Source organism: Nocardioides sp. T5 (assembly GCF_048161455.1).
Taxonomy (GTDB): Bacteria; Actinomycetota; Actinomycetes; order Propionibacteriales; family Nocardioidaceae; genus Nocardioides.
The window spans coordinates 1,960,337-2,018,007 of record NZ_CP182415.1 but is presented as its reverse complement, the minus strand read 5'-3'; the positions used below and the strand labels follow the sequence as shown (position 1 = coordinate 2,018,007).

53 protein-coding genes (2 of these 53 running past the window's edge) are annotated in these 57,671 nt (G+C 67.3%); 39 read left to right on the top strand and 14 right to left on the bottom strand.

All coding sequences use genetic code 11. The features are described 5' to 3' along the window. The 3 genes in view from ACNKF0_RS09870 to ACNKF0_RS09860 are tightly spaced (each overlapping or abutting the next) and all read right to left on the bottom strand, a layout consistent with a single transcriptional unit that may run on beyond the window. Positions 1-527, bottom strand: the 5' portion of a protein-coding gene (locus ACNKF0_RS09870) for a DUF4391 domain-containing protein (protein ID WP_416957946.1). The gene continues 175 nt to the left of window position 1, outside the view; 527 of the gene's 702 nt are visible here — the first part of the coding sequence; the start codon lies at positions 525-527; its stop codon lies beyond the left edge, outside the window. After that, positions 524-3,793 carry a helicase-related protein gene (locus ACNKF0_RS09865; protein ID WP_416957944.1) on the bottom strand — a complete coding sequence of 1,090 codons (3,270 nt, stop codon included), beginning with the start codon at positions 3,791-3,793 and terminating at the stop codon, positions 524-526. Before ACNKF0_RS09865 ends, ACNKF0_RS09870 begins: the two co-directional genes overlap by 4 nt. Then, entirely contained in the window at positions 3,790-3,990 is a 201-nt protein-coding gene (locus ACNKF0_RS09860) for a helix-turn-helix domain-containing protein (protein WP_416957942.1), read from the bottom strand. Before ACNKF0_RS09860 ends, ACNKF0_RS09865 begins: the two co-directional genes overlap by 4 nt. A 456-nt stretch (positions 3,991-4,446) precedes the next feature. Here ACNKF0_RS09860 and ACNKF0_RS09855 point away from each other — a divergent pair, with 456 nt between their 5' ends. Next, positions 4,447-5,295 carry a hypothetical protein gene (locus tag ACNKF0_RS09855; protein ID WP_416957940.1) on the top strand — a complete coding sequence of 283 codons (849 nt, stop codon included), beginning with the start codon at positions 4,447-4,449 and terminating at the stop codon, positions 5,293-5,295. Here the strand turns inward: ACNKF0_RS09855 and ACNKF0_RS09850 are convergent. Both ACNKF0_RS09850 and mobF read right to left on the bottom strand, forming a co-directional pair. Then, complete coding sequence (locus ACNKF0_RS09850) at positions 5,272-5,643, bottom strand: hypothetical protein (protein ID WP_416957938.1); 372 nt, start codon at positions 5,641-5,643, stop codon at positions 5,272-5,274. The two genes, ACNKF0_RS09855 and ACNKF0_RS09850, sit on opposite strands and share 24 nt — an antisense overlap. Positions 5,644-5,742: 99 nt before the next feature. Further along, the gene (gene mobF, locus ACNKF0_RS09845) at positions 5,743-9,264 is read right to left on the bottom strand and encodes a MobF family relaxase (RefSeq protein WP_416957936.1); all 3,522 of its coding nucleotides are present in this window, start codon (positions 9,262-9,264) and stop codon (positions 5,743-5,745) included. A gap of 359 nt (positions 9,265-9,623) precedes the next feature. Here mobF and ACNKF0_RS09840 point away from each other — a divergent pair, with 359 nt between their 5' ends. The 19 genes from ACNKF0_RS09840 (at position 9,624) to ACNKF0_RS09750 (ending at position 29,590) form a co-directional block, all read left to right on the top strand. Further along, entirely contained in the window at positions 9,624-10,232 is a 609-nt protein-coding gene (locus ACNKF0_RS09840) for a hypothetical protein (RefSeq protein WP_416957934.1), read from the top strand. Continuing rightward, a complete protein-coding gene (locus ACNKF0_RS09835; protein WP_416957932.1) occupies positions 10,217-11,176 on the top strand; it encodes a hypothetical protein in 960 nt (319 codons plus the stop codon). The genes ACNKF0_RS09840 and ACNKF0_RS09835 overlap by 16 nt, the downstream gene beginning before the upstream one ends. Before the next feature lie 25 nt (positions 11,177-11,201). Further along, positions 11,202-11,879, top strand: a complete 678-nt coding sequence (locus ACNKF0_RS09830) for an SAF domain-containing protein (protein WP_416957930.1) — start codon at positions 11,202-11,204, stop codon at positions 11,877-11,879. Continuing rightward, a complete protein-coding gene (locus tag ACNKF0_RS09825) occupies positions 11,879-12,643 on the top strand; it encodes a hypothetical protein (protein ID WP_416957928.1) in 765 nt (254 codons plus the stop codon). The genes ACNKF0_RS09830 and ACNKF0_RS09825 overlap by 1 nt, the downstream gene beginning before the upstream one ends. Next, positions 12,640-14,112, top strand: coding sequence for a CpaF family protein (locus ACNKF0_RS09820; protein ID WP_416957926.1), 1,473 nt, complete (start codon positions 12,640-12,642; stop codon positions 14,110-14,112). The genes ACNKF0_RS09825 and ACNKF0_RS09820 overlap by 4 nt, the downstream gene beginning before the upstream one ends. Further along, positions 14,109-14,966 carry a type II secretion system F family protein gene (locus ACNKF0_RS09815; RefSeq protein ID WP_416957924.1) on the top strand — a complete coding sequence of 286 codons (858 nt, stop codon included), beginning with the start codon at positions 14,109-14,111 and terminating at the stop codon, positions 14,964-14,966. Before ACNKF0_RS09820 ends, ACNKF0_RS09815 begins: the two co-directional genes overlap by 4 nt. Beyond that, complete coding sequence (locus ACNKF0_RS09810; RefSeq protein WP_416957922.1) at positions 14,963-15,865, top strand: type II secretion system F family protein; 903 nt, start codon at positions 14,963-14,965, stop codon at positions 15,863-15,865. The genes ACNKF0_RS09815 and ACNKF0_RS09810 overlap by 4 nt, the downstream gene beginning before the upstream one ends. 32 nt (positions 15,866-15,897) lie before the next feature. Beyond that, the gene (locus ACNKF0_RS09805; protein WP_416957920.1) at positions 15,898-16,092 is read left to right on the top strand and encodes a hypothetical protein; all 195 of its coding nucleotides are present in this window, start codon (positions 15,898-15,900) and stop codon (positions 16,090-16,092) included. A gap of 76 nt (positions 16,093-16,168) precedes the next feature. Continuing rightward, positions 16,169-16,477: a pilus assembly protein gene (locus ACNKF0_RS09800; RefSeq protein ID WP_416957918.1), complete on the top strand. Its 309-nt coding sequence runs from the start codon at positions 16,169-16,171 to the stop codon at positions 16,475-16,477. Further along, positions 16,474-16,896, top strand: a complete 423-nt coding sequence (locus ACNKF0_RS09795) for a TadE/TadG family type IV pilus assembly protein (RefSeq protein WP_416957916.1) — start codon at positions 16,474-16,476, stop codon at positions 16,894-16,896. Before ACNKF0_RS09800 ends, ACNKF0_RS09795 begins: the two co-directional genes overlap by 4 nt. Next, entirely contained in the window at positions 16,893-17,312 is a 420-nt protein-coding gene (locus ACNKF0_RS09790) for a TadE/TadG family type IV pilus assembly protein (protein ID WP_416957914.1), read from the top strand. The genes ACNKF0_RS09795 and ACNKF0_RS09790 overlap by 4 nt, the downstream gene beginning before the upstream one ends. After that, a complete protein-coding gene (locus ACNKF0_RS09785) occupies positions 17,309-20,308 on the top strand; it encodes a LysM peptidoglycan-binding domain-containing protein (RefSeq protein WP_416957912.1) in 3,000 nt (999 codons plus the stop codon). The genes ACNKF0_RS09790 and ACNKF0_RS09785 overlap by 4 nt, the downstream gene beginning before the upstream one ends. Positions 20,309-20,809: 501 nt before the next feature. Beyond that, positions 20,810-23,464, top strand: a complete 2,655-nt coding sequence (locus tag ACNKF0_RS09780; RefSeq protein WP_416957910.1) for a hypothetical protein — start codon at positions 20,810-20,812, stop codon at positions 23,462-23,464. 368 nt (positions 23,465-23,832) lie between these two features. Beyond that, a complete protein-coding gene (locus ACNKF0_RS09775; protein ID WP_416957908.1) occupies positions 23,833-24,696 on the top strand; it encodes a bifunctional DNA primase/polymerase in 864 nt (287 codons plus the stop codon). A gap of 337 nt (positions 24,697-25,033) precedes the next feature. Next, positions 25,034-25,882, top strand: a complete 849-nt coding sequence (locus ACNKF0_RS09770) for a serine/arginine repetitive matrix protein 2 (protein ID WP_416957906.1) — start codon at positions 25,034-25,036, stop codon at positions 25,880-25,882. Between the two features lie 76 nt (positions 25,883-25,958). Next, positions 25,959-26,852 (top strand): ParB/RepB/Spo0J family partition protein, encoded by an 894-nt coding sequence (locus tag ACNKF0_RS09765; RefSeq protein WP_416957904.1) that lies wholly within the window; start codon positions 25,959-25,961, stop codon positions 26,850-26,852. 45 nt (positions 26,853-26,897) lie between these two features. Next, a complete protein-coding gene (locus ACNKF0_RS09760) occupies positions 26,898-27,563 on the top strand; it encodes a hypothetical protein (RefSeq protein WP_416957902.1) in 666 nt (221 codons plus the stop codon). Between the two features lie 7 nt (positions 27,564-27,570). Further along, the gene (locus tag ACNKF0_RS09755; RefSeq protein ID WP_416957900.1) at positions 27,571-28,689 is read left to right on the top strand and encodes a C40 family peptidase; all 1,119 of its coding nucleotides are present in this window, start codon (positions 27,571-27,573) and stop codon (positions 28,687-28,689) included. 85 nt (positions 28,690-28,774) lie between these two features. After that, complete coding sequence (locus ACNKF0_RS09750) at positions 28,775-29,590, top strand: hypothetical protein (RefSeq protein WP_416957898.1); 816 nt, start codon at positions 28,775-28,777, stop codon at positions 29,588-29,590. 13 nt (positions 29,591-29,603) lie between these two features. Here ACNKF0_RS09750 and ACNKF0_RS09745 read toward each other — a convergent pair whose 3' ends face one another. After that, positions 29,604-30,773: a hypothetical protein gene (locus ACNKF0_RS09745; protein ID WP_416957896.1), complete on the bottom strand. Its 1,170-nt coding sequence runs from the start codon at positions 30,771-30,773 to the stop codon at positions 29,604-29,606. 103 nt (positions 30,774-30,876) lie between these two features. On the opposite strand from ACNKF0_RS09745, the gene ACNKF0_RS09740 reads away from it, so the two are divergent. From ACNKF0_RS09740 to ACNKF0_RS09695, 10 genes are all read left to right on the top strand, one after another. Continuing rightward, complete coding sequence (locus ACNKF0_RS09740; RefSeq protein ID WP_416957894.1) at positions 30,877-31,158, top strand: DUF6112 family protein; 282 nt, start codon at positions 30,877-30,879, stop codon at positions 31,156-31,158. A gap of 34 nt (positions 31,159-31,192) precedes the next feature. Beyond that, complete coding sequence (locus ACNKF0_RS09735) at positions 31,193-31,498, top strand: DUF6112 family protein (protein WP_416957892.1); 306 nt, start codon at positions 31,193-31,195, stop codon at positions 31,496-31,498. 11 nt (positions 31,499-31,509) lie between these two features. Further along, positions 31,510-32,808, top strand: coding sequence for a conjugal transfer protein TrbL (locus tag ACNKF0_RS09730; RefSeq protein WP_416957890.1), 1,299 nt, complete (start codon positions 31,510-31,512; stop codon positions 32,806-32,808). A 6-nt stretch (positions 32,809-32,814) separates the two neighbouring features. Next, complete coding sequence (locus ACNKF0_RS09725) at positions 32,815-34,263, top strand: SCO6880 family protein (RefSeq protein ID WP_416957889.1); 1,449 nt, start codon at positions 32,815-32,817, stop codon at positions 34,261-34,263. A 121-nt stretch (positions 34,264-34,384) separates the two neighbouring features. Further along, positions 34,385-34,873 carry an MGMT family protein gene (locus tag ACNKF0_RS09720; RefSeq protein ID WP_416957887.1) on the top strand — a complete coding sequence of 163 codons (489 nt, stop codon included), beginning with the start codon at positions 34,385-34,387 and terminating at the stop codon, positions 34,871-34,873. A gap of 389 nt (positions 34,874-35,262) precedes the next feature. Further along, entirely contained in the window at positions 35,263-35,670 is a 408-nt protein-coding gene (locus ACNKF0_RS09715; protein WP_416957885.1) for a hypothetical protein, read from the top strand. Further along, positions 35,667-37,163 (top strand): ATP-binding protein, encoded by a 1,497-nt coding sequence (locus ACNKF0_RS09710; RefSeq protein ID WP_416957883.1) that lies wholly within the window; start codon positions 35,667-35,669, stop codon positions 37,161-37,163. Before ACNKF0_RS09715 ends, ACNKF0_RS09710 begins: the two co-directional genes overlap by 4 nt. Further along, positions 37,160-38,239, top strand: a complete 1,080-nt coding sequence (locus ACNKF0_RS09705) for an ArdC-like ssDNA-binding domain-containing protein (protein WP_416957881.1) — start codon at positions 37,160-37,162, stop codon at positions 38,237-38,239. The genes ACNKF0_RS09710 and ACNKF0_RS09705 overlap by 4 nt, the downstream gene beginning before the upstream one ends. Continuing rightward, on the top strand, positions 38,236-38,700 hold the full coding sequence (locus ACNKF0_RS09700) for a hypothetical protein (protein ID WP_416957880.1): 465 nt from the start codon (positions 38,236-38,238) through the stop codon (positions 38,698-38,700). Before ACNKF0_RS09705 ends, ACNKF0_RS09700 begins: the two co-directional genes overlap by 4 nt. 509 nt (positions 38,701-39,209) lie before the next feature. Further along, complete coding sequence (locus ACNKF0_RS09695; protein WP_416957878.1) at positions 39,210-40,412, top strand: type IV secretory system conjugative DNA transfer family protein; 1,203 nt, start codon at positions 39,210-39,212, stop codon at positions 40,410-40,412. An 82-nt stretch (positions 40,413-40,494) separates the two neighbouring features. On the opposite strand, the gene ACNKF0_RS09690 is transcribed toward ACNKF0_RS09695, so the two are convergent. Beyond that, entirely contained in the window at positions 40,495-41,370 is an 876-nt protein-coding gene (locus tag ACNKF0_RS09690) for a HEPN/Toprim-associated domain-containing protein (protein ID WP_416957876.1), read from the bottom strand. A gap of 115 nt (positions 41,371-41,485) precedes the next feature. On the opposite strand from ACNKF0_RS09690, the gene ACNKF0_RS09685 reads away from it, so the two are divergent. Next, the gene (locus ACNKF0_RS09685) at positions 41,486-42,769 is read left to right on the top strand and encodes a hypothetical protein (protein ID WP_416957874.1); all 1,284 of its coding nucleotides are present in this window, start codon (positions 41,486-41,488) and stop codon (positions 42,767-42,769) included. A 35-nt stretch (positions 42,770-42,804) separates the two neighbouring features. Here the strand turns inward: ACNKF0_RS09685 and ACNKF0_RS09680 are convergent, their stop codons facing one another. Together ACNKF0_RS09680 and ACNKF0_RS09675 are read right to left on the bottom strand one after the other, a co-directional pair. Further along, positions 42,805-44,334, bottom strand: a complete 1,530-nt coding sequence (locus ACNKF0_RS09680) for a UvrD-helicase domain-containing protein (RefSeq protein WP_416957872.1) — start codon at positions 44,332-44,334, stop codon at positions 42,805-42,807. After that, positions 44,282-46,132: an ATP-dependent nuclease gene (locus ACNKF0_RS09675; RefSeq protein WP_416957870.1), complete on the bottom strand. Its 1,851-nt coding sequence runs from the start codon at positions 46,130-46,132 to the stop codon at positions 44,282-44,284. Before ACNKF0_RS09675 ends, ACNKF0_RS09680 begins: the two co-directional genes overlap by 53 nt. 269 nt (positions 46,133-46,401) lie before the next feature. Here ACNKF0_RS09675 and ACNKF0_RS09670 point away from each other — a divergent pair, with 269 nt between their 5' ends. From ACNKF0_RS09670 to ACNKF0_RS09640, 7 genes are all read left to right on the top strand, one after another. Then, positions 46,402-47,568, top strand: coding sequence for a HEPN-associated N-terminal domain-containing protein (locus tag ACNKF0_RS09670; protein ID WP_416957868.1), 1,167 nt, complete (start codon positions 46,402-46,404; stop codon positions 47,566-47,568). Between the two features lie 156 nt (positions 47,569-47,724). Next, on the top strand, positions 47,725-48,144 hold the full coding sequence (locus ACNKF0_RS09665) for a single-stranded DNA-binding protein (RefSeq protein WP_416957865.1): 420 nt from the start codon (positions 47,725-47,727) through the stop codon (positions 48,142-48,144). A 19-nt stretch (positions 48,145-48,163) separates the two neighbouring features. Next, entirely contained in the window at positions 48,164-48,682 is a 519-nt protein-coding gene (locus tag ACNKF0_RS09660) for a hypothetical protein (RefSeq protein ID WP_416957864.1), read from the top strand. A gap of 120 nt (positions 48,683-48,802) precedes the next feature. Then, positions 48,803-49,102 (top strand): hypothetical protein, encoded by a 300-nt coding sequence (locus tag ACNKF0_RS09655; RefSeq protein ID WP_416957862.1) that lies wholly within the window; start codon positions 48,803-48,805, stop codon positions 49,100-49,102. Then, positions 49,102-50,418 carry a hypothetical protein gene (locus ACNKF0_RS09650; RefSeq protein ID WP_416957860.1) on the top strand — a complete coding sequence of 439 codons (1,317 nt, stop codon included), beginning with the start codon at positions 49,102-49,104 and terminating at the stop codon, positions 50,416-50,418. Before ACNKF0_RS09655 ends, ACNKF0_RS09650 begins: the two co-directional genes overlap by 1 nt. Beyond that, the gene (locus tag ACNKF0_RS09645) at positions 50,402-50,638 is read left to right on the top strand and encodes a helix-turn-helix transcriptional regulator (protein WP_416957858.1); all 237 of its coding nucleotides are present in this window, start codon (positions 50,402-50,404) and stop codon (positions 50,636-50,638) included. Before ACNKF0_RS09650 ends, ACNKF0_RS09645 begins: the two co-directional genes overlap by 17 nt. Continuing rightward, a complete protein-coding gene (locus tag ACNKF0_RS09640) occupies positions 50,625-51,815 on the top strand; it encodes a tyrosine-type recombinase/integrase (RefSeq protein ID WP_416957856.1) in 1,191 nt (396 codons plus the stop codon). Before ACNKF0_RS09645 ends, ACNKF0_RS09640 begins: the two co-directional genes overlap by 14 nt. A gap of 617 nt (positions 51,816-52,432) precedes the next feature. Here the strand turns inward: ACNKF0_RS09640 and ACNKF0_RS09635 are convergent. Next, the gene (locus tag ACNKF0_RS09635) at positions 52,433-53,296 is read right to left on the bottom strand and encodes an alpha/beta fold hydrolase (protein WP_416957855.1); all 864 of its coding nucleotides are present in this window, start codon (positions 53,294-53,296) and stop codon (positions 52,433-52,435) included. A gap of 353 nt (positions 53,297-53,649) precedes the next feature. On the opposite strand from ACNKF0_RS09635, the gene ACNKF0_RS09630 reads away from it, so the two are divergent. Further along, on the top strand, positions 53,650-53,754 hold the full coding sequence (locus tag ACNKF0_RS09630; RefSeq protein WP_416957853.1) for a hypothetical protein: 105 nt from the start codon (positions 53,650-53,652) through the stop codon (positions 53,752-53,754). 7 nt (positions 53,755-53,761) lie between these two features. On the opposite strand, the gene ACNKF0_RS09625 is transcribed toward ACNKF0_RS09630, so the two are convergent. The 4 genes from ACNKF0_RS09625 to ACNKF0_RS09610 form a co-directional block, all read right to left on the bottom strand. Then, the gene (locus ACNKF0_RS09625) at positions 53,762-54,646 is read right to left on the bottom strand and encodes a YegS/Rv2252/BmrU family lipid kinase (RefSeq protein WP_416958470.1); all 885 of its coding nucleotides are present in this window, start codon (positions 54,644-54,646) and stop codon (positions 53,762-53,764) included. A gap of 124 nt (positions 54,647-54,770) precedes the next feature. Beyond that, positions 54,771-55,961: a galactokinase gene (gene galK / locus ACNKF0_RS09620; protein WP_416957851.1), complete on the bottom strand. Its 1,191-nt coding sequence runs from the start codon at positions 55,959-55,961 to the stop codon at positions 54,771-54,773. Next, positions 55,958-56,908 (bottom strand): UDP-glucose 4-epimerase GalE, encoded by a 951-nt coding sequence (galE, locus tag ACNKF0_RS09615; RefSeq protein ID WP_416957849.1) that lies wholly within the window; start codon positions 56,906-56,908, stop codon positions 55,958-55,960. Before galE ends, galK begins: the two co-directional genes overlap by 4 nt. Continuing rightward, a protein-coding gene (locus ACNKF0_RS09610; RefSeq protein WP_416957847.1) for a UTP--glucose-1-phosphate uridylyltransferase crosses the window boundary here: on the bottom strand, positions 56,905-57,671 show its 3' portion. 604 nt of this gene lie beyond the right edge of the window; the window shows 767 of its 1,371 coding nt (coding positions 605-1,371); the start codon falls outside the window, past its right edge; the stop codon is at positions 56,905-56,907. The genes galE and ACNKF0_RS09610 overlap by 4 nt, the downstream gene beginning before the upstream one ends.

The following is a 57,671-nucleotide window of genomic DNA, read 5'->3' as shown; positions in this document are numbered from 1 at the left end:
CTGCCGACCACATCCGACACATTCTCACCAGCGCGCGACACTACGGGCGTCAGCGGTTCAAGTAGCGCTGTGTACATGGTCGTCAGGTCGATGGCTGTCGGAAGCGGGGATCGATCGTCGGACACGGGTTGCCAGTCGGTGCTGAAGTAGGGGCCGAGCTTCGGCGCACCGGAGCCCAGCTGCTTGTGAGCGGCGACCATGCGGATGACTCCGCCAGCGCCCTCCCCCCGGCTGATCTCGAAGATAATCGGCGTTCGCACTGCCTTGTCGATCGCAGCGAGGACGCCCTCCGCGACGTCCTCCTCCTTCGCTTCGATCTCGAAGATCTGGATCTCTGGAACCTCACCGCTGCCCGGGAGGTTGATCGTGGCCTCCGCGAGCTTGTAGGCCCACGTGATGCGTCGCACGTCGGAAATGAAACGGTCCTTGACCGTCGAGCCGAGGCTGGCGTGTTCGTAGAACTTGGTCTTCGGTACGACCCGTCCGAATTCTGCCGCTTTCGGCCACCGGTAGAGAAGCGCGGTCATGCGCTCCCCTGCTCTGGATCGACGACGGCCAGGAAGGCGATCAGCTCGAAGTCCTCGACGCCTCCGATGGCCTGGCTGAGAGCTGTGGTTGGGCCGTCGGTGAAGAGGCTGTCCAGGTCGCGTTCGTCGGTGACCTCGATCATTGACCGGATGGCGGAAGTGAGCAGTTCGGAGTACTTGCCCATCTCGGCGCCTTCGCCGGTCGCCGCGTTGAAGACACGTGTGACCGCACTTACCGGTTCGTCGTACGGGCGGCAGCCGGCACGGATCACGTCGAGCAAGTGCTTCACCTCGGTGTGGTCCGCGATCACATTCCCGGCCTCGTCCAGGTAGACGAGGTAGTGAGGGTGGAGGCGATTGCCACGATCGATGCTCTCGTCAGCGTCCACGTTGCGAAGCGCAAAGATGACGCCCGGCTTGAGCCCCTTAGCCCGGTCGGATGGGACGACAGCGTGTAGACCCTTCGGGAGCGTGTCGAGTGCGCCGTGCTCGTTGATGTACCCAAGCAGGTCCATCCGAAAGTCGTTGAGCCCGAGGTCAGTGATGGAGACGCCTGCGCGGACGTCTTCGAGCTCGATGACCTCGTCCTGGAGCTTGCGGAGCTGTTCCTTGCGGTAGGCAGCGTCTGCACTTGCTGGGTCGAGGATGTTGTCGTCGCCAACGGCGGCGAGGTCCGCGATGACCATGCGGTTCTCGACGCGTTCCTTGAGGTTGATGTACTCGTCGAGAGAGATGTCGGGCCAGAAGTTGACGAGCTGGATCTGGGCGTTGGTCGAGCCGATGCGGTCGACTCGGCCGAATCGCTGGATGATGCGAACCGGGTTCCAGTGGATGTCGTAGTTGACGAGGTAGTCGCAGTCCTGGAGGTTCTGACCTTCACTGATGACGTCAGTTCCGATGAGAACGTCGAGTTCGGCGGTCTCCTTCGGCATGGTGAGGTGACGCTGCTTCGAGCGGGGCGAGAACAGCGTCAGGACCTGCTGAAAGTCGTGGCCGGGGCCGAGGGTCGTCTTGGCTGCGTGCGCGCCTCCGGTGATGATCGCGCTCTCCAGGCCTGCCTTGCTGAGGGAGGGCGCGAGCTCCCGGAAGAGGTAGTTGGCCGTGTCGGCGAAGGCGGAGAAGATCAGCGCCTTGCGGTTGCCTGGGTTGATTGGGTTGGCGGCCTTGTCCTCGATCAGCTGCTTGAGTCGCTGGAGCTTGACGTCGTGGTCGGGGGTGACCTTCTCCATCTCCTCCAGCAGCTCGCGGAGGGTCTCGCGGTCATTCCACAGGTCTCGCTGCCAGGACTCGACGTCGATGTCCTCGAGGTCGATCTTGATCTTCTCCCCGAAAGACAGCGCTTCGACGTTGGCATCGTCCTCGTCATTGACGTCGAGGTCCAGGTTGGCGAAGTCCACGTCCAGTTCTGACATGGCGCCTGTGCGAGTCTCGAGGCGGCCGAGCGTCTTATCGACGGCGCCTTCGATTTTCCCGACGGTGAGCCTGAACGCTTCGACTGAGCTCTCTAGCCGCTTGAGCAGGTTGACCGTCATGAGTTTCTTCAGCCCTTGCTCGCGGCCAAGCTGGCCGAGGTTGGACCGCGCAGTGCCGCCCTTGACGTTGTAGAGGTCTTCGTACTTGCTCAGCCTGCTCGGAAAGACGTAGGCGAGCGGGGTGTAGACCGCGAGCGTCAGTGCCTGGATCTGTTCGAAGATTTCGTTGAACGAAGCGACTTCGGGCAGGTCGGTGAGGGGTGCTCGGATCGAGATCGGCGGAAGCCGCTCGGGGAACGCCCCGATCTCGGTGGTGTCGTAGAAGGCTTGGATGTGTTTCCGCGAGCGGGCGATGGTCACTGAGTCCAGGAGCTCGAAGAAGTCGAAGTCGAGCATCTTGAGGATCTGGTCGGTCGTTCGGGCCTCGGGTGGCAGTTTCGACCAGTCGTTGAAGACCCGCTGCGCGTCGCTGAAGACCTTCTCGACCGTGGTCGACAGGTTGAGATGCTGGGCGAGGTTCTCCGACTCCCCCTCGTAGGCGAGCTGGAGTTGGTTCTTCAGGTCGTTGAACCGGTTGTTGACCGGTGTGGCCGAGAGCATCAGGACCTTGGTCTTGACGCCTTCGCGGATGACCCGGCGCATGAGGCGCTGATAACGGGATTCCTTCTCTTCCGCGTAGTCGGCGTTCCGAAAGTTGTGCGACTCATCGATCACCACAAGGTCGTAGTTGCCCCAGTTGATTCGGTCCAGCCGAAGCCCCATCGACTCGCCACGGGTGCGCGAGAGATCGGTGTGTGCGAGCACGTCATAATTGAACCGGTCGCTGGCGAAGATGTTGGTCGTCAGGTTGGCGTTGTAGTTGGTCCAGTTCTCCGACAGCTTCTTCGGGGCGAGGACGAGGACGGACTTGTTGCGAAGTTCGTAGTACTTGATGACGGCCAGCGCGGTGAAGGTCTTCCCGAGTCCGACGCTGTCGGCGAGGATGCAGCCGTTGTAGGTTTCGAGCTTGTTGATGATGCCGGTGGCGGCGTCGCGCTGGAAGTTGTAGAGGCTCTGCCACACCTGGGTCTCTTGGTAGCCAGTGCGGTCGTTTGGGAGCACGTCCTCGCTGATGTCGTCGAGGAACTCAGCGAAGAGGTTGTAGAGGATCAAGAAGTAGATCCGGGCTGGGGAGTTCTCGGCGTACACGCTGGCGATGTGATCGACGACCGCGTCCGTCACGTCATCGAGTTGGGCTGGGTTGTTCCAGATCTGGTCGAACAGTGCGATGTACTGCGACGTCATCGGGCTGTCGTCGATGCGGTGCACCATGTTCGAGACCGCGTTGCCCCGTTCGTAGCCGAGGTCCGCGGTCGTGAAGCCCTGTAGCGGCATGTAGGCGGCTTTGTCGTCCACGACGGCGAACTGCTGCATCGGGTTGCCGGTGGAGTTCGATCGAAAGCGGACCTTGCGCCGGACCCACTCAGCGCATTCCTTCGCGATCGCGCGTTGGGTGAGCTTGTTGCGCAGCCGGATCTCGAACGCAGACCCGTAGAGGCTCGACTCACCGCTGCCAGCCGCTGGGATGAAAAACTCCCGCCGTTCCTTACGCAGCTTGTCAGTGACCTTGTCGGTGACGAAGGAGGGCGAGGTGAAGATGAACTCCAGTTCCCCCACCTGCTCGAGCTCCTTGCGCAGCGACTCGAAGGCGAAGATCGAGAACGTCGATGCCGCAATTCGAACCTTCGAGCCCGGCGTGATCTCGCTCTTGAGATCGTCCCCCAGCAGCGAGTTGAGGTTGTCGATGATCTTCACTCGTCGACCTCCGTGCCCGGGGCGTCGTCGGCACCCGACCGGCGGACCCAGGCGTCGACCTCAGTCACCTGGAACTTCCAGAGCCGTCCGACCCGGTGCGCCGGCATCTCCTTCTTGGCGATCCAGGCATAGATGCTGTCTTTGGTGACGCCAAGGTGCTCGGCGATCACATCAGCGGACACCCAAGGCTCGGTCACGTGAGCAGGCTAGCCCGATGCAGCCCGGTCTTTGCCGGTTTCACCGGATCAGAGGCGCCGGGCCCCGGCGAGTTCGGCCATCTTGGCCTAGGCCCTAACCCAAGCGTCGACGACAACCTATGTCGAGCCGGGGACCTCGACTACCTGGCCGGGTTCCGCAAGGCTCGAGGGCTCCCTCTCGGTGCTCGTCGGACCTCTCGCTGCCTGTCAGTCGTCTGGACTTGCCCACACGGCCGCCGACGGCAGTGCCGTGTTCGTACCAGAGGAGCGGCCGGCGGAGCGACAGCTCCGCCGGCCAAAGACCTGGGTGCGAGGCAACAAGTACCTCGCAGGGACACCTCGTACCACCACGATTGGGTGGTCCCAGGAGTTGCGTCGCCCGCCAAGCGATGAAACCTAACGGGCGCGGAGCCAAATGCGAGACCCCAGCGCCGCTCATTCTGCCACGATTGTCGAGTGACAAGCATCGTCGCCTGGGTGGGCGTAGATCAGCGCAAACCCGCTTCGCTCTACATCGCGAGCGACAGCCGGATCACGTGGGATGAACGCGACCGTTGGGACCACGGTCGCAAGTCATTCGCGAGCGCGCTGCGACCACACATCTTCGGGTACTGGAGCGACGTTCTATTTCCGGCCTTGGCGCTTCCGACGGTCATCCAGCAAATCGACGACGGGTTTCTCAGCGAGGACCGTGGCGACGTGGGAGAAGCAGCATACGAGCGCATCCGGGCGCTCTGGGCGACGTACCCCCACGCTCATCGTCGGTCCTTCGGCATCCTCCACGGTTTCCGGACCGGGGAGGGTATGGCCTGTGAGTTCAAGCTCACGGTCACGTTCTTCAACGCCGCTACTGATAGATGGTCGTTCGAGCCCATCGCCATTCCCAACACATCCGCCTTTCTGCAGATCCAAGGGAGCGGCGGGTCTTCGGTCCGCCAAGCTCAGTCTCGCTGGGAGGCGAGCGATGCGGCCGGAACGAGTCGCGCTGCCTTCAGCGCGTTCACCGACGCGCTGCGCGCCGCAGAGGATCCATTGAGCGGCGGCGGCCCGCAACTTGTCGGCCTCTATCGGAAGGGCCCCGCCAGGACCTTTGGCACGGTGCTCGGCGGGAAGCGCTACTTCGCCGGCGCACTCGTCGCTCGCGACGACCCGTGGAGCGACACCGTGGAGTGGCGCAACGAGCTGTTCGAGCGGGTTGACGGCGCAACGGCAAAGCGACTAGACGGCGCGCAGCTTCATGCCCGCGCTCGGCCTGGCGCGAGAAGAACGCTCGCTGACCGGTCAACCACAGCGGACGACGGCTGATCCGTCGTACGGCCTCTCGCAACCGCGGCGGAACGCCCGACTGGCGATCAAAAGCACGCGACGGGCCAGTACGGCGCAAGCAAGTGCCGCGAGCTTGATCGCGTCCCAGGCCAGGACGAGCACGATCAGGTTGAGCCACCCCCGTGCTCCGTGGGCGACCGCCTCCGCCAGCACGTGCATCGCCACGAGTAGAAGCCCCGCGAGCACGATGAGCACAGCGGCCGTACTCAACCGAGGCTCGTGCGCCCGCACACGGCGAGCCAGCAGGTTCGTGGGCGCATAGAAGTGGAGGTAGCGGTGCATCGCCGCGACGGCGACGATGATCGGCAGCGCGAGCAGGACCAGCATGGGTGCCTCCAGGTGATGGGGACTTCCTCGATACGCCGGTTCGTTGGCGCTCGCGGAATTGCACCGGGTATCTCTGTGGAGACGACGGCGCACGGCCACCTATGGAGCCGGAATGGCTCGGACCTCCATCGACAGCGCCGCCGTGGCGCGCTCGGACGCGCCCGCCGAGCGGGCCGCGCGGAGGGCGGCGAGGGCACGCCGACGGTCCGCGCGCTGAGCATCGTTCTTGACGCCGCCGCCCACCGGCAGGTCGGAGGTGACCTTGTAACGGTCTCGGTATGCCGCGACCGTTGTCGCCGCGTCGAGCCAGGCTTCGCCATTGCCCGCGTCGGAAGAGCGCGGTCCGAGTCGCCGAACCCAAGCCTGCCGGCCAGCAACTGCGTCCGCGGCAAGGGCCCGAGCCCGCGACTCAATCAGCTCCATACGTTCGTCGATTGCCTGACGATCCTCGGCCGACATTGCGCCGAGCGGCTCGGAAATGAGGCCGGCGATCAGGCGCGGTCGGAGACGGCAGCCACGCGGCGCACTCGATGCCACCTTCTCGACGCGGTAGAGGAGGACGGCCGCCACGTCGTCCGCATCGTCCAGCCCATGGCGCCCCACGATCCTCGGAACCAGGCGTTCAAGGTCATGGTGATAGGCCTCCGCGCGACGAAGCGCTGCCGTGAGCGGGCCGAGGGCCGGCGAGTTGACGACCGCCGTGTGCTGCTCTGCTGTCAGTCCCGATCGGCTCAGCATATCGACGAAGCGATCGTGCTGAGCCTCGGCGGCGATTGTCTCGAGCTCAGCGGCGAGGCGGTCGATGCCACCGTGGAGCTCGCACTCTGCCTCGATCGTCTGCGTGGCCGAGAGGTCAGCCGCGCTGTGCTGGAGTACGCCGTACAGGACGGTCCTCGCGGTGACGTCGTCCGCCTCGGGTGTGGAGTGACTGTCGTCGGGCTGGTCGAGGGCGACGTACGCGATGTTGGAGTCGCGGCCGCGGGTCATGGACACGTAGAGGTTCTCCCTCGTCGTCGACGAAGTCACCACGACGTGTGCCGTGTCGACGGTGATGCCCTGGGCACGATGCGCGGTGACGGCGTACCCTAGGTCGAGGTGTTCCGCGACGTACTCCGCTGGAAGGACTGTTCGCCCTCCGCGGCCTCCGAGGCTCTTGACCACAACAGTGCCGTCGCGCCGGATGTCGGTGACCTTCCAGCGGTCGCCGTTCTTCACCCACCCACCCCGCATCGTCCGGATGCGGCGGTCGTTCTGACGCGTGATGACGAAGTCCCCGATCGAGGCTCGGCAGCCATCCGTCAGGTCGAACTCGTGCCGATCGACTGCGCCGTCCAGGAGCAACCGTTCGGCTCGTGCGCGCTCGTTGAGCGCGCGGACGTCGCGAGCCGACTCGGTCACGAGAATGCTGGCACGACCGGCGGCGCAGTCGGCGCGCCAGGCGACGTACGCGGCGTCGACCATCTCGTCCGTGACGCCCTCGCGGATGCGCTTGTGACGGGCGTACGCCGAGATGGCCTGGACGTCGCCGCGACTCAGCGCCAACGACGCGGCCTTCTCCCACTCGTTGGTGAAGCGGTGGATCTCGACCAATTCCGGTGCGTCGCTACGTCGGGCGACGAGAAGAGAGAAAGCCCCGCCGGCGTCGACGGACTGGAGTTGGTGGGGGTCGCCGACGAGCAGCACCTTGGCGCCCACGCCCGCGGCGATCCCGGTGAGCCGATCGAGTGTCTTGGTGTCCGCGAGAGTGGCCTCGTCGACGATCACCAACTGACCACGGCGCAGCTCGGTGCGGCCGTGGTCGTACTCGTGGAGCCACTTCGCCGTGTTCTCACACGCAACGCCAAGGTCTTCGGCCAGCGCCTGCGCTGCCGCGGCAGACGGCGCGAGGCCGACCACGCTCCCCCGCCCGTGCACTGCGATCCACGCCGTCCGGAGCGTTCGCATCGTGGTGGTCTTGCCTGCCCCGGCCGGCCCGACAAGTACGTCGACCTGGCGCGCCGACTGGCAGATGCTCTCCACCACACAACGCTGTTGCGCGCTCAGCCGGACCTTTCCAGTCGCGGCCGCTCGCGCCGCGAAACTCGCGGCCACCGTCGGCGCGGTCACCTTCTCGGCGCGAGCCAACAGGCGCGCTTCGGCCTCCAGGACCGCGGCCGAGGAGTACTTCTCGCCGTGCCGCGGACGGAACCGGCTCGTGCCATCCTCCCTCTGGAATCGGATCGGGCTGAGCGCGAGCTCCGGCGGGGTCAGGACCAGAGAGCGCGACTGCGCCGCGTCGACGACCAGCCCGACGACAGCCTCACGGTCCTCGCTCGTCGCGAACCTCAGATCCATAGTCTGCTTCGACGCTTCGGCCATCAGGTTCCAGTGCGTCCACACCGCCCGCTTCACAGACACCGCCGCGACCACGTCGGCGCTGATCGCCTCGATCGCAGCCAGCGGCACGTCGTCGGCAGTCAGCGGGTTCCCGCCGTGGCCGATCACGTCGCGAGCCCATGTCGACGGCTCGGTCCCCAACCGCTCGGCGGCGCGCTGTCGCCAGTCGGCTGTCAGGTCGGCGAGCGATCGGACCTCCTTCGGCGGGCGTGTGGCCAGCGTCGCCTGGGCTCGGAGTTCGACGACGGTCTTCGCTGACGGCGTGCGACCGTGGCGGACGGCGTACTCGGTGATGAGCTCGTCCTTCTTGAGTTCGATCTGGCGGGTGCGACTGGAGAACTCGGTGATCAGGTCGTCGCTGACGCCAGCGATCTCCCATCGAGCGTTCCGGTCGGGTCCCCGCTGCCGCCACTCCCACTCGATGCCGAGGTCGCGCGACAGGCGATCCGCGAGCAGCGCGTCGTAGTGCACCGACAGGCCGGTTCGGGAGGCGAATACCGGGCGTCCGTCGAGGCTGCGCCAGCGGCCGTCCATGACGGTGAGCACCTTGTTGGCGATGACGACGTGCGTGTGGAGCTGCGGATCGCCGGCTCGCGAATCGAAGTGGTCGTAGGCAACGGCCGCAACGCCCGCCACGTCGACCTGGGCCACGGCGCCATCTCTGTCGGAGATGCCTGCCCGGGTAGCAGCGACCTCTCGCTCGAACAGGTCGATCACGTCGGCGACCGCCCCGCGGTGGGCGGCGACGATCCGCTCCTGGGTGACGGCGTCGGCCACACCCCAGAGCACGGAGACCGACTTCGGGACGCTGAAGGTGAGGTCGAATCCGGCGACCGCTCGACGCATCCCGGCCGCGGCCTCCTCGGCCTCGATCCGGGTGGTTTCGGCCGCGCAGCCATCTTGGGTCATCTCCGGGTCGAGCGCGGCGACGCGCTCCTCGATCCGGTCAGCGAGCCGCTTGTACGACGGATACGCCCGGCCGAGTTGTTCTCCCGTGACGGGGTCGCGGCCCATCCCGACGAGCAGGGCGAGCTGCTCCTCAGTCACCTGCATGCCCGGCCGGATCTCGCCGGCACCGAATGCTCCGACGCCGGATCCGAGCCAGCGGCCCGGCGGCGTACCGACCTCGGAGTAGTAGCGAGTCAGGGGCGTCGACATCGCGCGCTGGCCATCACCGGCCGCGACGCTGCGCAGCAGGTACTGGTAGCCGCTGCCCGCGGACATCCGGCGCATCGAGACCGTCACGGCCGTTTCCGTCCCACAGCGCTCAGGTGCGCGTCCTTCTCCACAACCCCCTCGATCTGCACACCGTGTGAAGGCGAGAAGGACTGGGATGAGACGAGACGGAGGCGGCGGAGGGCGAGGAAGGGGCAATCGGCGACGAGGAACGAGGAGAAGCAAGACGGGAAGCGGAAGTGCGTGAAGACGGAGGGTTGGAGGACAGGGAGCACCTGAGCAGTGGGCTCGGCAAAGAGGCAGGGTCCGGATTCAGAAATCAGGTTTACGATGGGGTCCAGACGATGCAAGCACCGCCCGCGGGCGGCGTCGCGCCTCATCGCCGTACGGCGAGAGGAAACAGGACCACCATGAAGAATCGACTCGGGTTGACCTTCCTGGCGACCGGCACACTCCTGTTGGCCGCGGTGTCGGCGTGTGCCGACAACGACGCAGATCCTCCGCCGACGACGCCAGCCACATCGTCTCCAACGAAATCGAAGGCACCGACGGCCACCGCCTCGACGACCTCGCCGACCGACGCCGCGACCGCTGAGGCAACGGCTGCGATGACGGACTACTACGCCGTCCTCGACGAGCTCCGGTCCGATCCATCGAGCGACCTCGAGAAGCTGAAGACCGTCGCGATCGGTGCACAGCTCAACGCCGTTCAGACACTCGTAGGTCGACAGCAGGATCAGGGACAGCGCCAGACCGGCACGACCGCCATCAGCGAGCTGAAAGCTCAGTCGGTCAACCTCGACAACTCGGACCCGGACGCCGGCAAGGTGCCGACGGTCGTCATCGACGTCTGCTGGGACGTCAGCAAGGTCGACGTGCTCGACAAGAGCGGTAAGTCGATCGTCTCCCCCACCCGCCCGAGCACCGGGTGGACGCGTTACACCGTCGCGAACTACGACTACGCCGCCGATCCGACCAGTGGCTGGCGCGTGGCGACGGGCCAGGACCTCAAGAAGACGCCATGCGCGGCATCCTGATTCGCCTTCTCCTGACTGCGCTGTCCGCCGCCGGCTTCTCCGTCCTTGTCCACGCCGCGTCATACGCGGACACCGTGTGCTCGCAGACCGACCCAGCGACGGGCGAGTGCCTCATCTGGATCGAGGTGCCGGGCACGCCCGGTACGCCAGGTGAGCCAGGTGACGACGGGCCGCAGGACACCGGCAACGGAGCGGCCTGCTTCTGGGATGGCACGAGCCAAGGCATCACGAAACCTCCGCCCGGGCCGGTGCCCTGCTCCTCGCCCGCGGGCTACTGGTCGAACAGCTATCACTGCTACATCAGTCCGGTTGAGCCCCAGCCGCCGGCGGGCGACCCGAGTTGGCAGGGTCACGAGCCCGGAGACGGGGCGGTGTACAACTGCTATCAGCCGCAGACGGGTCTGCTCATCACCGTCTGGTCGCAGGACCCGCCCCCGGACTCCGGCACGGGACCAACGCCGCGCGAGGTGGCGCAGATCGCGATCGAGCAGATGCATCTGTCTGCCATCAACATCGGCATCGCCCCCGAGCCGGGTCCGGGCAGCATCGGACTGGTCGGCATGCCGGTCTGGATGTGGGCCAAGAACCCGAACGCCCACACCGTCGGCCCTATCACCGAGAGCGCCTCTGCCGGCGGCATCACAGTCACGGCGACCGCGACGGTCCTCGACATCACCTGGGACATGGGCGACGGCACCGAGGTCGTCTGCAATACGGCGGGCACGCCGTACAAGCCGGAGTTCGGGCGGAAGGACTCCCCCGACTGCGGCCACACCTACAAGGAGTCGAGCGCCGGCCAGACGGATGACGCCTACACCGTCACCGCGACCTCGAGCTGGGTCATCACCTGGTCGGGCGCGGGCCAGACCGGGACGATCCGCCTCGACGGCCTCAACCGCTCGACCCAGATCCGGATCGGCGAAGCCCAGGTGCTCGTGAACTGACGAGAACTGCGCGGGAGGGACCAACGTGACCACGACTGCCCGAGAGGGCCGGAAGCCCGGCCCCCACGCCGGTGCGCCGAGTATCGGCCCACCGATCATTCCCCCGCCCAAGCTGCGAAGGCGCCCTGGTCTCGTCGTCGCCGCGGTGGTCATCACCGCGCTCGGCTGCCTGCTCGGCGCGTGGGCCTGGAACGCGACGACCAGCACCGAGGAAGTGCTAACTGCTACGAACACCATCCATCGCGGCGAGGTGATCACTGCCGACGACATCCAACGCATCCGGATCAGCGGCGATTCGGCTCTGGAACCGCTCCCGGCCTCGGCGTACGACGAGATCATTGGTCAGCGCGCCGCGCTCGACATCTCCGCCGGCGGACTGCTCACGACCGAGTCGACGACCGATGCACCGATGCCACCTGAAGGTGAGTCGATCGTCGGGATCTCGCTGACCCCGGCACAAGTCCCAGCACTGCCCATGCACGGCGGCGACAAGGTCCGGATCATCGTCACCCCGGCCGCGAACGGCGATGCTCCGACCGGCACACCACAGTTCACCGAGGCGGAAGTAGTGGACACCACCGTCGACGAAACCACAGGCAACACCGTCGTCAACGTCCTGGTGCCCTACGCCGACGCGAGCGTGCTCGCAGCCCGTGCCGCGACCGGCAACGTGGCGCTGATCCTCGACTCAGGGGCTGAGTGATGGCGATCGTCTGCCTGACCTCGGCATCCGGCTCCCCCGGCGTCACCACCACTGCGGTCGGCATCGCGTTCTCCTGGCCACGGCCGGCGCTCCTCGTCGAGGCCGACCCCACCGGAGGATCTGGCGTCCTTCCGGGATTCCTGCGCGGCACGACGCCCTACGACGCCGGGTTGATCGAGCTCGCGCTCTCACCGCTGGGCACGGCGGACGCGCTGCGAGACGTCGTACGGCCGCTGAGTCCGAACGTCTCCGTCGTGGCCGGCATCCGGTCGCACGCTCAGGCCCCGGCGCTGCGCGATGTCTGGGGTCCATTGCTAGCAGCACTCCGCGACCTGGACGACAGTGGCCAGGACGTCATCGTCGACGGTGGTCGGCTCGGGCTCGTGGCCTCACCGGCTCCGTTGCTGGACGCCGCCGATGTGACCCTGCTGGTCACCAGAGCCACTCTGCCGTCGATCTCGGCCGCTCGCTCGTGGGCGGAGACCGTCCGCCAGCCCGCGACCGGATGGCGACGCCCCGGCTTGCTTCTTGTCGGCGAGGGCCAGCCGTACCGGGCCACCGAGGTCGCCAAGGTTCTCGGCATGCCCGTCGTCGCCGACCTGCCGGACGACCCAACCGCCGCCGCTGTCTACCACCGCGGCGCAGCGCCCCCGAAGCACTTCGAGACCGGCCCCTACGTCCGTGGACTCCAGGCAACGGTCCATTCCATCCAGGCCCACATCGCTCGCGGTCGGTTCGCGCTGGTCGAGGAGGCGCGGGCATGACCGAGGCCTACCGATTCGCGAACGAGTACGGCGACCTGACCCATCTGCCGATCTTCAGCCAGACGAGCAACGGTGTCATCCCGATGCCGCACGGCCTCGACCCGACGGCTACTTCGCCGCCAGCGGCCACGTCCGATGTCGACTGGGCGTTGGTCTCCGCGTTGCGTGCCCAGGCGTCGGAGCAACTCAGCCAGGCCGTGCAGTCCGATCGCGCCCGTCTGGACAAGGAGGCGCAGCAGGAACTCGGCCGGTCGATCGTGCTGGACCTGATCGAGTCTGCGATGGCCGAGGCCGTCGACGCCGGCCAGGGCTCGTGGAGTCCAGCGAAGCAGCAGGCGACCGCCCAGGCTGTGTTCGACTCGCTGTTCCGGCTCGGCCGTCTCCAGCCGATGGTCGACGACGACCGGATCGAGAACATCGTGATCGTCGGTCACGACAACGTGCAGCTCGAGCTGGTCGACGGAACGCTTGTGCCCGGACCGCCGGTCGCCGACTCCGATCAGGAGCTGATCGATTTCCTGGTCTTCCTGGCGTCGCGCAGCGAGGTGAACGCTCGTTCGTTCTCCGAGGCCCAGCCGAGCCTGCACATGAGGCTCGACGGCGGATCGCGTCTGGCCGCGGTCGCCTGGGTGACCACGCGTCCCTCGGTCGTGATCCGTCGTCACCGGTTGATGCGGGTGACGCTGGACGACCTCGTCGCACGCGACATGATGACGCCGGTCGTGGCCTCGTTCCTACGAGCCGCGGTGCGTGCTCGCTGCTCGATCGTGGTCGCCGGTGCGCAAGGTGCCGGGAAGACCACGCTCGTCCGGGCCCTCTGCGCCGAGATCGACGAGCTCGAGGCGATCGGGACCTTCGAGACCGAGTACGAGCTGCATCTCCACGAGCTCGGCCGGCACAAGGTGGTCATTCCGTGGGAAGCCCGGCCGGGATCGGGTGAGCGGGGTGCTGACGGGCGGCAGTCGGGTGAGTTCACCCTCGACGAGGCACTCGTCGACTCCTTCCGCTTCAACCTCTCGCGACAGATCGTCGGCGAGGTCCGTGGCAAGGAGATCTGGGCGATGATCAAGGCGATGGAGTCGGGCACCGGATCCATCTCCACCACGCACGCCGCCGACGCGGTGGCCGCCGTACGCAAGCTCGTGACCTGCGCGATGGAGGCGGGCCCGCACGTCACTCAAGGACTCGCGACGAGCAAGCTCGCAGCGACCGTCGATCTCATCGTCCAACTGAGCATGGAGACCAAGGTTGCGCCAGGCGGGGCTCAGCGGACCAGGCGGGTCGCCGAGGTCATCGCGCTGGCGCCCGGCGAGAAGGAACCCGGCTACGCGACCACGCACGTGTTCCGCGCCGACGCCAGCGGCATCGCAGCTCCAGACGTCCTTCCCGACGAATACCGCCGACTCGCCCAGCATGGCTTCGACCTGGCGGCCTACCTCGCCAGCCAACCGCTGGGAGCCCGGCCATGACCGTGTTCATCCCCGCACTCGCTGGTGGACTCGTCGCCCTCGGGCTCCTCGGCCTCGTCATCGGCCTGCGCCCGGCAGCCGTGCCACCGCGGCAGTCCACCCGAGCGCGTCGGCGCCGCGGACCCACGCGGCGCACCCGCCTCCTGCTTCTTGCCGGTGGCGCGCTCGGTCTTGTCGGCTGGCTCATCACCGGCTGGATTCTGGCGCTCGTGATCACCCCGATCGCCGTCATCGGACTGCCGATCCTGCTCAGCGCCCCACCGGCCGCGACGCAGATCGCGCGCCTCGAAGCCATGGAGGAATGGACTCGATCGCTGTCCGGGGTGCTCACCGTCGGTATCGGCCTGGAGCAGGCACTGGTCGCAACGCTGCGATCGACACCCGCGCCGATCGCCGATGAGGTCCAACGGCTGGTGACCCGGCTCCGGGCACGGTGGGACACCGAGAAGGCGCTCCGCGCATTCGCCGACGAACTCGACGACGCCACCGGCGACCTGATCGCAGCGAACCTGATCCTGGGGGCCCGTCGGCGCGGAGCCGGGCTGGCTAGCGTCCTCGAAGGACTCGCTGAGTCGGTCGGCGCCGATGTGCGCGCTCGCCGAGAGGTCGAGGCAGATCGGGCCAAGCCGCGAGCAACGGCGCGGTGGGTCACCGTGATCAGCGCGAGTGTGCTCGTCGTACTCGCGCTGTCCGGGACGTACGTCGAGCCGTACCGCACCCCGGTCGGCCAGGTGCTCCTCGTACTGCTCCTGTCGGCGTACGTCGCCACGCTGATCTGGATGCGGCGCATGGCCGCAGGCAAGCCGCTCCCCCGGTTCCTGGCGACCCGCGCAGTCGCGGAGGTGACGCGATGATCACCGGGCTGCAGCTGGCGATCCTCTCGGGAGGCCTCGTCGGCCTGGGCGCCGTACTCCTCGTCGCGCGCCTGCTGCCTGTCGAACCTGATCTCGCCGACGCGCTGGAGCGGGTGTCCTCGACGCGATCTCACAACGCGACGGCCGCCGACTCCGCTCAGTCCAGCAAGGAGCGGCTCGGCCTGTGGGGCCTGCGCGTCCTGCCTGCTGGTCTGTGGGTTCGTACGCCGACTCGCGAACTGGCCTTGCTCCGGATCCCGGTCGCGCAGTTCTACGGCGAAAAGTTGATGTTCGCCGGACTCGGCCTGCTGATCCCGCCGGTGCTCGTCACGCTGTTCAACGTCTTCGGGCTGAGCATCCCGTTCCAGCTCCCAGCCGTCGCGTCACTCGGACTGGCCGCTGTCATGTTCTTCATCCCGAACTACAACGCGCTCGACGACGCGAAGAAGGCACGCCTCGAGTTCGCCCGGGCGCTCGGCGCCTACATCGACCTCGTTGCGCTGGAGCGCAACAACGGCATCGGTCAGCGCCAGGCGATGGAGGCCGCCGCCGAGGTCGGCGACTCGTGGGTGTTCACCCGGCTCTCCGAGGAACTCACCCGATCGCGCTGGTCCGGGCTGCCGCCTTGGGACGCGCTGCACACCTTGGCTGAGGAACTCGGACTGCCCGAGCTCGACGACTTCGCCGCCATCATGCGCCTCTCGGGCGAGGAAGGAGCAGGTGTGTACGCGACCCTGCGCGCCCGATCGGCCGCGATGCGCACGGCGATGCTCAACGACGAACTCGCTCAGGCCAACGCTGTCGGCGAGCGCATGTCGATGCCCGGCTCGCTGCTCGGCGTCATCTTCATGGCGCTGCTCGTTGCACCCTCATTGCTTCGCATGTTCACGAACTCGTGACCACGGAAGGACACAACCACAGGAGGAAACCCATGTTGAAGGTTCTGGTCCTGCTGCAGATCGCAGTACTCAGCAAGTACGACGCCCTGCGCGAATCCCGCCGCAGCGAACGCGGCTCGGTGACGATGGAGCACGTCCTCTGGGCGGTCGCCGTCATCGGCATCGTCGGGATCGTGGTCCTCGCGGTCACGAACTATGTCACCTCAGAAGCGGGCAAGATCAAGTAGCCGCCGCCGGCGACGCGGCGAGCGGGGCTCGGTCTCGATCGAGCTCGTCGTACTGCTGCCTGCACTCTTCGCGGTCATGTTCCTGGGCATGCAGGCCGCCCTCTACTACCACGCGAAGACGGTCGCGATCGCCGCAGCGCAGCAAGGTGCCCGAGCCGCTGGCACCGAGCAGGGCAGGGAGTCCGACGGCGTCGGTGCCGCCAACGACTTCCTCAGCGAAGCCGGTGGGGACGACGTACTCACCGGGACATCCACGATTGCGAACCGCACCGCAACCACTGCCACGGTGACCGTCAGCGGCTTCAGCCTGAGCGTCATCCCGGGGTGGAAGGTCCGCATCACACAGAGCGCGAGCGTCCCCGTAGAGCAGGTGACCGCACCATGAACCACCGGGACGAACGGGGCTCGGCCGCGATCGAGGCGGCGATCGGCGTACCCGCCTTCGCCCTGTTCGTCGGCCTGATCATCTTCGGGGGCCGGACGGCGACCACCCATGAGGCGCTTCAGTCCGCAGCTGCCGATGCCGCCCGTTCGGCTTCACTGGCGCGCGACGCCGAGGTCGCCCGCGCCGACGCACGCGAGGCAGCGGCAGTGAGCATCACCAACCAGAAGATCGGGTGCTCGGCCATCGACGTCGACGTCGACACGAGCGACTTCAACAAGCAGCCGGGCGTCCCGGGATCTGTGAACGTGACTGTGTCCTGCCGACTCGACCTATCCGACCTCGCTGTCCCCGGAGTCCCCGGATCCCGCGTAATGAGCGCGACCATGTCCAGCCCGATCGACACCTGGCGGGAACGATGAGCCTCCGGGACGAGCGCGGCTCGGTCAGTGTCTGGCTGGCCCTGTCCAGTTTCGTGATGATCTTCCTCGTCGGCCTCGCGGTCGACCTCGGAGGACAGGTCCACGCGCATGAGCGAGCCCACGACGTCGCCGCACAGGCCGCACGGGCTGGTGGCGAGGAGGTTGAAGGCAGCTCCGCCATCCAGGGCCAAGATCTCGTGATCAACCCCGCCGCCGCACGCACTGCCGCGCAGCGCTACCTCGAAGCAGCAGGAGTCACCGGCACCGTAGCGATCACCGCCGGCACCACGATCACCGTGACCGTGAACGACTCCTACGACCCGCAGTTCCTCGGTCTCATCGGCATCAACCGCCTCGACGTCACCGGCACCGCGACCGCACGACTCGTCCGCACCCTCGGAGGTAGCGAGCAATGAACAGAGCCAACTCCAGGGTGCGAGGCCTCCTGGCCACCCTCGCGCTCGTCGGATTCATGGTCGGCGTACCCGTCGTGCTGGTCGCTATCGATGCGCTCCCCGACCCGAGCGCGTTCACGTGGTCCCGGCTGACGTCTCAGGACGACGGCACACTGGCTCTGCAGGTCATCACCGGGATCTGCTGGATCGCGTGGGCGGTCTTCACGTGCCAGCTCATTGCCTCCATCGTGTCGCAGGGTCGCGGCATCCGTACGCCGCGCCTTCCGGGTCTCGCTGTGCCGCAGCTCGCCGCCGACCGCCTAGTCGCCGCCGCGGCGCTGCTGTTCATCGCAGTGCCGGCCGTCAGTGCTGTGTTGCCCCAACCCCGCGCGCACGCGGCAGTCGCGGCGCCGTTGCCCGAGGACCCGGAGGCTGCCGTCGACGTCGCGCCGCCGGTAGGAACCCGAGCAGAGGACCGCGTCCAGGCGGTGCAGACCGAGACCGAGCGCTACACGGTCAAGCGCGGTGACAGCCTCTGGAAGATCGCCGAAGAGCGACTGGGTGACGGCACGCGGTACGTCGAGCTCGTCGCCCTCAACGAGGCCGTCCTCGACGGACGTCCCGACTTCCTCCTGCCCGGAACCGTGCTCAAGGTCCCCAGCGCAGACGCCTCATCCGACGGCTCGTACGTCGTCCAGCCAGGTGACACCCTCTCCGAGATCTCCGAGGACCGGCTGGGCGACGCCGATGCCTACCCGTCGATCTTTCAAGCATCGCGCGGCACCGTTCAGGCAAACGGTGCCCACCTCACCGACCCGGATCTCATCCTTCCCGGCTGGAAGCTCACCATCCCGCGACAGCCGGAGCCGGCTGAGCCGCAGAAGCCGAAGCACGCGCAGGACCCATCAATCGACGAGACGACTCCTCCGACGGACGCCATCCCTCCCGCCCCGGAGGTACCTGAGCAGCCCGAGTCCGAATCTGCCGAGGACGAGGTCGCCCCGAGTTGGCTGCTCCCGGGATTGGCCGGTGCAGGAGCACTCCTGGCCGGCTCGCTCTGGTTGGTGCTCCGGCAGCACCGGCGGACCCAATTGCGCTATCGCCGGCCGGGCAGGATCATCGCGCCGCCACCAGAGGAGTTGCGCGCGGTCGAGAAGTCGGTGCAGGTGACCGGTTCTGCGACCGCCCACCCGATCGAAGGACTGGATGCGGCACTACGGGGTCTCAGTCCTGCACCGCGCCTGGCCTCCGTCCGGCTCTCCCCGAGCCGGATCGTGCTGACGCTCGCGGAGCCGGCTGAACTCCCCAGGCCATGGACTGGGGAAGGCGTTGCATGGCTGCTCTCGGTCAACGAGGTCACGACTCCTCCCCCAGATGCGCTGTCGCCGTACCCGATGCTGGTCAGCATCGGGCAGGCCGACGATGCAGCGCTCGTCCTGCTCAACCTCGAGGAACTCCGTGCGGTGGCACTCACTGGTGATGCCGATCGCAGCGCCGCACTGGCTCGCCATCTCATGGCTGAACTGGTCGTCAACCCCTGGGCCTCGCCGGTGCACATCGAAGCACTTGGCATCGGCGGCGAGCTCGCCGCGATCAACCGCGACTTCGTCCACGTCCACGACCCCGGAGACGCCGCGTTTCTTGACGCCCTGGCCGACGACCTGGGGTCCGCCAGCCCGAACGGCGAGCCGGACGAGTTCCACGCGGCGATCATCGCGGGCGGCGACAGCGGTCCGGACCTGACGCGCTTGGCCGGAGCCATCGTCGGATTCCCGGGACGCTCCGGCATGGCTCTGGTGACCGTTGAAAGAGAACCGTCCCCGCCGTACGTTGTCATCAACCTGTCCCCTGAAGGTCGTCTCCGGATCCCGTCCCTCGACCTCGATTTCGCTGCATCGGGGCTCACCACCACCGAGGCAGAGGCCTGTGCCGCGCTGATCGACCTCACAACGGAGGCCGAGGTCGTGCCGACCCCCCGTCCCACCGACGGCAAGGTCGTGTCGGACTGCGCTGGTGCGCTCGTGGAGGAGCTGACCGAACCACGCCCTGAAACAGAAGCGGCGGGTAGTTCGTCCCTCCTTCCACTCGACGCTCATGTGTACGCCGACCGGGCGGCCACAAGCGTCGATGACGTTGAGGTTCTCGCTCCCAACGCGACCCAGGAAGCCGCGCCGGCAGTGCAAGCCTCCGATCCAGACCTGGACGAGGACCTTGCGCGATGGGATTCCCCGATTCCTGTCGCACCGAAGGTCACCTTGCTGGGCCCGGTCACGGTCAGGACTCTGGGCGACGCGGCAGCGACCGCCCACCGACGGCCCTACTACGTCGAGTTCCTTGCCTACCTCGTGCTCCACCCGAGCGGCGTCACCGCCGAGAAGCTGGCCGAGGACCTCTGCATCCGTCCTCAGAAGGCGCGCTCCGACCTAAGCATCATCCGTAAATGGCTCGGAGAGAGCCGGGCCGGTAAGCCCTACCTCCCGCGGGCCCAGCAGACCCACCAGGACGGCGTTCCCGCGACGTACAGGCTCGACGGGGTCCTCTGCGATCTGGACCTGTTCCGGCGCCTCCGCGCTCGCGGCCAGAGCCGTGGCGCCGAAGGGATGGATGACCTCGTCTCCGCGCTGCACCTCGTCAGCGGCGAGCCGTTCACCGACTTGCGCAAGGACGGGTGGGGCTGGCTCCTCGAGGGCGACCGGCTCGACCACATCATGACCGCGGCGATCGTCGACGTCGGGCACATCGTGATCACCCACGCGCTGACCGTCGGCGATCTCGACCTGGCCGACTTCGCGTCGAACGTCGGCCTCGCCGCGTCGCCGTACGACGAGGTCGCCACCCTCGACCGTGTTGCCGTCGATCGAGCCATGGGTGACGTGGACGGGGCCGACGCGCGGATGCGAAACGGAGTCTCGAATCGGAGCGATGACCGCTACGGACCGATCCAGTTGCCTCCTCGGAGCGTGGAAATCGTGGAGGGGCAGCGCGCTACCACGGCCAGGCGACGCCACACGGGCTGACTCGCCACCCACGCGCGAGAGCGCCTGCGGAGCGACGGTTGCCATGCCGTTGCAAGGCCGCAGACGGCGGTGGAACCCTACTATTGGTGCGTGAGCCGAACTGTCCTCCATCCATGTGCTCGTTGCGGCCGAGAGACGGATCACGAGCTCGAACTCGACGGCTACCCGAACGTCGTGCATGTCTACCGTTGCACCATCTGTGGCACGGAACATCGTGTGGCCTGAGCTGAGGCCCAAACACGCACCATCCGACGACCCTGGAGTACGGGAGCCCGAGCGGGGCGTGAGCCGTCGTAGCAGTTCAGGCGTTTTCCCCGACATTGTCGGTGCCGCTCGATATGTTTGCCGGGGTCTGGAAGGCGGGTGGTTCGTATGGCTTGGTTCGGTAGGTCGGCAGCCAACAACCCGCGAACCAGTCCCAGCGCCCTCACTAGGCTGGCGCGCAGCACCAACCCGGACGTCGTCGAATCTGTAGCACGGAATCCTTCAACGCCGCCGTCTGTGCTCTCGGCGCTCGCGGCTTCTGCGTCCGAGCGCACCCTCGTCGCCGTCGCCGAAAATCCCAGCACCCCTGGCCAGACGCTGCAGGCCCTGATGGACCATCGAAGTCTGGCTGTGAGGCAAACCCTTGCTGAAAACCCCGCCACTCCGCCCGACGTGCTGGAACATCTCGCCAAGGCCCGTGGCGCTACCAGCCAGACCTTGGTCGCAGTGGCTGGGAATCCAAGTGCAGACCCCAAAACGCTGAAATGGCTCGCCGACGTCCGGTCGCCCGCGAAGATGGAGATCCTCAAGGCACTTGCCGGAAATCGGGCGTCGTCAACCTGGACCCGCGCGGCGATCGTGCGGATCGACAGCCTTCGGGACCTGGTGCTCCGAACGGCGCCTTCGGAGCCCGTTGACGTCCGGATCGGCCTCACCGAACTGTCGTATTTGCAGGAGAAGGCTGTTCTCACGGTTCTCTCGCATGACAAGGACGATCGGGTCCGTCGCGCAGTTGCTATCTCCCGGCAAGCTGACGCGAGCTTGCTCGAATTGCTTGCCGGAGACGAGGTGCACGCGGTATCCAGCGTGGCCCGCGCCCGACAAATCACGGAACCCTCCGAGCTCGCTCGACTCGCCTCGACTGAGGATCGGCTGGTGCTCGCCGCCTTGGCGATGAACGCGAATACGCCTGATGCGGTGAAGCCGGAGATCGCGCGTCGGCTAGTGCCCGGGGCAGGCGAGGGAACGCTGCGGGTGCTTGCCCAGGACCAAGCGACCCCGGAGGACGTGCTACTGCAGCTGGCGGCACATCGCAACTCCTCCATTCGGGGGGCGGTCTCTGCGAACAAGGTCGTGACAGCGGAGACCCTGCGTCTCCTGGCATCAGACGCCGAAGTGGGAATCCGGGCGCGGGCCGGCGGCTACGCCCAATTGCCCCTGGAGAGTCTCGTGACGCTTGCAACCGACGCGGAGACGACCGTCCGGGCGGCAGTCGCAGGCAACCCGTCCACGCCGCCAGAGATCTTGACGCGACTCGCGTCCGACGCTGAAGCCAGCGTTGTGATGGCCGTCGCGAAAAACCCGAGCGCCACGAGCGGCGTGCTGCAGACGATCGTTGACCACCACGGCGAGCAGCGCCATGGGGTGGATTCCGCGTCAAGGATCGTGCTTGGCGGAGACCTGCTTGCCCAGGTGGCGGCTAACCCGCGAACGCCCCCGGAGGCTCTCCAAATACTCGCCGATTCGCGTAACTCAGTTAGGGCTGCCGTTGCCGGCAACCCGTCAACCCCATCGCATGTGCTGGACGAGTTGGCTCGCACGGTTCACGAACACGTTTGGCTCAAGGGCAGCCCCGACATGAAGCGTCTGGACCCGGAGCACGAGCGGGACCGGATTCTCAGTGCCATTGTGCGCAATCCTTCCAGTTCGCTTGGGACGCTGCAGTTCCTCAGTAGCGGGGACTGGGCAGCCCGAAAGACCACTACGCGCAGCGAACGCGAGGACGGCCACACCACGAGGTGGACGATCTGGGACCCGAAGGCAACCGAGGGTGCCCAGAAGGACAAGGCCAGCTGGGTACGCGGCGAGATTTCACGCCGGCAGTGGCGTGGCGATTCGGATCTCCCGACTCGCCTTCGCTTCGCTACGAACGGCGACGCGGCTCCGGCGATTCTGGCCGACCTTGCCATGGACGCTGATGACTCCGTTCGTTCTGCTGTGGCTGCGAACCGATCGACCCCTCACGGGGCCTTCATGAACCTCGTCGGAGATCCAGTCGCAGAAGTCCGGATCGCCGCAGCAACTGCTTCGCATCCTCCGGCCGACACGCACAAGTTCCATGCCACGCTCCGAGAGGAGCTGTATCGGGACGCCTATGAACGACTGGCAGTCGACGAGGTCGCGGACGTGCGTGCGGCACTAGTTGAGAACAACGTCATCTTCTGGAGAGTTCTCTCGGCGCCTGTGCGCGAAAAGCTTGTATTCGACGATGAGATCCCGGTACGAGAGGCACTGGCACGGTCGTATCTCCGGCGTGATCGCCTAGGGATTTGGGACGCCTTGTCGCCGCGCTCGTACGGCCAGTTGCTCGATTTCCGGGACGTCCAGGTGTGGCGAGAGGTGGCCCACGATTTCCATGCGCCGCCCGAGGTTCTGGAGCGACTCGTCGACCTAGGAGATGACGAGGCAGCCGCCGCCGCAGTCAGACGGATCGATACCGAATCGGAGGCGCTCGCGCGGCTTGCCGGCTCAGCCGTTCCGATCGTGCTCGCAGCGATCCTCTCGCGTCAGGATCTGATTAACGCGCCGTCTGTGACGAGGGCTCTCGCAGCCAACATCGCTACGCCGCCAAAAGATCTTGAGCGGCTAGCGCGGTATGCCAAGGACGACGAAACGCTGACCGCAGCGATCCGGAACCCAACGTTCCCCGAGGCCACGCTGCTTCAGTTCGCCAGCGGATCGGACGAACGATTCCTGCGCGCGGTCCAATGGTGTGGCAGGTCCGAGCCAATCAGAAGGCTTGCCGAGAATCCGCTCGCGCCGGCTGACGTACTCGCATCTCTGGCGAGCGTTGATGACGCTGACGTTCGCGAAGCTCTGCTCGTAAACAAGTCGACTCCCGCCGATGCCCTGCTTCGCCTGGTCCAACGCGGGGAAGCGAGCAAGTCGTAGGACGGGCTACAGCGCCGGCCGGACAAGCGTGCTGACGACTGGCTCGGTCGATGCTGGGCGGCGCTGACTCGCGGAGCATCGCGACGCTGACACCGCATACGTCGCCGGGTACGAGTGGGCGCTTTGGGACTACGAAGATGCCAACGGTCTGAGCCACGACAGAGGTAGCAGCACGGCCACCGGGTGACCCGGACGGCCACGTCAACCAGTTGATCGCAACGACTTAGGGATACCTCCTGACCTGCACAAACGCAGGTATCCCCCTATCGAATCCGGGCAGGTATCCCGAAATCGTGGATACCTGACGTCGCATCGTCGGGGGCATGTTCGACCCCAACAAACCGGTTCCGACGTGGTCGGTGTCGACGATGCAGCGAGTCGCTGACGAGCCGACGCTCGCGGCCGCCGCGCTCCGCTACGCCAACCTCGGCATCCCGGTATTCCCGTGCGTGCCCGGCGGGAAGCAGCCGCTGACTCCCAACGGCTTTCACGACGCCACCTCAGCCGCCCGCGTCGTCCACTCATGGTGGCAGCGCACGCCCGAGGCGAACATCGGACTTCCGACCGGCACGCCCACCGGCGTACTCGTCGTCGATGTCGACGTCCACGCCGGAGGCAGCGGGTTCACAGCCTTCGAGCGAGCCCGCGCCGAGGGGTTCGGCGACGCCTGGGAGTGGTTGGTCCGTACTCCGTCCGGTGGGCTGCACGCGTACTACCCGAATGGCCGCGGGAACGAGCAGCCCAGTTGGCAGGTCCCGTCGGCGCACGTCGACTTTCGTGGCGACGGCGGCTACGTGATCGCTCCCCCGTCCCGGATCTCCGTCGGCGGCATCATGCGGTCGTACGAGGTCATCGCCGTCGCCACGCATGCTGCGAAGCCCCTCGATGCCGTTGAGCTCCGCCGGTTCCTGGAGCCGCCCCGACCGGCAGGCGCCCTGCCACCGCCCGGGATGCCAGCCACGGGATGCCGTCCTGACGCGCTGGCGCGAACGGTGGCGCTGACTCCTGAGGGCGGTCGTAACCACGCGCTCTTCTGGGCGTCGTGCCGCATGGCCGAGAACGGGCTCACCCATGCCGGCGCCATGAGCTGGCTGATGCCGGCCGCGCAGTACGCCGGGCTCCCGGACCGCGAGATCGAGACCACGGTCAACTCCGCATTCCGCATCGCCTCCCGGCTCGGCCCCGGGAGCCGCCCGGGCCCTACCCCAGCGAATGAAGGGATCCACCTATGAACACGCACACCGAGTACCGCCGCCACAGCTACCGGCCACCGGAGCAGCCGGTCGCTACCGACGCCGTCGACCGCACTGCCAGCGAGCTCGCACGCCATGGCGATCCGTCCCTCCAGCACGAACAGCCGGCACGGGAGCGGACGCAGAAGCGGGTCGCCTGGGTGCGCCCGACCGAGCTCGGTTCGTACGTCGGCCCGATGGTTGGCCGCGGGATCGACCTCCAAGCCGAGCTCGTACGACGAGCGCGACGTACGCCGACAACCGCCACTCGGACGCTCCGCCACTCCGCACCGAACCACCCGACGACGTCCGCAGCGAGCCCGGAAGGACTGGGACTGTGAGCGTCTCGTTCGCCACCCCCGAAGGCCTTCGAGCCGTCCTTGAGCGCCTCCACGACCGCGAGAGGGTCGGCTACTGGGGATGGCGGCAGGACCGTGAGGCCGAGCGACTCATGCAGTTCACGATCCGCAAGTACCGATCGCTCGCACGCACCCACCACTGCGAGCCGGAAGACTCGGCGTACGCCGCCTTCGAGGCCATGCGGACGCGTGCCGTCATGTGCGCCGACGACCCGTGGGCGGTCGTCACCCGTGCCGTCCAGGTCAGCCTGATCGCAGAGGAACGCGCAGCGGGCCTGCTCTGCTCGACCGCGCAGGCCCGGCGCCGCGAGGTCATGCGTCATCACGATGCTCGCCGCTTCGGTGAGGACGAGACCGGCTTCCTCGAGCTCCTTGTCGAGAGCCGCGGCCCGTCGCCCGTCGATGCCGCCGCGGCGCCACCGCCGTTGAAGCCCGGGGAGACACCCCCGACGAAGGCGTTCGAGGCGCTCAACCTGGTGATCAGCATGTTCGTCGCCCTGGGCTGGCCGGTCAACAGCGCGACGTGCACGCTCGACTACATCGCCACGCGGCTGATGGAGACGGGCAACCGGCATGTGGCTCACTCCTACCTCCGGCGCGATCAGGCCGGCCGCGCCGCGCTCGACCTGGACCGCGAGTCCTGGGCGACGGTGCTGCGGATCGTGCTCGGCAACCCCGACAAGGCAGCGGCCGCGACGCGGGCCGGCGTCGGCGTACTCGCCATGCTGGTCTGCGACTGGAAAGTCATCGACCTGCTCGCAGACGACGGGCTCGTCGTGGAGATCCGCGACTCCGCCCCGAAGGTCGCCAGGAGGATCGATGCCTGACAAGGGCCACATCGAGCTCGAGCGCCAGATCGACTCGATCACTGTCGGCGTACGCCATCGCCGCGACCTCGGCGACATGAGCGCCCTCATGCGGTCGATCGAAGAGGTCGGACTGCTACAGCCGATCACGGTCACCCCGGACGGGGTGCTGGTCTGTGGGTTGCGGCGCCTGGAGGCGATGCGCCGGCTCGGCAAGCGCACCTTGAGCGTCTGGGTCCGCTCCGGAATCTCCGATCAGCTCTCCCACCTGCTCGCCCAGCAGGACGAGAACGAGCAGCGTAAGCCGCTCTCCCCCGTCGAGACCGCGCGCCTCTACGAGGAGATCAAGGTCCTGGAGAAGGAAGATTCAGAGCGGCGCCAGGCAGCCACGCGGTTCGGTAGGACCGGCAACGACGGCGTAGCGAACGGTGGTAGTGAGTCACTACCACCGCACGGAAAGACCACCTCGATCGCCGCACACATCGTCACCGGCACCGACGCATCCCAGCGGCTCGAGCGGATCAACTGGATCAGGTCCGTTGCCGAGGACGCCAGCCTGGGCGAGTCCGTGCGCGAGTTCGCTGCCAACATGCTGACCGAGATCGACAACGACGCACCGGTCGCTCCGGCGTACAAGCGCGTGAAGGCCGCCGTCGAGCTGGCCAGCAAGCCGCCCCCTCCTACCGACGAAGAGCAGGACGAGGTCACTCGCCTCGCAGCCGAAGCGCTCAAGCGCGTCCAGGAGGAGGAGAACGCCAAGCGACTGCGGGCGCTACGGAACAAGGCCAAGCGCGCGCCACGCCATCACAGCCCGCGGTCGTTCACCCTCATGTGGTCCGAACTCGAGGGATGGACAGCGTTGTACGACGTCAACGAGCTCGCAGGTGCACTCAAGGACGATGAGTGGGCGCGCTTCGAGCGGGTCGTCACCGAAACCACCGACCTGCGCGACCGACTCCGCGACCTACGTACGGCGGCCGCGTCGGCCTGACCGACGTACCTCCCGGGTGTCCGCCACCTCGACCTCGGAGCCTCTATGCGCAACCTCACCTGGCGCCAGATCGCCGTAATCCTCGGCTGCGTCCTCTCCCTCGCGACCCTTGTTGTCGGCGTGTTCGGACTCGTGCGCGGCCCCGAGGCCACCGAGTCGACCCCGGCGCCTCGACCGTCCGGGGAGGTCCGGGCGATCCCGGAGGCGGCCACTCCGGTGGTCACGCTCGAAGATCGCGCTCTCCCGCACACGACGGATCCGATCGCCTACGCACGCGCCGTCGCGACCTCGCTGTTCGACTGGGACACCAGCCTCGGCTTCCTGCCGACCGACTACACCGCCGCCGTCCTGGCCGACGCCGATCCGTCGGGCGAAGAGACGCCCGGCCTGATCGCCGATGTCGCCACCTACCTGCCGACCGTCGACCAGTGGCTCGACCTCGGGGCGATGGAAGTGCGGCAGACGATCGAAATCGACGAGGCGTACGTCCCCGAGTCCTGGACCGCGGCAGTGCAGCAAGCCCACGGCCATCTCCGACCGGGCACGACGGCCGTGACCGTCACCGGCACACGGCACCGGATCGGCGTGTGGAACGGCGAGAGCGCCGAGTCGTCGCACCCGGTCGCGTTCACCGTCTTCGTCGCCTGCGAGCCGTCGTTCGACCGCTGCCACGTCCTGCGGCTCTCGCAGCTCGACAACCCACTCAGGTGACGCGGCCATGGGCATCAAGGTGCTTGCCGTCGGCGCTGCGGCCGCCGTACTCCTTGCGCCCGGCGCAGCCGTCCTCGGCATCGCAACCCTGATCAGCCCGGCTGCCGCAGGCTCGGGCAGCTGCATGTGGGACGGTCAGGCGACCGAGAGCCTCGGCGTCAGCGGCCCGGTACCGGACAGCCTCAGCGCGACAAACACCAACGGTGAGACCGTCACTCTCAACCAGCAGCAGCTCACCCGCGCCGCGACGGTCATCGCCACCGGCGAGAGCGAGAACATTCCGGCCCGCGGACAGATGATCGCGATCATGACCGCCCTGACCGAGTCATCGCTGCGTCTCCTGTCGAACACCGGCGCCTACCCCGACTCCGGCAACGTCCCGAACGACGGCGACGGCAGCGACCACGACTCCGTCGGCCTCTTCCAGCAACGCCCCGCCGCGGGATGGGGCAGCGTCGAGAACCTGATGGACCCCGTCTGGTCATCCCGAGCCTTCTACGGCGGTCCCACCGGCCCGAACCACGGCTCCCCGCGTGGCCTGCTCGACATCGACGACTGGGCATCGATGGATCCCGGCGCCGCGGCCCAGGCCGTCCAGGTCTCGGCCTATCCCGACCGCTACGCCGTCAACCAGCCGATCGCGGAGAAGATCCTCACCACCCTGAGCGGAGTGACGCTGTCCGGCGAGCTGGCATGCGCCCAGCCCGCGGGCGACGTACCGCTCGACCTCCCGCCCGGCTTTGCCGGCGACTTCATCAAGGCCGCCGCAACGCAACTCGGCAAACCGTACGTCTGGGGCGGCGGCAATTTCAACGGACCCACAGGCGGAGGCTTCGACTGCTCCGGCCTCGTCCTGTACGCCGCCTACCAAGCCTCCGGCGGACACATCCGACTCCCCCACTACTCCGGCGACCAGATCCGCGCCGGCACTGGCATCCCCTTCGGCAAGAAGATGCCCGGTGACCTGATCTTCTTCAGCTACCCAGGCGCCGGCGGCCCGCACCACGTCGCGATCTATGTCGGCGGAGACCGGATCCTGCACGCACCGCGGACCGGTGACGTCGTGCGCCACGGGACGATCGGAGAGTTCGCGGGCGAGGTCATGACCGTCCGCCGGCTCGGCTAGTTGCGCACACCTGCCGGCTGTCATCGTCATCAAGGTGGCCCGACGCCAGAGGTCTCCGGGGACTGCCGGGTGGCATCCTGACCGCATGGAGCAGGCTCGCCGGTTCGCGGTGCACGGCTCGGAGACCCACGTAGAGGCCTGGAGCGCCGTGCGGTTGCCTTTCGAACCGAAAGGCTGGCTAAGCGAGTACCGGCGCGACCTCCGCACGGCGCTGCGTTCCATGAGGGCAAGCCAAGCGGGCGTCCTCTACGCGGAGTACGCCACACCAGATCAGAGCTTCGCCGACCTCGAGAACGTGCTCCTCTACAACCTGGGAAGCGGCTGCTTCAGCCATCTCGCTCGCCAAGGCCTGAGCTGCCGAAGGATAGCCAGCCGCGATGACCTTCACCATGTTCGATACACCAGCATCGAGCCGGAGGACGCGCCAAGGCCCGGCGGCCAACTTCTCGCTTCAGTTCGGTTGATCGATCTACCCCCAGGATCAACACCAGCGCATTGGTGGTCCGCGTTCCGCGAGCAACTCAAGGTGCACGGAGACATCGGCACTTTGTATGGGGGCGAGCTTGGGATCACCGCCGAGCTCGGATCGAGTTGGAGTCGCCGCGACATCGCCCCATCGGTGAAGACACTGCTCGACGGTTTGATCAGCGCCCTGCACGTCCACGACTGGTCGAATCGTGAACACCTGGTGGCTGCTCTGGACAAAATCGGCGACGGCGAACGTCTGTGGGACCTCCTCAACGATCCCGCAATGGCGTTCCTGGGTCCACGACGCTTGGTCCGCCCTCACGGCCGGAGCATCGCGTGGAACCCGGCCGACGAACGCTGCGGGTTCTTCCAATTCACGAGGTCCGCGCAGGCCGACGCCGTGACCGTCAGAATCCACGCGCTGTCGCGCTGAGGTTGATGCGTTGTCAGGTCTGCAGACTGAGTTGGAGCGCAGCTTGCAACGTTGGGGCGACGACGTTTGCGACGTATGGAGCATCCGGTCGATCGCCCCACCTGATGGTCCCGTGAGCCGACGGGTGGGAGAATCGGCAAACGACCACGCGGCGCCCATCAAGGATGGCCTCGTACAGGTGCTCCGTGTGCACTCGTTCTGGGGCAAGAACGCCGGTCGCCCACTTTGCGACCTTGGTGCCCTGCAGGATCACGATCGTAGGCTCAAGTATCGACAGCGTGGCGGAGAAGTGGGCGCCGCAGTTTCGGGCCATGGTGCCGGTCGGTCGCCCCTGGCTACCTCCGGGCGGGCCAGCTGAGCAGAGCAGCCGGTTGACCAGGGCAAACCCGTCAAAGAGATGGAAGCGTCGACCCTTCGTGGGAAGCACGAACTCGCCCTCGTAGTCGGTCCCGAGACCGGTTCCCAAGAGCAGCCTCAGCGCGGTCGTCGTGCCTCGCATATGGGGATTGCGTCCCGGGTATCCGTCCTGCGCGTAGTAGCGGTGCGCCAACCCCGACCCGTTCACGACCTGCTGATATCGCGTTTCCATGGTGACCCCGCTGAGGTACCTGGCCGCCGAAGGACCCTTGGCCAGACCGGACTCCTGACCCACGACGGCGATGCGTAGCGGCTCTCCATCAAGAGTCAGGTCGAATCGCCGGCCGACGTGACTCATGATGCCTTCCCGAAAGGCACCGCCCTGGTGCCGCGAATTGCGGCACTGCTGGTAGCTCGGACAGATGAACTGGCCATCCGACAGAAGGTTGCTTTCGACGTACCGGTTCAGCCTCGCGATGCGACTTCTCGTTGCCCGGAGATCCACGCTGACCTGCCGATCCCACGGGTCAGGCACGCGGGTTCCTGCGGCTCTCGCGACCAGTAGCGGGAGGAGTCGATCTCTCCAGGTCGGTACGTGAATGTGTCCGCTCGACATACCTCCGTGCGCGAACTGCTCGCGATATACGGCCTCCTGCACTTCCCGGCGAATGTCGACACCAGCCAAGTCTTCGATGTGGGTGGCGAGCAGGTTGTCCACGCCATCGTCCGTGGCCGGGACCGGCGTCTCGTCGAGAGCCTCTCGAAGTGCCTGCCATAGGTACCGATCACCGCGCAGTCCCCACTGCTCGGGCGCGGGAGTGAACAAGGACCCCATCCTCACGGCGTCAGACTACGGGAGCGGGCGGAGGCGGTTGGGAGGATGGAGAGCCCCGGTGCTTCGGTCAACGCACCTGATGATCATGACCCTGATGCTGCTGACTTTCACGGACGTCGGTCCGGACTTCGGCGCCGTCGGCGGCGCGGGTGACCTTCGCACCATCGTCGGTGCGCTCCTCACATACGGCCTGATCGTCGCCGTACTCATGCTCGTCGTCTCGGCGACGACCTGGGCCCTCGCGTCCAGCTCAGGCAGTTGGCACACCGCTCAGAAGGCCAAGCTCGGCTGCTTCGTCGCCATCGGTGGCGCCACCCTCACCGGCGCCGCGCTCACCTGGGCCAACTGGCTGCTGGACGTCGGGCCGCACCTCTAACACGTCCGCCCGTCCGACGTCAGGAGTCCTTCCGATGAACCTTCCCGCAGCAGCCCTGCTGCTTCCCCTCGACATCGAGATCGACCCGAACTCGAACGGGCTCCCCGGCATCGGCGAGCTCAAGCAGATCGTCGGCGCCGCGATGACGGTCGGGCTGATCCTCGCCGTACTCGCCCTCATCATCTCCGCGATCGTGTGGGCGCTCGGCGCGAACTCGAGCAACCCGCACCTCGCGGGCCGCGGCAAGCTCGGCGTACTCGTCGCCCTCGGGGCCGCGATCGTCTGCGGCGCCTCGGTGACGCTCGTGAACTTCTTCTGGAACGTCGGCCAGCAGGTCTGAGGGCGATCGTCATGGGTGTCTGCGATGTGCCGGTGATCCACGAGGTCTGCAACGCCGCCGGGGACGCGGCCGGTGCGGTGGTGACCGCGCCGTTCGACTGGCTCGCGCAGGGCATGGGCGGCGCTGCCGAGTGGATGTTCACGTCCGTATGGAAGGTCATCGACTCCACGACGTACGTCGGCGTGACCAGCGGCGAGTACACGAAGGTCTACAACATCATGTTCGGCGTCGGGGTCTTCGTGATGCTCGGGTTCTTCATGCTCCAGGTCATCGGCGGCATGATCCGCCGCGAGCCCGCCGCTCTGTCCAGAGCGGCGCTCGGGCTGGCGAAATCCATCTTTGGATCCTTCGTCGCCCTCGCGTTGCTCGCGACCGCCCTCGAGATCACCGACCAGCTCTGCATCGGGATCGTCAACGCCGCCGGCACCAACATGAATGAGATGGGCGACAAGGTCGCGGTACTCGCCGCAGGCCTCGGCACCATCAACCTCGCCGCGCCCGGCGCGGGTGCGATCCTGACGATCTTCCTTGCCAGCCTCGCGATCATCGGGGCCATGGTCGTGTGGATCAGCCTCCTCATCCGCAAGGCGCTGCTGCTGATCGCGATCGTCTTCGCCCCGATCGCTCTCGCCGGGTCCAGCTGGGACCACACCCGCAGTTGGGTGAGCCGCTGGGCGACGTTCGTGATCGCGATGATCCTGTCGAAGGTCGTCCTCGTGGTGATTTTCCTGCTGGCGACCGCGCAGGTTTCTGCGCCGATCGACGCAGACCTGGAGTCCGTGAGCCAGCCGATGGCAGGCGTGGTCCTGATGCTGATGGCCGGATTCGCGCCGTACCTGACCTACAAGGCCATCGCCTTCATGGGCTTCGACATGTACCACGCGATGTCAGCCGAGCAGGAAGCCAAAGCGTCCCTCAACCGGCCGATGCCGATCCCGCTCTCCCGGCGCACCGGCAGCGAGCCGGCCAAGGTCCTGGGCGACGGCAGCGGAGGCGGCAGTGGCGGTGGCGGTACGACGTCCGGCAGCTCGCCCGTGACTGCGGGACCATCCGCCGGCGGACCATCGAGTGGTGCGGGCGGCAGCGGCGCCGGAGCCGGTGGCGCCTCCGGAGGTGCAGCGGCAGCAGGCGGAGCGGTCACTGCCGGAGTGGTGGTCGCGAAGGAGGCCGCGGCGGCTGGCCCTCGACTCGGAAACTTCGTCGCTGCGCAGGCGACCGGACAGGCAGAGGCGCACGAGTCCGCCGCGCCCTCGACCGTCCCGCCCCCGGTCGCGGACTCGACGCTGGTCGACACCGCTGGGAAGAAGTGATCGGCGGTGGCCACGACCACCGGCGAACCGGAACTGACCCCGATCAAGTTCTCGCGCCTCACGCGACGCGGCGTACTGCTCGGCCTTTCCGCACCCCAACTCCTGATGGCCAGCCTCGCGTCGGGCACGTTGATCATCGGCCTGTACGTCGGCGCCGTGGTGATTACCTTCCCGATCATCCTGTCTTTCGTGGCACTGGCGTTCTTGGGCGTCGGCGGGCGCAAGCTCATCGAGTGGGCACCGATCGGCGCGCGGTGGCTCTGGCGATCCACCGGCGGGCAGCTGTTGTACCGCCGCCGGATCGTGAAGCCGCGCCCCGCTGGCACGCTGGCGCTGCCGGGCGATGCGGCTCGGTTGCGCCAATGGGTCGACCCCGAGACCGACGCCGTCATGGTCCACGACCCACACGCTGCGACACTGACCGCGATCGTCGGTGTCTCCCACCCTGCGTTCGTACTGCTCGACCCAGCTGAGCAGCAGCGCCGGGTCGTCTCGTGGGGCCGCGTCCTAGCGACGGCATGCCGATCCGGCCGAATCGCCTCCGTCCAGGTGATGGAGCGGACGCTGCCCGACTCCGGCAAGGGACTGGCGGACTGGTGGGAGCAGCACGGCGACCGATCCGGCTCCTGGGCCGCGACGACGTACGGCGAGCTCGTCGACCGCGCCGGCCCGGCGGGCGAGCGCCACGCGTCGACTGTCTCGATCTCGCTGGACATGAAGGTGGCCGGGCGAGCGATCCGGGCTGCCGGCGGAGGCAAGCGAGGGGCGGCCGCCGTACTCCGTCACGAAATGGCGACCATGCTCGCGGCCCTCCGGTCCGCCGACCTCTCCCCCGGCGAGTGGCTCACGCCCGGCGATCTTGCGCTGATCCTACGGTCGGCGTACGACCCCGCCGTCGCGGGCGCACTCGAGCGCCACGGCGACATCGGCCGCGACCTCGCCACCGCGGGACCCGTCGCGGTCACCGAATCGTGGGGCTCCTTGCGCAGCGACTCCGCGAACCACTGCGTGCTCTGGATCAGCGAGTGGCCACGATCCCTCGTGTACCCCGGCTTCCTCGCGCCCCTGCTGCTTTCCTCCGGCGTGCGTCGAACCTTCACGCTGCTTTACACGCCGATGCGTACCGATCGCGCTGCCCGCGACATCCGCAAGAAGAAGACCGAGTACATCTCGGACGCGGCGCAGCGGCAGAGGATCGGCCAGATCGAAGACGCCCAGCAGACCGCCGAGTACCAGGACGTCCTCCAGCAGGAAGCCGACCTCACGGCCGGGCACGGAGTCCTGCGAGCGACCGGCTTCGTCGCGGTCAGCGCGAGCGATCCTGACGAGCTCGAGCGCGCCGTCGCTGCGATCGAGCAGGCGGGGATCCAAGCGTCATGCGAGACCCGTCGGCTCTGGGGACAGCAGGCTCAGGGCTTCTCAGCCGCTGCACTGCCACTGTGTCGTCCCGTCTGACCCTTGACCCGCGAGCGACGACAGTTCGCGCTCGACGCTCCAGCGAACTCCGGCCCGCGGCCACGGCCATGTCGGCCCCGACCCTTACTCTCGGGAGCACGACCTGAAGGAGCACCGCAGCATGAGCAGCCACTACACGACCAGCGAGGCAGAGGCCGTCTACGACGCATGCGCCAGCATCCCTGCGGGCATGGTCATCACCTATGCCGATCTCGCCCAACTGGTCGGCCGACCCACCACTCACGCACGCACGGTTTCGACGATCCTGGGCCACCGTCCCAACGAGGGGACTTCTCTCGACCCGCTGCCGTGGTGGCGGGTGGTGCGATCGGACGGCTCGCTGCTCGACGCGGCCCAGGTCACGGGCCCCCGCGCGCAGTGGGTCGGCTGGGCGCTTGACCGGCTTGCGGGCGAGGGTGTGCCGCTGATCGGCGAGGGCGTGAACCGCCGCGTCGATATGGGCCGGGCGAACCGCATGCCGATTCCGGACGGCATAGCACCGTACATTCCGGCGGCTCGCGTACGGGAGAAGCGCGCCAAGGTGCGCGCCGCCGTGCCCTGCTGGAAGCACGACGCGGTGCAGTACACCTGTCGAGACTGCACCGGGTGAACTCGCTGGTGCCCCGTCCTACATCCACTCTGCTGGACACCACTCCTGCAAGCTTCTACAACGGCCGACGCAGCGGCCCGCCGTGCGAGACCGGTGGGCAGTCCTTTGCGATCCGGAGTGGGTTCCCCGACGCCGCGGTGACCGTGCCGATACCGTCGACGAATAGGACTCAGTTGCAGGGCGCTCCCTCGCAGCACGGGCGGATGTAGCCGCATCCGTCACACCGCTCGTGGGAGGTCTCCCAGCGCATCAGGGTGCTGCAGTTCGGGCACGGCTCCGTCAGATCGGCCATGACGCAAGCGTAGGCCGATGACCGCGTGGCGTTCCGTCAACACGACGGAGCGCCGCGCGCACCTCCTCGATGAGTACCACTGATCGAGGAGGATTTGATGCCCAGCTTCAACGACCCCGTCGTGGACGCCGACGAACTCCGTGAGGCAGTCCGCGGCCTCGCACACGCGACCCTGCATATCGACGATCCGACGTCGATCTATCCAGTCTTGGGTGCCGTCAGCTCGGCGCTCGCATCGCTGAGCCAGTCGCTCCATCAACTGGGTGACTTCCACGACGGGCCGTCACGCAAGCAGGCGTGGATGAACGGCGACCCGAATGCAGGACGCGCTGCGTCGTACAAGGTCTCCTGGGAGCTGCATCGCGCGGCTGAGATGGTCCATCAGGTCGCCGAATGTGTCGACCGGGCGCACGAGGTCGAGGCGACCATCGCCTACGACATCGCGGACTATCCGTCCCTCGCTCCGGTCCACCGGCCGCTGCAGGATCGCGGGTTGTCCTTGTGACCGGGTGGCAGGACGGCCGACTTCATTCGGCGGTACTCGTCTCTCCGGGGCGCGAGCGTCGGGGGGACCGGAAGCTGCGCAAGGCGGCCGCCCGAGCCCGGCTGTCGGAGGACCGCGAGGCGCGTCGTACCGAGGCGAAGCGAAAGGCCGACGCGCTCACCGCCGAGAAGCGCTCGACCGTCACCCTTCCCCGGGCTGGAGAGCCTGGCCCTGCAGCGCTCCGCACCCCCGGCCGGTTCCGGCTCCCGCGGCATCAGGACACCTCGGCCACCCTCGCCGGCGCGTACCCGTTCCTCGCCGAAGGCGGCCTCGGCAGCGAAGGCGTCTTCGTCGGCCAGGACCTCTACTCCGGAAGCTCGTTCGTCTACGACCCGTGGATCCTCTACGCCCGCGGCCTCATCACCGCACCGAACCTCGTGCTCGCCGGCATCGTCGGCTCCGGCAAGTCATGCCTCGCCAAGAGCCTCTACACCCGCTCGATCCCGTTCGGCCGCCGCGTCTACGTCCCGGGTGACCCCAAGGGTGAGCACACCGCCGTCGCCGAAGCGGTCGGCGGACGCGCCATCGCCCTGGGCCACGGCAGGCCCAACCGGCTCAACCCGCTGGACGAGGGACACCGCCCCTCCGGCTACGACGATGCGCAGTGGGCGAGCCAGATCGCATCCCGTCGCCGTGACCTCGTCGGAGCTCTGGCCGAGACCGTGCTCGAACGCCGCCTCACCCCGCTCGAGCACACCGCCGTCGACATCGCCATTGACCGCACCGTCCAAGGTGCCGACGTACCCGTCCTCCCCATGGTCGTCGACCGACTCCTCGCCCCCGACCCCGCCGAGGATCCCGACAGCCGGCTCACCGAGGACGGACGTCTCGTCGGCCACGCACTGCGTCGCCTCGTCGCGGGCGACCTCGCCGGGCTCTTCGACGGACCCTCCACGGTCACCTTCGACCCGAGCCTGCCGATGATCTCCCTCGACCTGTCCCGCGTCACCGAGAACGCCACCCTCATCTCGGTCCTAATGACGTGCGCGTCGGCGTGGATGGAATCCGCGCTCCTCGACCCCAACGGGGGCCAGCGCTGGGTCGTGTACGACGAGGCCTGGCGGCTCATGTCCCACCCCGCGCTGCTGCGGCGGATGGACGCCCACTGGCGGCTCGCGCGGCACTACGGCATCGCGAACATGCTGATCTTCCACAAGCTCACCGACCTCGACAACGTCGGCGACTCCGGCTCCGCGATGCGGGCCCTCGCCTCGTCACTGCTCGCGAACGCCGAGACCCGCATCGTCTACCGCCAGGAAGCCGACCAACTCGGCGCCACCTCGGCAGCACTCGGGCTCACAGGCACCGAGCAGTCACTGATCCCCACCCTCGGCACCGGCCAGGGACTGTGGCGGATCAAGAACCGCTCCTTCGTCGTCCAGCACCAGATGCACCCCGCCGAGCTCGAGCTCTTCGACACCACCGGACGGATGACAGGAGGCACGGCGTCATGACCACTCAAGTTCAAGGTCGAGGGGCACGCGAGGCCAAGCTCGAAGCCCTCCAGGAGCAGCTGTCCGAATCTGTCGCCGCGCTCGTGACCGGTGAGGACTGGAAGCGCGCCCTTACCTTCGCGGCACAGTTCCGCGGACGCAGCTTCGGAAACTCGATGCTGATCGCGGCACAGCACTTCGCGGCGTACAACGAGGGCAGGGTGCCCGAACCCACCCCGACGTACGTCGCTGGCTTCCATCAGTGGCTCTCACTCGGACGCAGCGTCGCGAAGGGCCAGCACGGGTACGGCATCCTCGCCCCGGTCACCGGCCGGTTCGCCTCGTTCGCGCCGGACGACCCGAACTCCTGGCGGCGCCTGGCCCGCAACGAGAAGCCCATGTCCGGCGAGTTCGCCCGCACCCGCATGATCAGCGTCAAACCGACCTACGTCTGGGACATCTCCCAGACCACCGGCGACCCCGTGCCAGAACTCCCCCGCCCGCCGCTGCTCCAGGGCCAGGCACCGGATGGACTGTGGGACGGCCTCGCCGACCAGATCACCGCGGCCGGCTTCGAGCTCCGCCTCGTCTCCTCCGCCGCGGCGATCGGCGGCGCCAACGGCCTGACTGACTTCCTCTCCCGTGAGGTCTCCGTCCGCATGGACATGGACGAGGCCGCCCAGGTCAAGACGCTCGCCCACGAACTCGGCCACGTCCTCCTCCACGCGCCTCGCGAACACGCCCTGTCGACCGAGGTAGCTGCTGACGCGACCTTGCACCGCGGGATCGCCGAAGTGGAAGCCGAATCAGTCGCGCTCATGGTCGGCGCCGCGCACGGACTCGACACCTCCTCCTACACGGTCCCGTACGTGTCGACCTGGGCGGCGAGCGTGCCGGGCAAGAACCCGGTCGAGGTCGTCCAGTCGACCGCTGACCGCGTCCGCGCGACCGCACTCGGCATCCTCGACCAGGTAGACACACATCAGATCGGCGACGGCAACCCGCCCGGGCTCGACCGCGAAGCCCTCAGCCACCGGACCGGGACGGCTCCTGTCGTCACCGACGTACGGCGCGACGGGGCGGTGCTCGGGCTATGAAGATCCCCGTCGTCCTGAGCGTCGTCCACGTCGCCATCGACGCCGACGGCGTGATGGCGGTCGACGTCGACGGTGTCCCCCGCGACTCTGGACAGAGCAGAACCCGCGGTGACCTTCGAGCTGTCATCGACGAGATCACCTCAGAGCTCGGCGCCCCCGTGCGAGTCGAGGTACGCGAGGCCGACGGATCGACGTACTCCGACATCGCGACTCCCCCAGAATCCCCGGCACCAGCGGCGGCAGGGCCGTCACCCACCACCTCAACTCCATCGCTCGCTGTTGCCGGGTTCCAGCCGGGCGAGGAGGTCGCGCTGGCCTACGTCGTCGTACGGCAGAACGCCGATGCCGACGGCAAGGCGTCGCTCAACCTCCCGCCCGCGCTGCTCGCCGCAACCCGCGGCGGGCTCATGATCCTCGGGATGAGCTCACGGACAGTCACCCCGTTCGAGGCCCCGGCATGAACCCAGCCGCACGCAGTGCGAACGACGAGCTCGTGAACCTGGCACTCATCGGGCTCCTGGCGGCCTTCGCTCTGGCGCTTGTGCTGCGCGCCGCTGCAACGGTGGCCGCGGTCGCGACCGGTGCGGACACGCCCGGCAGCGGGATCGCGGGCGGCCTGCGTGTCCTCACCGATCCAGGCCGGCCGTCGCGAGCGTTCGGCGCCCCGGGGTTGTCCGCGCTCGCCTACTGGAGCGCGGTGACGCTTTTCATCGGCGTCCTCGCGACGCTCGCCTGGTGCATGTGGAGACTGGTCGCCCGACTCCGGCACCGGACTGCTCGAGATCCTCACCGGATCCAGGGCACCGCGACCGCACGAGACATCGACGCGACGGCTTCGAAGAAGGCTCTCGTACGACGCGCCGCCACCCTCCGTCCCTCGATCCAGCACCCGAGGGCGAGCGACGTCGGCTACCTGATCGGACGCAGCTGTGGCCGGGAGATCTGGGCGTCGGTCGAGGATTCGATCCTGGTGATCGGTCCGCCGCGATCCGGCAAGGGACTGCACTTCGTCATCAACGCCATCCTCGACGCCCCCGGCGCAGTCGTCACCACCTCCACGCGGCCCGACAACATCGCCCCCACCATCGACGCCCGGAAGGAACGCGGGCCGGTCGCCGTGTTCGACCCACAGCACCTGACCGCGGGATTGCGTGCGGTCAGCGGCAGCGGTGTCCGCTGGTCGCCGATCCGCGGCTGTGAGCAGCCGCTGACCGCGATGATCCGGGCATCAGGTCTCGCGTCTTCGACCGGACTCTCCTCCGGCGGCACAGAGTCTGGCGGCTTCTGGGAAGGCAAGGCCCGCTCCGCGCTCCAGGCATTGCTCCACGCCGCCGCACTCGAGCAACTCCCGACTCGAGCCCTCTTCGAGTGGTCGCTGTCCGCGTCAGCAGCAAACGACGCCGTCGGCATCCTCGCCAGCCACCCCCACGCCGCCGCCGGCTGGTCGGACTCGCTCGAAGGCATGATCAGCTCAGATCCGCGCACCCGCGACTCCATCTGGATGGCCGTCGCCCAAGCCCTCTCCTGCCTCGCCGACCCCGACGTACTGAACGCCGTCAACCCCGAGCCCGGCGAGGAATTCGACCCACGCGACTTCCTGACCCAGAACGGCACGCTCTACCTGCTCGCCACCGGCGCCGGCGCCGGCGCCTCGTGGCCACTCGTCGCCGCGTTCATGGAAGACCTCACCGAGGTCGCCCGCCACCTCGCCGCCGCGTCACCCGGCTCCCGCCTAGATCCGCCCCTGCTGATGGCGCTCGACGAGATCGGCAACCTCGCGCCCCTCCCCTCGCTGCCCGTCCTGATGGCCGAGGGCGGCGGCACCGGAATCACCACCATGCCGGTCCTCCAGTCGCTCGCCCAGGCGCGCAACAAATGGGGAGACCACGCCGCCACCACCATCTGGGACGCCTCGATCGTCAAGATCATCCTCGGCGGCGCGTCAGCTTCGAAGGACCTACAGGAACTGTCCACCCTCATCGGAGACCGCGACGAGTGCACAGACAGCGTGACCATCGGGGACCACGGCCAGCGTTCTCTCCAGCGCTCGACCCGGCGGCTCGCGGTTATGCCACCGGAACGCATCCGGACGCTTCTCTTCGGTACCGGCCTCGTGCTCTTGCGAAGCGCTCCTCCCATCGTCGCGGATCTCCGACGCTGGACGTCTCGGTAGCCAGGCGTGGGGCGGCTGCATTTCAGCCCAGAATGACGCAGCTCGGCGGCAGCGTCGACGAGTCCTGTGCGGGACTCGCGAGTTAGGCCAAGCCAATTCCCGGAGGCGGCAGCTGTTTGACGATGCCGAGGAGGAGCTCCGTGCTTTCTCGAAGCTCGTCGTCGGTAAGGGTGTTGTGGGTGTTCTCGGGGTGATGAATCTTGTGACGCACTGCGACGGGGAGCGTGAGAGTCTCTTGAGTTGGAGTGCCGCCGGAGTACGACCGTGTATAGGACGTCACCCTCGGGAGGCCCTGCGCGTGAAGCCAATTGTCGAATGCCTTTGGACCTTCGACGCCGAAGTAATCCTGTATGCGACCGAACAGCAGGGTGTGATTGTTGATGTAGGTCTGTCGGTCGATGTCTTTGAGGTCCTCGAGCGCGACCCATCCGCTGTCGATGAGGTCCTGGGTCTGCCACCTCACCGGCAGTTGGAGGTTGTCCGGCCGGTCGCACAGCGTGCGGAGGGTGATCGGGAAGTCCATGCCGTAGAAGAAGTCTTCGAGCACGTACCTGTCGTCGTCAGTCGTTGCGAGGCGGTCGATGACGAAGTCTCTGAAGTCCCAGATGTAGGGCTTCAGGTCGTCTGATGTGAGCGTGGCGAACTCGATGCCGGTCATCGTGTCGTGGAACTCGTCGTAGGTGATCTTCAGGTCGCCGTCGGTGCGTTGCCACCGGTGCACGTAGGTCTCGAACTTCGCTCTGGTCTCCGCGTACGAATATCCGAGGTGGCACAGGCGGAACCGCACGTCGGCCAGCGACGCTTCGTACCCAGGTTGAAGACGGACTCCGCTTACGTACTCGGTCGGTACGTTCGCTTCGCTTCCGGGCGGGAACAGCCAGTAGTGGCTCTTCCAGTACCTGTTCTTGCCGTAGTCGATGTTGATGTCATTGAGACTCAGCATTATCTGCGTTCCCACGGAACGATCTTGCCAGCCGGCGTCTGTTGGCCCATACGGATATGCGATTAGACCCCTGTCCTGGGCCTCTGGAACTCGTTGGGTCGAAGAGGGGTGTTCGCCGTAGTTTGCGTAGGTGGACATCACATCGCTGCAGCCCGACGAGGAGACCCAACGCATTCTCCGCCATATCCTCGCCGAGTTCGCGCCCGACGACCCTGCACGGCCATGGAAACAGGGCGAGCTCCGGTCTCCGGTGCAGGAAGCAGACTTTCCTGTGCCTGAGCTGGCGCGCGCCGCCCTGGTCTGGGCTGGGTTCGTGAATCAGCGGGGGTGGGACGAGAAGACGGCATGGCGAGTCGGCGGCAGGTTCAGGGGAACGAACGTTTCGTTCGCTTCTACGAAGTTCGGACTCAAGGTCATGGTCGAGACGGATCGCCAACTGACACCGACCGAAGACCAGCCGTTCACACCGCCTCCCGGAGTGATCGCATCCACGCGGGTCGATCTGAGAAGCGAGCCAGACCTCGCCGCACTCGTCTCTGATTTCACCGCCGCGGTCCGGAAGGCGGCGCAGGTCTTCGGATCCAGGGTGCTGAACGACCTGGTGCAGAGCCAGGTCGAGTCAGGCAACGTCACATTGGTGAACCAGAACGGCCGGCTCCGCGGCGCCTACAACTTCTTCCGGTGGCAGGGCCAGGCCTTGATCGACGGCCACGGAGAAGCAGACATCCGCCAAGAAATGGTCGGCGTCGCCGTTCGCGCTGCCGGCGGGGATCCCGAGACCAACCACCATTTTCTGCCGTTCTTCACCCCGGTGAACGTGGGCTACTGCCTGACTGCGATGGCGTCGGCCTACTTCTCCTGGCTGGAACACGTCCTCGTACTAGCGCTGCCATTCACCTCTCATTGGGACCCGCGAGACAAGCCGGTGACGAAGGCAATCGGCGACCCGTGGTCGGACAAGTGGCGCTACGTCCTTCGCGACGCGATGGCCGCCCCCAATAGCGACGCGAAGCGGACCTTCGACCTACTCAGCAACGCTGCAGAGCAGTTCAGGAATCTCGACGCTCACGGCGGGTTCGGGAAGAAAGAACAGTCGCTACTCGTGCACTCACCGATGGGTGCTATCCCGGCACGGTTGGCTGAGGGCGCGAGCACAATCAAGGCGACCGTCATGTCAGAGGCGCCCAGCACGTTTCCAGAAGCGTGCGAGGTGTTCGATGAGGTAGACGAGTTCCTGCGTACGGGACCGCTCTCGAATGCGTTCGTGTGGATCGAGGGCGGACTGCAGGTGGCGTTCAACGCTGAGCATCGCGAACGGATGCGGGAGGCGATCGCTCAAGGCTCCGAGGCGTTTCTTGAGGAGGTCGAGCGGTTCGCCGAGCTTGAGGACAGGATCAACAACTTCGAGTACTGAGGACCCGATTGGTCGTGTCAGCTGACATGGTCGTACTACCTCGTCGGGCCGTTCGGCGATGGTTTGAGCTCGATCTCGTCCCTGGTGCCCAGGATGGTGACCGTCTTGCGCGCGCGGGTCAGAGCGACGTAGAGGTCATGGACCTCGGTGTGGTCGGCGATGTCGGCGATGATCACGTGATCGAACTCGAGCCCCTTCACCAGGAGCGTCCGAGAGATCACACGGTTCCTGTTCCTGTTGCCGGTGTGCCGCACGCTATCCCGCGCCTTTGCCAACTCGTCCAGCAGCACGGACTTGTCGTCCCCCATCGCCACGGCGCCGCGAATCGCAGTCTGGATATCGAGCCAGGCCTCGAAGGAGTGCAACGCCACGCCTCTGGAAGTCACGAGCTGATCCATGCCCACGACCAGGTTGGTCAGCGTCGGTTCGGCGACAAGCAGATCGAACGCCGCCAACGCGGGCTCGAAGCCCGCACGGGTCAAGCCCGCTGAGGTCCGGTGCTCTGCATACCGCTTCCTGACTGTGTTCTTGTCGAGACCAGCGTGCCCACACGCACAGTCCTTCATCAGATCGAACAGCCAGAGCGCATAAGCGTCTGGCTCTGCGGCGACGAGGGCCTCCAGTGCCCTGACCATGAAGTTGCCGGCGACCTCTTCCATCATCTTGAACGAGCCACCGAGCCTTCCGGCGAGGGTTCTTGCACTCGGGGCGCGCGCGGTGATGATCAGGACCGACTCGTTCCTCGGTCGGTCCCGGCGAGCCTCGCTGAGAATCGCGGGATAGTCACCGGCGGTGTTCCGGAACGTCACCCCGTCGGGGAACGTCACGCCAGCGAACTTCAGCGACCCCGGGTGCATCGCTGTCCGGACGGTCCCGTGTAACCAGGCGCCCAGTGCCTGGTTGTGGTCATCCCAGCGGCGCGGCTGCGGGTCGATCGGATGGTCCGGGAACTCGGCCAGCACATCCTTCTCCCAGTCGGGAAGCCGCTCCCTGAACCCGAAAATCGCCTGGAGGGGGTCGCCAAGCACGCCCACCTGCAGCACCGCCGCCTTTATCGCAAGGACGAACGCGTGCTGACCCTCGCTGCAGTCCTGGTACTCATCGACCAAGACATGCGTGTAAGACGCAGCGAGAACCTTCCGGATGTGTCCGGATTTCGCCACAGCCGCCGCCGCTGCCACGTACAGGGTCGCGTCATCCATGTCCGGAGTGTCCGGCACACGGATCCCGCCAAGGGTCGGGTACGGCCGAGCCAGAGTGATCGCGAAGCTCGTGATCGTGGAGACCTGGCACTGAGCCGTGGACACCCCGAACCGTTTCAACCTCCCCCTGATCGCATGCAGCCCAGCATGGGTATGCGTGAGGACCAGAACCCTGGCATTGGTGTCCGCCAGGACCCGGACCGTGGCAGCGAGCAGGTGGGTCTTACCGGCGCCCGCAGGCATCGTGACGGACGCCGGGAGAGCCCCGATGAAGCCTTCTGCATCGGCACGCAGGTCGTCGGGAAGTCCTTCAAGCACTAGGAAGGCCCTCAGCCTCGCTTGGCTCCTCGGCTTCGGTCGCACCTGCAGTGGCTTCCTCCCCCGCCGGGGTTTCGTCTTCAACGACCGGCGGGCGCGCGTAAATCGCCTCACGCAGCTCTTCCACCACCTGAGCGACAGGTCCGGTCTGTAGCGCCGGCGTGTCGAGAACGAATTGACCGAGGTGACGTCCCTTGTGGATCTGCTTGAACCACTTCGCCTTGCTCGCGGTCAAGGAGACGATCCGGCGAGCCTGTTCCACATCGATCCCGGCGTTCGTCCAGGTGGTCACGTCGATCGGATCGACGCCCGCTGTCACATCCTTCCCGGGTCCACCGCGAGCGATGAGCTGGTCCGCGAAGACCGTCGGCGCAGTGTCAGGGTCATCATGCACCTCGAATGCGACCTGAATCAGGGCATTCAGACCGTCAGCGTCCAACTGGGAACAGACGGCTTCCTCGGTGCACACTTCGCCTGCCCAGCGGACAACGACGCCGCCCTTTGCCTCGATGTTGGGCAACAACAGGTTCGTGTTGGTGTCGTCGCTGTCTACGAACAGAACGACTTCGTACTCGACCTCGAGGAGCTCGGTTGCCCACTTGACGGACCCGGCGCCGCCGTCGCCCTCGATCACGACGACGCCGAGCGCAGCGCTTGAGACGAAGCCGTCGCTTGTGCCGGTATTCCACCTGTCGACCAATTGCAGCACCATCCCGTACTCGGTCTTCCCCTCGTTCACCACCACGCGGCGGGAGAGAAACGCCTCTGGACTCCGCTTGATCACCGCGCGCAAGCTGAGCGGATCACCCAAGGACCGCACGTCCGTCGCTCCACCTGTGCACCGCACCATCACCAGATCTTCGGGATCGAGGTGTTGCAACGCGGTCGGAGAATGGGTGGTGACGAACACCTGGGAGAAAGCTTCCTTGTTCCGCAGGTAGGTCAGTAGGTGCACCAGCCGATGCGGTTCGAGCCCGTACTCAATTTCATCAACAAGCAGGACGCTGGCCCCTCCGTTCGCGAGCTGCTGGGTAGCGGCGCCTGCAAGCCGACGGGTGCCCAGCCCGAAGTTCATCAGCGGAATGTCGCCGTCGAACAACGCGAGATTGCCCTGGGCGTTGGTCAGAGACACGTCGAGGCCGGGCTTCAGGTCGGCGAACTCGGAGCTACCGATCTGCTGGAAGGCACTCTGAACCTCCTTAGCCAGTTCCTTCAGGGCCGGGGTGACGGCCTCCGCCGCGGCGACGCGTGCTGCCCTGTTCGCGGCGGTCAAAGTCTCCTTGGCGTCTTCTCGCCGGCTGGTGAGCTTGCCGAGCGCCGACATCCGGGACCAGCGCAGGTGTGCATCGACTCGTTCGTCGATGCGGAATGCCGTGATGCGCGCCCGATGCTTGGCACGGATGGACGGCGGGTCACCGTCGTCCTCTCCGTCATCGGCCGGCGGCCGGAACGCCTGCCAAATGGGCTCAAGGTCGGCATCGACAAGGAGTTCCACGATTACGCACGACTCATGGTCTTCGTTAGGTTCGTGGACCCAGTTGCCGCCGACGTCGATGCCGGCCAGAAACGCCCCGAAGGCATCGAGAGTGAGCAATTCGTCCGGTAGTTCGGCGATCGCGACACGGATCCGGATCGGACGGGTGATGTCGCCACCATGGAAGTCGGTGTCTTGGAAGGTGACCGTAGTCCGGTCGGTAAGGGCTCGTTCGAGCGCCGTCAGGATGGTGGACTTCGTGGAGTCGCCTGGGCCGATCAACGTGAAGAAGGTCTGTTCGGTCGGCAGTCGCCACGATGCGCGCTCGATGCCTCGAAAATTTTCGATTTCCAGCCGGCGAATCCGCATGGTCCCTCACCCTCGATGTGATCCCGACGTGAAGTACACCAGTCCTGCCCGACAATGGCAGCGAATCGACACCAGTCCCGGCCGGCGCTCGAGGGTACGGAACGTCATCCCGCGTGCCGTTCATCGTTCAACTGTCGTGCTTCCAAAGGTGCTACAGCTACGGAGCCAGGAAATCACAGCTGTCCGAGTCCGGCGCACTCTGCCGTTCACCCTGGCCGCCCAGCTTCGGCGGCTGTGATCATGTCTCCGTGGGTATGGCGAAGCGTCACATGGAGGACGTCGAAGCGCGCGGCTACGGCGACAGCGATGCTGTCGTCTGCTCGGTGTGCGTGTCCGAGCCTGCCCTGAGTTCTGTCATTCGGAACGAGGGCGGCGACAGCCAGTGCGATTTCTGCAAGTTCGTGCCCGCCACACCAGATGCCACCGCACCGCTGGAACGGGTCATCGAGCTCATCGTCGACGGCTTGCGCTGCTACTACGAAGAGCCAGCAGAGAGCGCTCTCTGGGACAGCAGGGAAGGCGGGTACCAGGTTCCGCTAGATGACACTCACGACCTGTTGTGGGAGTACGAGGTCGCAGAGAACGAAGCCGTTGTGGACGCCATCGCCGCTGCCATCAACGTCGACACTTGGTGCCAGCGAGACCCTTACGCTGCGAACGACATCCAGGCCCTGCAGTGGGGCTGGTCCGCCTTCAGCGGGTATGTGCAGAACCACCGCCGCTTCACGTTCCTCTCCGAGGTTGAAGACCCGGCCCACGGTAACGGCGAGATCCCGATGTACCTGGTCCCGCGGGCCGTTGTGCAGGCCGTCGAGGAGATCGACCTCGTCACGCACTTCCCCGCTGGATCCACTTGGTGGCGGGCACGTGTCCACGGGCCCGAGGAGGACCCTCGAACGGCTTCGGAGATCGGCACTCCAGCGAATGAGTTCGCCCGGGACAACCGCATGTCCCCGAAAGGAATCGGAGCCTTCTACGGCGCCAGCACACAGGCTGGCGCACAAGCCGAAGTCGCCGGCTACGCGTCCCCAACAGATGCGGCGACGGTCGGACAGTTCACCCAACTCACCGACCTTGCCCTCGTCGACCTCCGGAACCTCCCAGAGGCGCCATCGCTGTTCGACGAAGCCAACCGCAACGTTCGCGCGCCACGCCTTTTCCTCCGGGACTTCATCAAGGACGTGACGAAGGTTGCCGACCCCGACGACTCAAGACAGCTCGAGTACATCCCGACCCAGATCATCGCCGAGCACCTTCGTTACGACCTGCCGGCAGACGGGATCTGTTGGCGTTCAACCAGAAATCGAGATGTCACCGTCTGCGTCTTGTTTCTGCGGAACGGCGCCATGGCAGACAAGGGGGGCGAGGACCGCCACGCTCGACTCTCTCTCGACCCAACGACACTGAAGCGCCTTCACCCGCCACTCGACACATAGCTGTTGCACCTCGTGACGTTTTGGCAGTCGTCGGTACGACACGCTGACCTGTGTCATACCGCGAATATGGGCTCCGCTCCAACAGTCTTGTCCTCGCGCTCGCACCTAACTCTTGACCGCAGCTCGCGCGATGGGCTGCCCAACTCAGGAGTCAGAATGTCCATCCCCACCCAGATGAGCCTGGTCGGCTTCGTCGCATCAGCGCCGGAGCTCCACTTCACCAAGCAGGGCGCCGAGTGCTGCCAGCTGCGCGTCGGCGTCGAGCAGTGGCGCAAGGAGGTCGACGGGAGCTTCACCAAGCTCGACCCGACTTTCCACGACATGGTCGCGTTCGAGAGCACGGCCCGCGAGACCTACGCGCGGTTCCGCAAGGGCGACTCGTTCGTCGCGAGCGGCTACATCCACGAGTACGAGGTCGAGAGCCGCGACGGCGCCAGCGTGATCAAGGAAGAGTTCGTCGCCAGGAAGATCGGCCACAACGTCAACAAGACCGACTACCTCGTGCAGCGCGGCCGCCACGCGGCACCGGAGCGCTCGCTGACGCCGGTGCCCGAGCCGCCTCCCATCGCGATCTGAGCGGCCGTCGGTCATGGGCATGTACGAGCCCGACGACGACTACCGCGGAGTGACCGATCTCCTCGAGCGTCCGCCGGAGTCGCTGAACTGGAACCTCCTCGGCTCCGAGGACGCCGACCGCGAGTGGCGTGACCTGGACGCCTGGGTGACCTGGCTGAAGGTCACCTTCGGGCTGCCGCCGTCGATCGTTCCGCCGTACTGGCATCGCCACGACGAGCTCGTCTGGGAGCTCTCCGCCCTGCACAGCCACTGGCTCAGTTGCTACCACGAGACCGCGAGTCCGTCGGCGCCGATCGCATGGATGCGTGACTTCGCGGACGCACGCAATCGGCTGCGGGACTGGGTCGCGATCTGCGGTACGCGCCTTGACCGCGATCGCCCGACCCGCCAGACCGTCTGGCCTGGCGAGAAGGGCGTGGAACTCGGCGGCGAGATCTCCATCGCCGACCGCCGGCGCGACTTCGAGGAGGTCGTCCGCGCCGATGTGCTGAGGCGGAAGGCCGCCGAGGCCGTGGCCAGGCGGTCCGTGCTCGCCTGAGCCGGATCCGCCTCAGGGACACTGCCGCGCACCTTCATTCCACAGGCTTCGCGACCTCCAGCGACTCGACTCGACGAACTGGCGACGGTGGGGGCATTCCACCCAGGAAAGGAGTTGATCGTGCTTCTCCCCCACGCACACACGTTGGCGCAAGCGCGCTCCTACCTCGCTGCACTCTCCGATCGGGCCTCGACGATCGACGCCTCGTCGGCATATGAGCACGTTCTCATCGAGCTCGATCGCGTCCACCGGGACGAATGCCCATCGGCCGACACCGAAGAGCTGACCGAGGACCGAGCCATTCTGCTCGCCGTCGCGACGTCAGCGCTCGAGGAACTGGAGCAGTACGGCGTCGACCCGCTCACAGTCGAGCTCATCATCGCGATGCTCGATGACGCATACGCCTTGGACGGCACCTGATGTACGGGGAGACCGGCGCGGCGATGCGCGCAGAGTTCGCAGCACTTCTCCGGCAGCACCGAGTGCAGCAGCGGCTGGCTGGGGCGACGCCCGAGGATCGCGAGGAACTCGGCGGACTGATCCGGACCTACCGGCAGACCGTGATCGTCTGGCTGGGCCAGGCGATGCGCGCCGCCAGCCCGCTCGCCTTCTCCAACATGCCGCCGGCACAGCCGAACCCGTTCCGGTCAGTCGGCTCAAGCGGCTCCCACCTGACCGCGGCCAGCGAACTGGCGCGGGTGATCGACATCGCAAGACAGCAGTCGAGCGCGCGCCCCGCGTCGACGGATGCGCTGGCTACGCCCAACGCCAACCCGATGGTGGACCGATGGCGCCTCGCCGCCCGCGCAGCGGCCCTCGCCGAACACGACACCAGCGAGCAGGTGTCCGCGCACATGACCGCGCCCCAGGCTCAGGCTCTCGTCGGCGACGTCGCCGCGCTGACCCAAGCACTGGTCGTCCTCGACCAGCGGTACAAGAACACACCCGGTTGGGAGCCGCTCGCCCAGAGCGCTCGTCTCGGCTGGGCATCGCTGGCTGCGGCCCTCGACGTGAACCTCGGCCAACCTGACTACACGGTCGATCACCTCGGCTGGCGACCGAAGACGAAGATACTCACCGGCCCGGTGCGTCCAGGGATCCTCGGCGCACTGCAGGCGCAGCACAACCTCGTGATCCGGATGAAGTCCGTGCCCAACGCGACCAACCTTCGCCTGATCGTGGACTCCCAACGCCTCGTCTCCGCGCACCTCGCGCCGTACGCCGCCCGCATCGACGAACGTCTCGCCGAGCGATGGGCCGAACGCACCGAGACCTACTCCGTCGTGCAGAAGGAGTTGCGTGAGATCGGCGGACTTCTCGGAAAGGGCGGACTGGCCGTGGCCGAAGGCGCGAATGCCGTTGCCCGGCTGAAAGCCCTCCCTAAGGACACGATCGTCGAGCCACGCGTGCTCTCCGGGTTCCAGTTGCTCTTCAACCGGCTCGACGACCGCATCGCCGACGTCATCGAGGACGGAGTCGAGCACGGCGCCTTCTTCAAGCGCGTGACGCTCCCCCGCCTCGTGGACGGCGGCGGGCAACTGGTCCGCCCGGTCCGCGAACGCTTCGTGCCGGTCACCTCAGCGACCGAACTTGCCGTCGTGAAGACCGTCCGCGAGCGACTGCGCCCCAAGGACGAACCGCCGATGTCCACCCCGGGACCGACGCGAGTCGACCTGCACTCCGCACTGATCCACCGACCGACCAGAGGAGGGGCTGTCGATGTCCCGAACATCTAATCGCCCGACCGTCTCCCGGTCGCGCACCGTGCTGGAGCGCCTGCTCTCGGCTGACGAGGTGGCCGAGTTCCTCGGGATCCCCGTCTCGACGCTGTACCAATGGCGGCACCGAGGCTGCGGACCCGACGCGTACCGCGTCGGCCGTCACCTCCGCTACGACCCCGCGACCGTGCGGTCGTGGCTCGAGGAACACGGGGTCGATCACGATGGCGTGGGTTGAGCGGCGCGTCCGCAAGGACGCCAATGGCAAGCAGCAGACCACCTATCGCGTGCGGTGGCGCGAGCCCGACGGGCGCGCGAGGGCGAAGTCCTTCCCACGGAAGGTGGACGCAGACAGATTCAAGGCGAACGTGTCGGCGGACCTGGTTCGCGGCCACTACTTCGATCCAGACGCAGGCAAGGTCCCGTTCGACGAGTACGCCGCGAAGTGGCTTGCGGCTCAGACCTTCGAGCAAAGCACCGTTGAGATGGTCGAGCTTCGTTTCCGACTGCACGTGGTCCCGACCCTCGGCTCTCGGAATCTGGCCGACTTCCAACCGTCGACGATCCAGGGGTGGCTGCGAACACTCACTGGCCTCTCGGGCAACTACCAGAAGGTCATCTACGCCAACGTCTCCTCCGTCTTCACTGCGGCAGTCGACGACGGTCTGATCCCCCGCAACCCATGCAAGGCGCCTTCGGTCAAGCGTCCGAAGTCGGACCCCAGAAAGCTGAAACCGTGGACCCGTGAGCAGGCGATGGCGGTTCGGGAGCAACTGCCCGAGCGCTACCAGCTGGTCATCGACCTCGGCGTCGGCTTGGGGTTGCGCCAGGGCGAGATCTTCGGGCTCTCGCTGGCCGACATCGATCTCAACACGGGCGAGATCGAGATCAATCGACAGGTGAAGGTCCTTGGCGGAAACCGCCTGATCTTCGGGCTCCCGAAGGGACGGAAGGTCCGGACGGTTCCTCTTCCCGATGGTGTGCTGGAGCGGATCAACCGGCACGTGACGCGCTTCCCTCCCCGCTCGGTGACCTTGCCCTGGGACCGCACCGACGGAAAGCCATGCACCGTCGACCTGCTGCTCTTCACGCGCGAGACCGGTGCGCTCAACCGGAACTATTTCAACCCTTCGGTCTGGCGTCCCGCACTCAAACGGGCGGGGTTGGAGGTCAAGCGGCAGAACGGCTGTCACGCATTGAGGCACTTCTACGCGAGCACTCTGCTCGACTCAGGCGAATCGATCTTGGCTCTCAGCGAGTACCTCGGCCACGCCGATCCGGGATTCACACTCCGGACCTACACTCATCTGATGCCGTCGTCGACCGAGCGGACGAAGACCGCGATCGACGCGATGCTGGCGGGCAACGCTGTCGAGCCCGACCCCGAGGACGACGCCGAGGGTAGTGAGCCGTGATGCCGTTCCGCTGTGCGTACCCACCGCACCCCCGCGGCGCCTGCACGGGGCGTTTTCGCAGGTCAGCACGCTGAATCACTCACTACTACGACCTGTAGCAGTTAGGCCAATAATGCCCAACTCGATGGTCCGAGCACGAAGGCCCCTACCCCTTAGGTTCGGGCCTTCGTGCTCAATCTTCAAATGCCGCCGCCGGAGCCCGCCGGAAGCGACTGACTTCCGCGCGCCTCTGCACGGGATCCGCGGGCGGGCGGCGTGATTCATACGAGATACCGTCGAACAACACACTCACGTCACCGACCCGGTGGTCCTCCCATACCCGCGGATGGGGACTCTCGCCGGGCACGGAATTGACTGCCATCTGCCCGTCAGGGGCGTAGCCATCGCCGACCACTCGCGGAGCATCTGCGAAACCGACGGTTTCGAGGTCGCGCAGTAGGGCGAGCACTGATGGTGCCGAAGGACCGGCGGACTTCCAGACGATGTCGCCGGTGCGTGTCGCGTCGGCGGCAACGCGTTCCGCTAACTTATGGCCGCGGCGGTTGAGCAGGACAAGCGCGGCGGCGCGATCTTTGCATCCGGAGCGGTGTGAGGCGTCTGCCGGGGGCCGGGCGGGCTCAGGCGTGGGCGACCAGCCATGCCACGACGTCGGCGGTCACATCGTCGCGATTGAGCTCGTTGAAGATCTCGTGCCGAGCGCCGGGGTAGGTCCTCACCGTGACGTCGGTCAGCCCAGCGTCGCGGTAGCGCTGACCGAGCAACTCGACGAGCTGTCCTCCTCCAGCAAGCGGGTCGTCCGTGCCGGAGGCGATCAGGAGGGGCAGGTCCGGCCGCACGCCTTCGGGAACCACGAGCTGCCCTGCGGGGGCAAACAGCGACGGCACTGTCCACTCGGGCAGGTCGAAGCCGCACAGCGGGTCGGCGACGTACTTGTCGACCTCGGCCTCATCGCGCGAGAGCCAGTCGTAGCCCGTGCGGTGCTCGAACGCGGCGTTGAAGGCTTCGAGCCCGGCTGGGCCGTCCTTCGGGGCGTCGGCCATGGCGGCCGCGAGCGCGTCCAAGGCCGTCGAGCCGGACAGCACCACGCCGGCGTACTGGTCCGAGTGCTCGAGGAGCACCACCTGCGCGGCGAAGGACCCCATCGAATGCGCCACTATGAACACCGGGAGGCCCTCCCCTGCGAGCGAGGCGCCGTACGACGCGACGTCGGCGATGACTCCGTCGAAGCCCGCATCGCCGAAGTCGCCTGGGGCCGCGTGGATCGAGCCGCCGTGCCCGCGGTGGTCGGTGGCGCGGACGAGGAAGCCCGCCTGATTCAGCGCGGTCGCGAGGCGGTCGTAGCGCGCGGAGTGCTCAGCCAGTCCGTGGGCGACCTGGACGACGCCACGGGGCGAGTCCGCAGCGGGGACGGCGTCCCACGAGTACGTCGCCAACTCGATTCCGTCGATCGCGGAGCGGAAACTGCCAGTGTTGTACGTCATGTCCTCAACCTAGCTGCGCGAGAGGCGCAACCGAGCGAATCCGAGACGACATGCTTGCTCGGATCGCCGCCGTCTTGGATGCCGCCGGCAGGACACCGCGGCCGGAGCGCGAGTACGTCGCCACCAGTCGCTTCCCGATATAGCGGCAACCTTCGACGAGCGGGTCGGGGCTGTTGTGCCGTCGTCGAGCTGGAGCGGGTCCCGGCGTGCACGGACTCCGAAATCTGCACGCTCGCCCGTCCGCGCCGAAGCCGGCAGCGTGACGACTGCCAACGACACGCACCACCGATCAGTCACCGACGTGGTGCCGGCGTTCTTTCCTCTCGGACAGGACCGGCACCAGCACACAGACCATGGGCCACGCGCTGCTGATCCAGTTCTCCGGCGTGCCCTTCGACCGGACCATGACCTCGTTCGTCTCCACGGCCCAGAAGACCCGGACGGCGTATCACGCTTGATCCGTCCTCAGCGCGGCAGCAGGAGGTTCAGGGCCCCGGGAAGGACGTCGATGCGTGCCGCGTCGCCCGCTGAACCGGGCAGGTGGCCAAGTGGCTCCCCGTCGCCGCCCATGGGCACCGCCGGGGTGCCGCTCACCTGAACCGTCCGGCCGCGCATCACGTGGACCTCCGGGCGGTCGACGTGCGCGCCGTCGTACACCTTGGGCAGCGACTGGAGCAGGCCGCGTCGGCTGGCCGCCTCGATGACGACGACATCAAGCAGGCCGTCGTCGACCTCGGCGGTGGGCGCGATCTTCATGCCGGACCCGTAATACCCGGAGTTGGCGACGACGACGGTGGCGGCCTGGAACTCGTGGTTCTCCCCGTCGATCACGACGCTCACCCGGGCCGGTCGGTAGGTCGCCAGCGAGTGCACTGCGGCGTAGGGGTACTGGAGCTTGCGCGGCAGCCAGCGGACCTTGTCGACGATCTCGCCGGCGACGGCGTCGACGCCGGTGTAGACCGAGCCGGCCACGACGCGCCGGGCCGCGTCGCCGAGCCGGACCGAGAGCAGGTCGATCGGGCGCGGAGTGCCTTCGAGCAGGATCCTCGCAACGTCCCCGGCGTGGGAGGGCAGGCCGAGCATCCGGGCAAAGTCGTTACCGCGGCCGGCGGGGACGATGCCGAGCGTGCCGCCGAGGGCGGAAACCTGGCCAGCGATCGAGGAGAGCATCCCGTCGCCGCCGACGGAGACGACCACCTCGCCGCGGGCCACCGCAGTGTCGACGATGTCGAGGATCGCGTGGGGTCCCGGCGAGTACGTGACGTCGACCTTGGCACCCGCGTCGCGCAGGATCCGGGCGACGGGTACGACGGCCGCTGGGGCCGCCCCACCGCCCGAAAGCGGGTTGATCAGGAACGAGTAAGCCCGACCGCCCTGGCCATCGCCTCGCAGGTCATCGAGCGCCGCCGCGGCGGTCGTCCCCAGCCGGACTTCGCGCCGGCACCGCTGCTGGGGGCCGCTGTAGGCGGCGCATTCAGCCGCGAGGGCGCATGGTCACGCGCCGCGCGCCGTCGCTTGCGGCGGCCACGAACTGTGTGGGGGGGCGGAAGCCGGCGTCGGCGTACGCGCGCGCAACGGCCTCTTCCGTGTTGGTCACGGCGTCGGCGTCGGCGTCGACGAGGGCGAGGACGCAGCCGCCGAAGCCGCCACCGGTCATCCGCGCGCCGTACGCACCTGCCGTAAGCGCTGCCTCGGCAGCGGTGTCGACCTGCGGGACGGTGATCTCGAAGTCGTAGCGCATGGAGGCGTGCGATCTCGTCATCAGCGGGCCGATCTCACGGGGGTCGGCGCCGGAGCTCAGCAGCCGGACGACCTCGAGGACCCGCTCGTTTTCGGTCACGACGTGCCGGACCCGGCGGCGCAGGGTGTCGTCGCTGAGGCGCGCCAGGGCGTCGTCGAGCTCCGCGACACCGACGTCGCGGAGCGCCGTCACGCCAAGCGCCTCGGCGCCGCGGGTGCAGGAGGCGCGTCGCTCGGCGTACTCCCCGTCGACCAGCGCGTGTGGCGCACGGCTGTCGATGACGAGTAGCGCGAGGCCGTGCGCCGCGAGATCGAACGGAACCTGGTCGATGCCCAGTGACCGGGTATCGAGGAACATCAGCGAACCGGCCCGACCGTGCAGGGACGCCATCTGGTCCATCACACCGGTGGGCGCGCCGACGATGTCGTTCTCGGCCCGGCGGGCGGCGGCGGCGAGCGCGTTGCGGTCCAGGCCGAAACCGCCCAGGTCGTTCCACGCGAGCGCGACGGCGCACTCGAGCGCCGCCGACGACGACAACCCGGCACCGATCGGGATGTTCCCGTCGACGGCGACGTCGAGCCCGCGCACGTCGACTCCGCGCTGCGCTAGTGCCCAGCCGACCCCGGCAACGTACCCAAGCCACCCCTCGACGGTGCCCGGGCCCACGTCGGCGAGCCGCACCGCGCGCGTGCTGTCTTCCTGGCGGGAGTGCACCCGCAGCACGTCATCGGCGCGTACCCGCACCGCGGCCGCAACGCCTTGGGCGAGGGCAAGGGGGAGCACGAACCCGTCGTTGTAGTCGGTGTGTTCGCCGATGAGGTTGACCCGACCCGGCGCCCACCAGCAGCCGTCGGGCTCCGCCCCGGCAAAGGCCTTCCGGAATGCTGCACGCGCGCGGCTCACCGGGGTCGGGACGTCGGTCATCGCGCCGCCTGCAGGAACCGCCACGCATCGGCGACGATGCGGTCGAGATCCAGCTCGGGTCGCCAGCCGAGGTCCTCACGGATGCGGTGGTGCGAGGCGACGAGGGACGGGGGGTCTCCCGGGCGTCGGGGCTGGTCGACGGCCGGCACCGGATGGCCGGTCACCCGGCGGCAGGAGCCGACGACCTCGCGCACGGTGAACCCTGCGCCCGAGCCGAGGTTGTAGATGATGTGGCGGCCTGGTTCGGCCGCCTCCAGCGCCAGCAGGTGCGCCCGCGCGAGGTCGGTGACGTGGACGTAGTCCCGGACACACGTGCCGTCGCGGGTCGGGTAGTCGGTGCCGAAGATCTCCACCGCCTCGCGCCGGCCCGCCGGGACGAGCAAGACGTTGGGGATCAGGTGAGTCTCGGGGTTGTGGCGCTCGCCGTGCCGCCCGTAGGCGCCGCCGACGTTGAAGTAGCGCAGGCTGACCCCCGCAAGCCCGTGGGCATGGGCCTCCCCGGTGATAGCCATGTCCACGGCGAGCTTGCTCTGCCCATACGGATTGATGGGGGCGTTGGGGTCGTCCTCGCGGATCGGCGTGCGCTCCGGTTGACCGTACGTCGCGGCGGTGGAGCTGAACACCAGCCGACGCACGCCGACGGCGCGCATGACAGTCAGCAGGTCCAGCGTGCCGACGACGTTGTTGTCCCAGTAGACCTCGGGCCGCTTGACCGACTCGGCGACCAGGGATTTGGCGGCGAAGTGGAGCACCCCGTCGAAGGAGCGGTCGAGCACCTCGCCGGCCCGTTGGACCCGGCCTTCGACAAAGCGGGCGCCGTCGGGCACGTTGTCGCGATGCCCGGTCGACAGGTCGTCGAGCACGATGACCTCATGGCCGGCCTCGAGGAGCTGGCAAGCGACGACGGCGCCGATGTAGCCGGCGCCGCCCGTGACCAGCGGCTTCACGACAGCCGCTCCCCGTCAGGGACGTCGCGTGGGCCGGTCAGCCGCACCTTGCCCTCGATGACGACGCCCGCGCCGAACGTCACCGGTCCGGACACCTCCAGACTGATGCACCGGCGCAGGGACGGCGCGCCGGCCGGGAAGTGCCGCTCGAAGTCCGGCAGCAAACGGTAGTGGTCGCGGTCGAGGGTCACGATCGGGCCGGCGCCGGAGAACGTCGGGGTCAGCCGGCCATCGGGCGTGAGTTCGTACGCATCCGACCGCACCACCAGCAGGTCGTCGGTGGTCTTGACCGGGGCGAACCGGCGCCGCGGTACCAAGACGGCTCGTGAGCCGGGGATGGAGCCGATGGCCGCGCCCATCGCCGTCTCGAGCTGGATCACCTGCGGTGAGGACGGATCCTTGGGATCGACCGTCTTGCGGTTGACGATCAACGGCAGCACCGGCCCACCGGGATCGGCTGCTTGCAGGTCCCGCAGCGCTTCGAGGTCGATCCACAGGTTGTTCGTGTTGTAGAACCGCCAGCGCTCGACGTCGGTGAACGAGGTGTCCCCGTCCGGGACCTGCGCGGTCTCCCGCAGCACCGTGCGCCCCTGGTAACGGGCCAGGTGCCCACCCTTGCGGTCGGCGGCGGTGCCGCGCACCGCCTCCATGACGAACGGGATCTGACCGCGGGCGATCCACGCCACGATCCGCGGATCGACGGTGGCCCCGAGGTTGTCGGAGTTGGAGACGAAGCACCAGCGCAGCCCGGCGTCGAGCAGGG

Excerpts from the sequence above, each read along its gene's own strand:
- ACNKF0_RS09850 (WP_416957938.1), bottom strand. The coding sequence starts at position 5,643 with ATGCTGGTCCTGCTCGCGCTGCCGATCATCGTCGCCGTCGCGGCGATG.
- ACNKF0_RS09835 (WP_416957932.1), top strand. The coding sequence starts at position 10,217 with ATGCGCGGCATCCTGATTCGCCTTCTCCTGACTGCGCTGTCCGCCGCC.
- ACNKF0_RS09825 (WP_416957928.1), top strand. The coding sequence starts at position 11,879 with ATGGCGATCGTCTGCCTGACCTCGGCATCCGGCTCCCCCGGCGTCACC.
- ACNKF0_RS09820 (WP_416957926.1), top strand. The coding sequence starts at position 12,640 with ATGACCGAGGCCTACCGATTCGCGAACGAGTACGGCGACCTGACCCAT.
- ACNKF0_RS09815 (WP_416957924.1), top strand. The coding sequence starts at position 14,109 with ATGACCGTGTTCATCCCCGCACTCGCTGGTGGACTCGTCGCCCTCGGG.
- ACNKF0_RS09810 (WP_416957922.1), top strand. The coding sequence starts at position 14,963 with ATGATCACCGGGCTGCAGCTGGCGATCCTCTCGGGAGGCCTCGTCGGC.
- ACNKF0_RS09805 (WP_416957920.1), top strand. The coding sequence starts at position 15,898 with ATGTTGAAGGTTCTGGTCCTGCTGCAGATCGCAGTACTCAGCAAGTAC.
- ACNKF0_RS09800 (WP_416957918.1), top strand. The coding sequence starts at position 16,169 with ATGTTCCTGGGCATGCAGGCCGCCCTCTACTACCACGCGAAGACGGTC.
- ACNKF0_RS09795 (WP_416957916.1), top strand. The coding sequence starts at position 16,474 with ATGAACCACCGGGACGAACGGGGCTCGGCCGCGATCGAGGCGGCGATC.
- ACNKF0_RS09790 (WP_416957914.1), top strand. The coding sequence starts at position 16,893 with ATGAGCCTCCGGGACGAGCGCGGCTCGGTCAGTGTCTGGCTGGCCCTG.
- ACNKF0_RS09785 (WP_416957912.1), top strand. The coding sequence starts at position 17,309 with ATGAACAGAGCCAACTCCAGGGTGCGAGGCCTCCTGGCCACCCTCGCG.
- ACNKF0_RS09775 (WP_416957908.1), top strand. The coding sequence starts at position 23,833 with ATGCAGCGAGTCGCTGACGAGCCGACGCTCGCGGCCGCCGCGCTCCGC.
- ACNKF0_RS09765 (WP_416957904.1), top strand. The coding sequence starts at position 25,959 with ATGAGCGCCCTCATGCGGTCGATCGAAGAGGTCGGACTGCTACAGCCG.
- ACNKF0_RS09760 (WP_416957902.1), top strand. The coding sequence starts at position 26,898 with ATGCGCAACCTCACCTGGCGCCAGATCGCCGTAATCCTCGGCTGCGTC.
- ACNKF0_RS09755 (WP_416957900.1), top strand. The coding sequence starts at position 27,571 with ATGGGCATCAAGGTGCTTGCCGTCGGCGCTGCGGCCGCCGTACTCCTT.
- ACNKF0_RS09750 (WP_416957898.1), top strand. The coding sequence starts at position 28,775 with ATGGAGCAGGCTCGCCGGTTCGCGGTGCACGGCTCGGAGACCCACGTA.
- ACNKF0_RS09740 (WP_416957894.1), top strand. The coding sequence starts at position 30,877 with ATGCTGCTGACTTTCACGGACGTCGGTCCGGACTTCGGCGCCGTCGGC.
- ACNKF0_RS09735 (WP_416957892.1), top strand. The coding sequence starts at position 31,193 with ATGAACCTTCCCGCAGCAGCCCTGCTGCTTCCCCTCGACATCGAGATC.
- ACNKF0_RS09730 (WP_416957890.1), top strand. The coding sequence starts at position 31,510 with ATGGGTGTCTGCGATGTGCCGGTGATCCACGAGGTCTGCAACGCCGCC.
- ACNKF0_RS09720 (WP_416957887.1), top strand. The coding sequence starts at position 34,385 with ATGAGCAGCCACTACACGACCAGCGAGGCAGAGGCCGTCTACGACGCA.
- ACNKF0_RS09715 (WP_416957885.1), top strand. The coding sequence starts at position 35,263 with ATGCCCAGCTTCAACGACCCCGTCGTGGACGCCGACGAACTCCGTGAG.
- ACNKF0_RS09705 (WP_416957881.1), top strand. The coding sequence starts at position 37,160 with ATGACCACTCAAGTTCAAGGTCGAGGGGCACGCGAGGCCAAGCTCGAA.
- ACNKF0_RS09700 (WP_416957880.1), top strand. The coding sequence starts at position 38,236 with ATGAAGATCCCCGTCGTCCTGAGCGTCGTCCACGTCGCCATCGACGCC.
- ACNKF0_RS09675 (WP_416957870.1), bottom strand. The coding sequence starts at position 46,132 with ATGCGGATTCGCCGGCTGGAAATCGAAAATTTTCGAGGCATCGAGCGC.
- ACNKF0_RS09670 (WP_416957868.1), top strand. The coding sequence starts at position 46,402 with ATGGAGGACGTCGAAGCGCGCGGCTACGGCGACAGCGATGCTGTCGTC.
- ACNKF0_RS09665 (WP_416957865.1), top strand. The coding sequence starts at position 47,725 with ATGTCCATCCCCACCCAGATGAGCCTGGTCGGCTTCGTCGCATCAGCG.
- ACNKF0_RS09660 (WP_416957864.1), top strand. The coding sequence starts at position 48,164 with ATGTACGAGCCCGACGACGACTACCGCGGAGTGACCGATCTCCTCGAG.
- ACNKF0_RS09650 (WP_416957860.1), top strand. The coding sequence starts at position 49,102 with ATGTACGGGGAGACCGGCGCGGCGATGCGCGCAGAGTTCGCAGCACTT.
- ACNKF0_RS09645 (WP_416957858.1), top strand. The coding sequence starts at position 50,402 with ATGTCCCGAACATCTAATCGCCCGACCGTCTCCCGGTCGCGCACCGTG.
- ACNKF0_RS09640 (WP_416957856.1), top strand. The coding sequence starts at position 50,625 with ATGGCGTGGGTTGAGCGGCGCGTCCGCAAGGACGCCAATGGCAAGCAG.
- ACNKF0_RS09635 (WP_416957855.1), bottom strand. The coding sequence starts at position 53,296 with ATGACGTACAACACTGGCAGTTTCCGCTCCGCGATCGACGGAATCGAG.
- ACNKF0_RS09630 (WP_416957853.1), top strand. The coding sequence starts at position 53,650 with ATGGGCCACGCGCTGCTGATCCAGTTCTCCGGCGTGCCCTTCGACCGG.
- galK (WP_416957851.1), bottom strand. The coding sequence starts at position 55,961 with ATGACCGACGTCCCGACCCCGGTGAGCCGCGCGCGTGCAGCATTCCGG.